Genomic DNA, 56,251 nt, shown 5'->3' on the forward strand with positions numbered 1-56,251 from the left:
CTGCGCTTCGACCGGCCGTACCTGCTGGCCATGGCCAACGCGGGCCCGGGCACCAACGGCTCGCAGTTCTTCATCACCGTCGCCCCGGCCGTGCACCTCAACCGCAAGCACACCATCTTCGGCGAGGTCACCGACGCGGCCAGCCAGAAGGTCGTGGACGCCATCGCCACCACCCAGATCAACCCGCGCACCACCCGCCCGGTGAGCGACGTCGTCCTCGAGACCGTCGTGGTCGAGACCCGCTGAACAGGTCCTGGCATGTCCGAAGGGAACCAGAAGGGAACCAATCGCCCCGCTCATCCGTAAAAATGGGCGGGGCGGGTGCATGCCGGGACGACGACTTAGGGGATCTCATGGACCAGGCGCCAGACAGCGCGCACCAGGCCCAGGGCCTGCCCGGCTGCTACCGGCACCCGGACCGCGAGACCGGCGTCCGCTGCACGCGCTGCGAGCGCCCCATCTGCCCCGAGTGCATGGTGAGCGCCTCCGTCGGCTTCCAGTGCCCCGACTGCGTCCGCACCGGCTCCGGCACCGGACACTCGCCCACCGCGGCCCGTCCCCGCACGATCGCGGGCGGCACCCTCACCGCCGACCCGCACCTGATCACCAAGATCCTCATCGGCATCAACCTCGCGGTGTTCATCGCCGTACAGGCCAGCCAGTCGCTGCTGAACGACCTCGTCCTCCGCGGCGCCTGGCCCCCCGAGCCCTTCACCCCCACCCAGGGCGTCGCCGGCGGTGAGTGGTACCGCCTGGTCACCTCGATGTTCACGCACGAGGAGATCTGGCACATCGCCTTCAACATGCTCAGCCTTTGGTGGCTCGGCGGCCCTCTCGAAGCCGCCCTCGGCCGAGCCCGCTACCTGGCCCTCTACCTGGTCTCAGGCCTGGCAGGCAGCACCCTCGCCTACCTCCTGGCCTCCCCCACCACGGCCACCCTCGGCGCCTCCGGGGCCATCTTCGGCCTCTTCGGCGCCACCGCCGTCCTGATGCGCCGCCTCAACTACGACATGCGGCCCATCATCGCCCTGCTGGCGATCAACCTGATCTTCACCTTCAGCCCCGGCTTCAACATCTCCTGGCAGGCCCACATCGGCGGCCTGGTGGCAGGCGTGATCATCGGCTACGGCATGGTCCACGCCCCGCGCGAGCGGCGGGCCCTGGTCCAGTACGGCACCTGCGCCCTGGTGCTGGCGGTGGTCGTCGGGCTCACCCTGCTGCGGACCGCCCAGCTCACCTGAGCTGTGCGTATCCACAGGTGAGCGACGCTGTTGTCCACAGCATGTGCCGGATCTTGTGCATACAGTGCGGGAACAGCTGTGCCCCCTGTCACCGACCAGCGTTTCCGCAGGTCAGACAGGGGGCGAACGCGTTTTCGATTGCCGGTACTTCCGTCACACCGGCGTCAACACCCGGCGGGTTATCCACAGATCGTCTTTCTTTTCCCCATGTGGAAAACCGCTGTGGATAACTCAGCGGATAGCCCTGGGCAGAGCTGAGTTCACCGGGAAGCGGCCGTTACTTCCACTGCGTGGAGACGCCGAATCCGGCGGCGATGAAGCCGAAGCCGACCACGATGTTCCAGTTGCCCAGCGCGTCGATGGGCAGCGAACCGTCGGTCACATAGAACACAACGATCCAGGCCAGTCCGATGACGAACATGGCCAGCATCACGGGTGCCACCCAGCCACGGCTGGTCAGCTTGATGGCGGTCGCCTGCTTCGCCGGCGGCGGCGTGTAGTCGGCCTTCTTGCGGATACGTGACTTCGGCACGAGGGTCTCTCCTGTCGATGCGCTGCGTGGCCGCGCAGGGAATGTGGCTGGCTCGGGGCAGCGTACAAGGGGACACTGAGTGCTCCCCCGGGCGTCCGTTAGCGTAGTGCTTCCGTGGCGCCGAAGGAGATAAGGGTACGTTGAGCAATTCTGCCGACTTCCCCCCACCGGGATCCAGTCCTGCCCGCGGGCGCCGTCTGCGGCCCGTGCGGGTGCTCACCGCCGCCGTCTTCGCTCTCGCGGGCCTCATTTTCTTCACGAGTTTCAATACGGCCAAGGGCACCAATATCCGCACGGACGCCTCCTTGCTGAAGCTTTCGGACCTGATCCATGAGCGCAGCCTGAACAACGGCGAGCTCGACGAGTCCAACGCGGCCCTGCGCGAGGACGTGGAGACCCTCGCGGAGCGGGACGACGGCAGCACCAAGGCCGAGGACGAGAAGCTCGCGGGTCTGGAGAAGAGCGCGGGCACGCAGAAGCTGACCGGTGAGGCGCTCACCGTGACCCTGAACGACGCCCCGCCGGACGCCACCGCGAAGCTCCCCGGCTATCCCGAGCCGCAGCCCGACTACCTGGTCATCCACCAGCAGGACCTCCAGGCCGTGGTGAACGCGCTCTGGGAGGGCGGCGCCAAGGGCATCAAGGTCATGGACCAGCGGCTGATCTCCACCAGCGCCGTGCGCTGCGTCGGCAACACCCTGATCCTCCAGGGCCGCGTCTACTCACCGCCGTACAAGATCACGGCGATCGGGGAGCCGGAGAAGCTGCAGAAGGCGCTTGCGGAGAGTCCGGCGATCCAGAACTACATGGTCTACGTCAATGTGTACGGCCTGGGCTGGAAAGTCACCGAGGACGGGACGGTGACTCTTCCCGGTTACTCGGGCACAGTGGATCTGCAGTACGCCCAGCCCGTGGAGTGAGACCGGGAGCGGCCGGTGCGCGTTGTCGTCAGGACCGTCAGCGAGCTGTGTATCACCGTAGGCGCCGTGATCGTCCTGTTTGTCGTCTATGTGCTGTTCTGGACGGGCGTGAAGGCCGACCACGTCATGGACGACCAGATCGACCAGCTCGAGGAGCAGTGGGCGCAGGGGAGTGTGCGGCCGACTCCCGCGGCCGGTGCCTCCGCGAGCGCTCCGCCGTCGCCGGCGCCGTACCGGAGTGGCAAGCCTTTCGCGATCATGTACATCCCGCGTCTTGGTTTCACGTGGAACAAGCCGGTGCTGGAGGGCACGGAGACCGGCACTCTCAAGAAGGGCCTCGGGCACTATGCGCGGACCGCGCGGCTCGGACAGAAGGGCAACTTCTCGGTTGCGGGCCATCGGCGGACGTACGGCGATCCCTTCAAGGACTTTCCCAGGCTGCGTGCCGGGGACGCGGTCGTGCTGACGGACGGGACGACCTGGTTCACGTATCGCATCGACGAAGGTCCTTACAAAACCGTGCCCACGGACATTGAGGTGATCGATCCTGTGCCACGTAAGTCGGGGTACACGCGCGAGGGCCGCTATCTCACGCTCACCACGTGCGATCCGGAGTGGGGTCACAGCCACCGGCTGATCGTCTGGGCGCACCTGGACGCCACACAGCCTGTGGAGGCCGGGAAACCAGCGGCCCTGCGCCGTTAGTCTGGTGGGCGGTACGGCGTGAGTCTGGTGCCGTGGCGCTACGGAAGGGACGGCATGTACGGCTGGATCTGGCGGCATCTGCCGGGAAACGCGTGGGCGAAGGCCCTGCTGTCACTGGTGTTGGTCGTGGCCGTGGTGTACGTCCTGTTCCAGTACGTCTTCCCGTGGGCCGAGCCGCTGCTTCCCTTCAATGATGTGACGGTGGACAACCAGTGAGCGCGCGCATTCTTGTCGTCGACAACTACGACAGCTTCGTCTTCAACCTGGTCCAGTACCTGTACCAGCTGGGCGCCGAGTGCGAGGTCCTGCGCAACGACGAGGTCTCCACGGCCCACGCCCAGGACGGCTTCGACGGCGTCCTGTTGTCGCCGGGTCCCGGTACGCCGGAGGAGGCGGGCGTCTGCGTCGAGATGGTCCGCCACTGCGCGGCCACCGGTGTCCCCGTCTTCGGGGTCTGCCTGGGGATGCAGTCGATGCAGGTGGCGTACGGCGGTGTCGTGGACCGGGCGCCGGAGCTGCTGCACGGGAAGACCTCGCCGGTCGAGCACGAGGGCAAGGGTGTCTTCGCGGGCCTGCCCTCCCCCTTCACGGCCACGCGCTACCACTCCCTGGCCGCCGAGCCGGCCACGGTGCCGGCCGCGCTGGAGGTCACGGCGCGGACGCACGACGGCATCATCATGGGGCTGCGGCACCGTGAACTCCCGGTCGAGGGTGTGCAGTTCCACCCCGAGTCGGTGCTGACCGAGCACGGTCACCGGATGCTGGCGAACTGGCTGGTGGAGTGCGGTGACCAGGGTGCCGTGGCGAGGTCGGCGGGGCTCGCCCCGGTGGTGGGCAGGGCCACGGCGTGACCCAACTGCGCCCCGAGCGCGAGTCCGGTGCCTCGTACGGGGAGCAGCCGTACGGGGATTCCGGTGTGCTCGGGGAGTGGTACGACAGCGCGGGCGGGGGCGAGCCGTGGGTGCCGCCGGCCGATGACGAGACGGTGGCGCTGCGGGTTCCGGATCCGCCAGAGCGGATATCCGCGTCTGCGGGCGTGTCCGAGGCTTCCGCTTCCGGATCCCCGGTGGGGGGTCGTGCGGCCCGTAGGAAGGCCGCCAAGCGGCGTCATGGCCGTCATGGGGGCGCACCGCAGACTGCACCGGAGTCCTCGGAGTCCCCGGAGTCCGGGGGCAGGCCGCTGTCGCGGGTGGAGGCGCGTCGGCAGGCGCGGGCGCGGAAGCCGAGTGCGGGGGTGCTGGCCAGCCGGGCGATCGGCGAGGTGTTCATCACGACCGGTGTGCTGATGCTGCTGTTCGTGAGCTACCAGTTGTGGTGGACGAACGTGCGGGCGCATGCGCAGGCGGACAAGGAGAAGAACAACCTCCAGGAGGACTGGGAGAGCGGCAAGCGCAATCCCGGAACCTTCGAGCCGGGCCAGGGTTTCGCCATCCTGCACATCCCGAAGCTGGATGTCGTGGTGCCCATCGCGGAGGGCATCAGCAACAAGCAGGTGCTGGACCGGGGGATGGTCGGGCATTACGGCGAGGGTGAGTTGAAGACGGCGATGCCGGACGCGAAGACGGGGAACTTCGGTCTGGCCGGCCATCGCAACACGCACGGCGAGCCGTTCCGCTACATCAACAAGCTCCAGCCGGGCGATCCGATCGTCGTGGAGACGCAGGACGACTACTACGTCTACAAGATGGCGTCGCTGCTGCCGGTGACGTCACCGAGCAATGTGAGCGTGCTGGATCCCGTCCCCAAGGACGGGGGCTTCACCGAGCCGGGTCGCTACATCACCCTCACCACGTGCACGCCGGAGTTCACCAGCAAGTATCGGTTGATCGTCTGGGGCAAGATGGTCGAGGAACGGCCGCGCAGCAAGGGCAAGCCGGATGCGCTAGTCCAGTAAGGGCAGATGAACAGTGGCAGCGACCACCGAGCAGCAAGAGCTGACGGACACCCCCGCCTCCCCGCGGCGCCGGGGCACCGGCCGGATCGCGGCGGCGATCAGCGTCTTCGGTGAACTCCTCATCACGGCGGGCCTGGTGCTGGGTCTGTTCGTCGTCTACTCCCTGTGGTGGACGAATGTCATCGCGGACCGCAAGGCGGATCAGCAGGGCGACAAGGTCCGTGACAGCTGGGCCCAGGAGGAGGACGGCCCGGTCGCGTTCGACTCCAAGAACGGCATCGGCTTTCTGCACGTCCCCGCGATGACCGGGGGCGAGATCCTGGTCGAGAAGGGCACGACGTCGAAGATCCTCAACGACGGCGTCGCCGGCTACTACACGGACCCGGTCAAGGCGACCTTGCCGACCTCCGGCAAGAAGGGCAACTTCTCCCTCGCCGCCCATCGCGACGGCCACGGCGCGAAGTTCCACAACATCGACAAGCTGGAGAAGGGCGACCCGATCGTCTTCGAGACGAAGGACAAGTGGTACGTCTACAAGGTCTACGCCGCGCTCCCGGAAACCTCGAAGTACAACGTCAAGGTCCTCGGCCCCGTCCCCAAGGAATCGGGCAAGCAGAAGGCGGGCCACTACATCACCCTGACGACCTGCACCCCGGTGTACACCTCCCGCTACCGCTACATCGTGTGGGGCGAACTGGAGCGCGTGGAGAAGGTGGACGAGCAGCGGACGCTGCCGGAGGAACTGCGCTAGCGGGACGTACGACGAAGGCCCCGGCTCCCCTCAAGCAAGGGGAGCCGGGGCCTTCGTACGGTCTGCGACTGGGTCAGTCCTCCGTGCGGAACGACGTTCCCGTCACGCCGCCGAAGATTCCGCCGTTGCCGTTGCCGCCGTCGTCCCCGCTCTCGACGGCGACGATGTCGACCGTCTGACCCTGGTTGACCGTGGTCCCCGGGGTCGGGTTCGAGCTGAAGACGGTGGCGTCGTCGTTCGGGGAGCCGGTGATGTTGCCGACGACCAGGCCCGCGTCCTCTAGCATCTTCTTGGCGTCCTTGAGCTTCTGGCCCTGGATCTGCGGGACCTGGACCTGGGTGTTCGCGGGCGCCTTGCCGATCTGGATGTTGACCTTGGAGCCCGCGTCGGCCTGCTGGCCGGCCGACGGGGTGGTCGTGATGACCTTGCCCACCTGGTTCGGGTCCTGGGTCTCGACCTCGGTGCACTCGCCCACCAGGTCGTTCTCCGTCATCCGTGCCTTGGCCTCGTCACAGGTCGAGCCGGCGACGTCCGGCACCGTCGACTGCTCCTGCGCCTTGGCCACGGTGAGGGTGATCGTGGAGCCCTTCTCGACCTCCTCGCCGAGTTCGGGGTCCTGTCCCGTGACCGTGCCCTCCGTCTCCGACGACACCTCCTCGACCTTCTTGACGACGAACTCGTACTTGTCGCCCTCGAGCGTCGACTTGGCGTCCTCGAAGTCGTCACCGAGGACACTCGGCACCGCCACCTTCGGCGCGCCGGTGGAGACGACCACGTTGACAATGGAGTCCTTGTCGACGGACGTGCCCCCCTTCGGGTCCTGCGAGCAGATCTTGCCCTTGACCTGGTCCTCGCAGGGCTCTTCCGTGTTCTTCAGCTTCACTTCCGCGTTGTCGGCCAGCTTCTCGGCCTCCGGCAGCGTCAGGCCCACCAAAGAAGGCGCCTTCGTGGTGGTGTTGGCCACCCCTTCGCCGTCGAAGATCCACTTGCCGATCAGGATCGCGCCGACCAGGACCAGCACCGCGGCCACGACCAACAGGATTGTGGAGGTGTTGGACTTCTTCTGGCGGCGCCGGTCGGGGCGGTCGTCGTAGCCGAAGCCGCCGTCGTCCGGGTTCATCGGCGGCAGCATCGACGTGGCGCCGGCGTCCGAGGAGCGCAGGGCCGTCGTCGGCTGGTCGTCGGGGTAGCCGCCGTAGCCGACCGAGCCCATCGCCGCTGTGGCCGCGACCGGCTGGCCGTCGAGGCAGGCCTCGATGTCGACCCGCATCTCGTCGGCGGACTGGTAGCGGTAGTTCGGGTCCTTGGTCAGCGCCTTCAGGACGATCGCGTCCATCTCGGGCGTGATCTCGGGGTCGAATACCGAAGGGGCCTGGGGTTCCTCGCGGACGTGCTGGTACGCCACCGCCACCGGGGAGTCGCCCACGAAGGGCGGCCGTACCGTCAGCAGCTCGTAGAGCAGACAGCCGGTGGAGTAGAGGTCCGATCTCGCGTCGACCTGCTCGCCCTTGGCCTGCTCCGGTGAGAGGTACTGGGCCGTGCCGATGACCGCGGAGGTCTGCGTCATCGTCATGCCGGAGTCGCCCATGGCGCGGGCGATACCGAAGTCCATGACCTTGACCTGGCCGTTGCGCGTCAGCATGACGTTCGCCGGCTTGATGTCGCGGTGCACGATGCCGCTGCGGTGGGAGTACTCCAGGGCCTGGAGGATCCCGATCGTCATCTCCAGGGAGCGCTCCGGCAGCAGCTTGCGGCCGCTGTGCAGAAGCTCACGCAGGGTGGAGCCGTCGACGTACTCCATGACGATGTACGGGATCGACACGTTGTCGATGTAGTCCTCGCCCGTGTCGTAGACCGCCACGATCGCGGGGTGGTTGAGCGAGGCGGCCGACTGGGCCTCCCGGCGGAAGCGGGCCTGGAAGGACGGGTCGCGCGCGAGATCCGCGCGCAGCGTCTTCACCGCCACGGTGCGGCCGAGGCGAGTGTCATGCGCGAGGTAGACCTCCGCCATGCCACCACGGCCGAGCACCTGGCCCAGCTCGTACCGGCCGCCGAGGCGACGCGGCTCTTCCATAAGCTACCTACCAGCCCTCTCCGTCGGTCCCGACCCGCACGTTCGTACGGTTCGGAGGCTGCCGTCCGGGCCTACCGTACCCGGCTCGCTCTGTGTGACCTGGCCAAGCCCGTCACCCGATACAGGACCGGTATCGCAACGTGCACCGATGTGAAGGTGGCGTGAGCGGGGTCACTTCTTGCTGTCGATGACTGCCTTCATCACGTCCCTTGCGATCGGGCCGGCGAGACCGCCGCCGCTGATGTCGTCACGGTTGGCCGCGCCGTCCTCGACGACCACCGCTACGGCGACCGGCGAGCTGCCGTCGCTGAGCTTGGCGTAGGAGATGAACCAGGCGTACGGCTTCTCGCTGTTGTTCAGGCCGTGCTGGGCGGTACCGGTCTTGCCGCCGACCGTGGCCCCGTCGATCTTCGCGCTGGAGCCGGTGCCCTGCGGGTCGTTGACGACGGCCTCCATCATTTCCTGGAGCTTTTGCGCGGTGTCGGCGGAGACTGCCTGGGACAGCTCCTCGGGCTCATAGGTCGCGATGGTGTCGAGGTCCGAGGTGAGCTGGTCCACCATGTACGGCTTCATCAGCTTGCCGTCGTTGGCGACGGCCGAGGCGACCATGGCCATCTGCAGCGGGGTGGCCCGGTTGGAGGCCTGGCCGATGCCGTCCATGGCGTTCTGCGGGGCGTTGTCCTCGGGGTAGACGCTCTCGGAGGCGCGGACCGGGGTGTCCAGCTCGGCGTTGTTGTAGCCGAACTTCTCCGCCTGCTCGATCATCTTCTCGTTGCCGACGTTGTCGGCCATCTTCGCGAAGACGGTGTTGCAGGACACCATGAGCGCGTACCGCAGGGTGGCGTTCTTGCACTCACCGTGCTGGTTGGTGAGGGGGTCTCCGGTGGTCTCCGGCAGCTGGTACGGGTCCGGCGTCTTGGTGGCGTCGTCGATCCCCGAGACCTCGCCGTTCTCCAGCGCGGCGGCCGCGGTGACCACCTTGAAGGTGGAGCCCGGCGGGTAGGTCTCGCGCAGCGCCCGGTTCAGCATCGGGTCGTCGGGGTTGTTCGCCTTCTGTACGGCGCTCCAGGCCTTGGCGTCCTTGTCGGAGGTCCCGGCGAACTTCGAGGGGTCGTACGACGGTGTGGAGACCAGCGCCAGGATCTTGCCGGTGGCCGGGTCGATCGCGGCGACGGCGCCCTTCTTGTCGCCGAGCCCCTCGTACGCGGCCTTCTGCGCGGCGGCGTTGAGGGTGGTGACGACATTGCCACCCTCCTTCGACTTGCCGGTGATCATGTCGAGGGTGTTGCGGAAGAAGAGCCGGTCGTCGTTGCCGGTGAGGATGCCGTCCTCCAGCTTCTCCAGCTGGTTGGCGCCGAACGCCTGCGAGGAGTAGCCGGTGACCGGCGCCCACATGGGGCCGTTGGTCCAGGTGCGCTTGTACTTGTAGTCGCCGCTCTCGGACTCCACGGAGCCGGTGATGGCCTTGCCGTCGACGATGATGTTGCCGCGCGGGGTGGAGTAGCGCTCAATGTTGACGCGGCGGTTCTCGGTGTCGCTGGCCAGCTCGTCAGCCTTGACGTACTGCAGGTAGTTGTTGCGCAGCAGCAGGGTGAGGATCAACAGTCCGCAGAAGATCGCGATCCGGCGCAGGGGCTTGTTCATGACGGGCGCACCACCTGTGTCATCTCGGCGTCGGGGTTGGGGGCGGGTGCCGGGGCCGGGCGGCGCGCGGTATCGCTGATGCGGATGAGGATGCCGATCAGGGCCCAGTTGGCGATGACGGAGGAGCCGCCGGACGCCAGGAACGGCATGGTCATACCGGTGAGCGGGATCAGGCCCATGACGCCGCCGGCGACGACGAAGACCTGGAGGGCGAAGGCGCCGGACAGTCCGATGGCGAGGAGCTTGCCGAAGGGGTCCCGGGCTGCGAGGGCGGTGCGCACGCCGCGCTCGACGATCAGGGCGTAGATGAGAAGGACCGCCATGACGCCGGCCAGGCCCAGTTCCTCGCCGAAGGTGGCGAGGATGAAGTCTGAGTTCGCGGCGAACCGGATCAGCTCGGAGTGGCCCTGGCCCCAGCCGGTGCCGAGCGTGCCGCCGGAGCCAAACGCCCAAAGGGCCTGCATGGCCTGTTCGGAGTGGCCGTCGACGCCCTGGCGGGAGAGCATGTACTCGCGCATCGGGTCGAGCCAGGCGTCCACACGCTGCTGGATGTGCGGCTCGAAGCTTGCCACGCCGACCGCGCCGACCGCGGACATCAGCAGACCGAAGACGATCCAGCTGGTCCGCTCGGTGGCGACGTACAGCATGATGACGAACATTCCGAAGAACAGCAGCGACGTACCGAGGTCGGTCTCGAAGACCAGGATGAGGATCGACATCGCCCAGACGACGAGGATCGGGCCGAGGTCGCGGCCGCGCGGCAGGTACAGGCCCATGAAGCGGCGGCTGGCCAGGGCGAGCGCGTCGCGCTTGACCATCAGGTAGCCGGCGAAGAAGACCGCGAGAACGATCTTCGCGAACTCACCGGGCTGGATGGAGAATCCGGCGACCGAGATCCAGATCTTGGCGCCGTAGAGGTTCTTGCCGAGGCCCGGCACCAGCGGCAGCAGCAGGAGGAACAGCGCGCCGACCATGGAGATGTAGGTGTAGCGCTGAAGGACGCGGTGGTCCTTGAGGAAGATCAGCACCGCGACGAAGAGGGCGATTCCCAGCGCCGTGTACATCAGCTGCCGCGGTGCGGCCGAGCCGGCCTGGCCGATCGACTGGAGCAGCTCCGACTGGTCCAGCCGCCAGATGGCGACGAGCCCGAGTCCGTTCAGCAGCGTTGCCAGCGGCAGCATCAGCGGATCCGCGTACGGCGCGAACTTCCGCACCACGAGATGGCCGACGCCGGCCAGCAGGCCGAGGCCCAGGCCGTAGCTCAGCAGGCCGGTCGGCACCTCGTCGTTCATCGCAAGACCCACGTTGGCGTAGGCGAAGACCGGGATGACGACGGCGAACACCAGCAGCGCGAGCTCGGTGTTGCGTCGGCTCGGGGCGCCGATGGAGCCGATCGTGGACGTGTGGTGCGTCGAGGGGTTGGAAGTACTGCTCATCGTGTGACGGGGCCTCTCACGGCTTGCCTACTGCGTACCGCACTTCGAGACGACCTTCTGCTCTTCCTCCGAGAGTGTGGGGCCGGGAGTGGGAGTAGGTGCGGTCGTGGACGGGGACGGGGAGGTCGATGCCGAACCCGAGGGGGAACCCGACGGGTTCGGTGTCGGTGACGCCTTGGACGTGAGGGAGGTACGCGTGGTTCCCGTGGTGCCTCCGGCCTCGCCCTCGCCGGTCTTGGAGTTCTGCTCGCTCTCGGCCGCCTGCCGCTCGGACTGCTTCTTGCACGCGGAGGCCTGCAGGGCCAGCTCGTCGATCTTCTTCTGGGCGTTGTCGAGTCCGCCCTCGGCGATCGTCGCCTCGACGAGTTCCTGCTGGTACGGCGGGAGGTACTTGAGTTCGATCTCGGGGTGGTCCTTCTCCACCTCCGACAGCGAGACCCAGGCGAGGTCCTGGCTGATGCCGCGGTACAGGGCGACATGCTCGCCGTTGGCGCCGACGTAGTACTGGGTCTGCGTCCATCGCCAGCCGCCGTACAGACCGCCGCCGAGGACGGCCAGCGCGAGTGCGGAGTAGAGGGATCTCTTCAGCCACTTGCGGCCCTTGCGGGGCTTGACGAAGTCGTCGTCGCTGTAGTCGCCGAAGCCGGCCGTGTTGATGTAGCCGGTGACGTCGCCGGAGCCGGGCGGGCCGAACTCGCCGCCCCCGCCGCCCTGTCCGGGCACCTGGCGGCCGAGCCCGGAGGCGCGGCCGGCCGGGGTCTGCATGATGCCGTTGTCGTGCAGCTGGAGCTGGTTCTCGGCGACGGCTCCGACCACGACGGGCTGGTCGGAGATCTGCCCGGCGAGGGTGTCACCGGTGTCCAGGTCGAGGACGTCCGCGACGATCACGGTGATGTTGTCGGGGCCGCCGCCGCGCAGTGCGAGCTGGATGAGCTCCTGCACGGTCTCCTGGGGGCCCTGGTAGCTGGCGAGGGTGTCCTCGAGGGTCTGGTGGGAGACCACGCCGGAGAGGCCGTCGGAGCAGATCAAGTAGCGGTCGCCGGCGCGGACTTCGCGGATGGAGAGGTCGGGCTCGACATGGTCGCCGCTGCCCAGCGCGCGCATCAGCAGGGAGCGCTGCGGGTGCGTGGTCGCTTCCTCTTCGGTGATCCGGCCCTCGTCGACCAGGCGCTGCACCCAGGTGTGGTCCTGGGTGATCTGCGTCAGCACACCGTCGCGCAGCAGATACGCGCGCGAGTCGCCGACGTGCACGAGGCCCAGGCGCTGGCCGGTCCACAGCAGGGCGGTGAGCGTGGTGCCCATGCCCTCCAGCTGCGGGTCGTCCTCGACCATCGAGCGCAACTGGTCGTTGGCGCGCTGCACGGCCGTACCGAGCGAGGTGAGGATGTCGGAGCCGGGGACGTCGTCGTCGAGGGCGACGATGGTGGAGATCGCCTCGGAGGAGGCGACCTCGCCCGCGGCCGCGCCGCCCATGCCGTCGGCGATGGCGAGCAGTCGGGGACCGGCGTATCCGGAGTCCTCGTTGCCCTCCCGGATCATGCCTTTGTGCGATCCGGCGGCGAAGCGCAGTGACAGACTCATGCGCACCTCGCCCGTCGGCTCCGGGTACATCCGCACGGTGCCCACCCTCCGGTCGGGAGCGCGCCGGGGCCCGTCGTGGGGGCCGCCGCTGCGTGCTCGCTCCGCTCGCGCCTATTCATGATGCAGCACTACTTCCGCAGCTCGATGACGGTCTTGCCGATGCGGATCGGCGCGCCCAGCGCAATCGGTGTCGGGGTCGTCAGCCGCGTTCGGTCGAGATACGTGCCATTGGTGGAGCCCAGGTCCTCGACGATCCACTGGCCGTCGCGGTCCGGGTAGATCCTGGCATGCCGGCTGGAGGCGTAGTCGTCGTCCAGCACGATCGTGCTGTCGTGCGCCCGGCCCAGCGTGATGGTCTGGCCCTGGAGCGCGACCGTGGTGCCGGTGAGGGTGCCCTCGGAGACCACGAGCTTGGTGGGGGCGTTACGGCGCTGGCGGCCGCCCCCTGCTGCCTGCTGGCGCTGCTGCGGCGGCGCCGCCTGCCGCGCCGGCTGCTGCTGGCGTCCGGCCTCCCGGCGCGAGCCGCGCTGGGTGACGCGCGTACCGAACAGGTCGCTGCGGATGACCTGCACGGCCACGATCACGAACAGCCACAGGACGGCCAGGAAACCCAGCCGCATGACCGTGAGGGTCAGCTCTGACATTGCCCCCGCTTCACCCTTCGGCTTGCCTATAGAGAATGGTGGTGTTGCCCACGACGATCCGCGAGCCGTCGCGGAGCGTAGCGCGGGTGGTGTGCTGCCCGTCCACCACGATGCCGTTGGTGGACCCGAGATCCTGGATCGTCGAGGGCGTTCCGGTCCGGATCTCACAGTGCCGGCGGGAGACGCCGGGGTCGTCGATCCGCACGTCGGCCTCGGTGCTGCGACCCAGCACGAGCGTCGCGCGGGAGATCTGATGGCGGGTGCCGTTGATCTCGATCCAGTAGCGGGTGCGGCCGGGGGCCGCGGGTGCCGTGGGGCGCTGGCCGCCCGCGGGCTGCGGGTAGCCGTAGCCGCCGGGGCGGGCGCCGCCGGGGGGCGGTGCGCTCGGCATGGGCGGGGCTCCCGCGGGTGCGGCCGGAGCGGCGGCGGGCGGGTAGCCGTAGCCGCCGGGGCGTCCGGCCGGGGCGGGGGCGGGCGGGCCGCCCTGCTGGTCGGTGGAGCCTGCCAGGGTGCGGCTGCGCACGCGGTACAGGCCGGTGTCGAGGTCGTCGGCCTTCTCCAGGTGGACCTTGATGGGGCCCATGAAGCTGTAGCGCTGCTGCTTGGCGTAGTCGCGGACCATGCCGGCGAGCTCGTCGCCGAGCTGCCCGGAGTAGGGGCTCAGGCGCTCGAAGTCGGGCGCGCTCAGCTCGACGATGAAGTCATTGGGGACGACCGTGCGGTCGCGGTTCCAGATGGTCGCGTTGTTGTCGCACTCGCGCTGCAGCGCGCCCGCGATCTCCACCGGCTGGACCTCGGACTTGAACACCTTGGCGAAGGTGCCGTTGACCAAACCTTCGAGACGCTGCTCGAACTTCTTCAGGACTCCCATGGGGCACCTCCTCCGTAGCTGCTTCTGTGTCTTACCTCGTACTGCTTACTGATCGTATCCACGCGCCGGTAAATCGGCTGGTTCCCCCTGTCGGCCCAGTCGACGGGTGTCGACGCCTGACGAAGTTCCCTGTGGGGCTCCTCTTCGAACTCTTCTCGGACGTCCGTCCTGCCAAGGATCGTAGAGGCGGCCGAAGACCAGTGTCCCGCACCTGACTGTGGACCCGGACCGGCTCCTGGGCAGACGGGCCGGACCGGTACGAGGTTGATACGTGAACCGGTACGGCCTGAGACAGGGGGCCCTGTGGGGCTGCTGCCCTGGGCAGAAGGGATGTGAACCCACCCTGGCCGGCGTGCTAATGTTCTGGGTGTCGGAAGGCGCCGGACCGCAGGGAACGGGCCCGAAAACACACCCAATGCGCGGGTGGCGGAATAGGCAGACGCGCTGGATTCAGGTTCCAGTGCCCGCAAGGGCGTGGGGGTTCAACTCCCCCCTCGCGCACAGCTGGAAGCCCCTCAGGTCATGGACCTGAGGGGCTTTCTCGTGTTGCGGTACCGCTCCCCGGCTGCTGTCGGTGTGATGTTCGCCGGTGTGAGGACTCTCACTCGCGGCAACCTTTGCGCTGCCTGTGGCCACTGGCAGGTATGCAGACAGCGAGACAGGCCGCGCGGCAGCGGCGGCGCAGGCGCAGGTTGGTGGTGGGCGGCGCGGTGATGCTGGCCGTTGCGGGTGTTCTCGCCGGGCTGGTCGTGGCGCTGGGGTCCGACGACGGCACAGATGCGGCGTCGGTTGCGGTCGCGCCCGACGTCGGCCGGGTGAGCGCTGCGGCCACGACCACGCCCCCGGCCGCGACCAGCAGTCCGCCCCCGAAGAGAACTCCGTCCCCCACGGCCTCTGCGACCACCGCGGCGCCCCGCCCGTCAGCCACCAAGGCCCCGCCGACGACCCCCACCGCGGCAGCCTCGGCCGCCTCGGTGGGCCGGATCCGGCCCGGCACCGATTACCAGGGCGTCGCCACCCACTACGACGCCGGTAACGGCGACGGTGCCTGTCTCTTCGGGCCGAGCGACGACCTCATGATCGCGGCGATGAACACCACCGACTACGAGACGTCCAAGGCGTGCGGCGCCCATGTGCTGGTGCGCGCGGCGAACGGAAAGTCCATCACCGTCCGGATCACCAACGAGTGCCCGCTGCCCTGCGCGCCCGGCCAACTCGACCTCAGCAGACAGGCCTTCGCCAAGCTCGCCGATCCCGTGCAGGGCCGGATCCCGATCACCTGGAGCCTGCTGAGCCCCGGCACGGCCGAGACGATCTCCCTTCGCTACAAGACCGGGTCGAGCCGGCACTGGTGCGGCATCCAGGCGATCGGTCACCGCAATCCGGTGGCCCGTCTCGAGGTCAACACCTCCGGAGGATGGCGGCAGTTGACCCGTACCGAGTACAACTACTTCCTCTCCGCCGACGGCGCCGGATGCGGAGGTTCGATCAGGGTCACCGACATCTACGGGGAGCGGCTGACGTTCGACGGGATCGCGATCCGTCCCGATGCCGCGCAGCCGACCGGGCGGCAGTTCGCTCGGCACTGAGCCCGGCGCCGAGCCGCGTGGGTCAGGCGCGCTTCATCACCAGGCTGACGTTGTGGCCGCCGAAGCCGAAGGAGTTGGAGAGGGCCGCGTCCCAGGTGCCGGTGCGGTTCTCGCCGCTCACCACGTCCAGGCGGACCTCGGGGTCCTGCTCGTCGAGGTTGCGAACCGCCGGGACGACGCCGTGGTGCAGGGAGAGGAGTGTGGAGAGGGCGCCGAAGGCGCCGGAGGCGCCGAGCATGTGGCCCGTCATGGACTTGGTGGCGGTGACCGCGGCCTCCTCGCCGAAGACCTTCGCCAGCGCCTCGGCCTCGGCGAGGTCACCGCTCGGGGTGGAGGTGGCGTGCGCGTGGACGTGCCCGATGTCACGGGCCTCGACGCCCGCGTCGGCCAGCGCCGTACGCATCGCCTGCACCTGGCCCTCCGCGTCGGAGGCGGTGATGTGCTGGGCGCTGGACTGCACGGCGGCGCCCGCCAGCGCACCGTAGACACGTGCCCCGCGCGCCCGGGCGAACCGAGCGCGTTCCAGTACGACCAGGGCGGCGCCCTCGGCGATCACGAACCCGGAGCGGGCCGCGTCGAACGGACGGGACACCGCGGCCGGGTCGCCGCCCTGCACGGACAGCGCCTTCATCTGGGCGAAGGCCGCGATCATGAACGGGTGCAGGGTGGCCTCCGTACCGCCCGCGACGACGACATCCGCGCGGCCCGCCCGGATCAGGTCCAGGCCCAGCGCGATCGACTCGGCGCCGGAGGCACAGGCACTGACGGGGGCGCGCGCGCCGGCCCGCGCGCCGAGCTCCATGGAGACCCACGCGGCCGGGCCGTTGGGCATCAGCATCGGCACGGCGAACGGCGACAGGCGCCGCATCCCCGAGCTCTCGTAGAGGTCGTCCTGGCCCAGTGAGCTGAGGATGCCGCCGATGCCGGTGCCGACGACGACGGCGAGGCGCTCCGGCTCGACCTGCGGCACGCCCGCGTCCTGCCAGGCCTCGCGGGCGGCGAGTACGGCCAGTTGCTCGCCCCGGTCCAGCTTGCGGGCCTGCACCCGGCCGATCGCTTCGGCCGGGTCGCACTCCACGGTGCCGGCGATCCGCACCGGCAACTCCTCGGGCCAGTCGGCCCCGAGCGCGCGGACACCGGAGCGCCCGGCCAGCAGGCCGTCCCAGGACGCGGCGGCGTTCGCGCCCAGCGGCGTCAGCGCACCCACACCTGTCACCAGTACGTCGTCACCGTGCGGGGCCATCTCAAGTCTCCTCGGATCCGGCGGGATCATTGTCGGTACGTCCTCTCACCATGGCCGTCCGGTGGTCCGGAGGGGCCCGTCGGACGCGAACGGGCAAGAGATCCTGCGTGAACGTGGCACCGGGTCCCGGCGCGTCAAACCGGCGTTCCGGCATCCCTGTTGTCGTGCGCGGATGTGCCACAGCGCGTGCGCTGCCCGGCGACAAGGCCGCGTCAAGGCGGCCTAGCGTGGCCTCGGTGCAGCGGCGCCCCGCCGGACCGGGGACAGCCCGGTGGGGTTCGCGGCCGTGTGCGCCGGTTGCGGTCATCACCTTGTGGGGAACAGCTCGCCGTCCGTGCGGCGGGACAGGAGGGACCGGTACCAGGTGGCACCGACGGCGAAGTCACGGGTGAACTCGCTCGTGGGCGCCATGTCGAGCAACTGCCACAGACGGGAGCTGTCGTACCAGTGGTCGACCGCGAGCAGCGACAGACGCCGCCGGACCAGGCGGTCCCGGTCGGCGCCGGTCAGGGCGGCCGCCCGGTCGTAGGACACCTCGCCCTCGGGCAGGGGAAGGCGCAGCTCACGGCAGACCGTCTCGATCAGGTCCCGCACCAGGACCGGCTCCGGCCGGCCCGCGTGCAGGACCGCACCGCGCGGGAGTTCGGGACGCAGGGCCAGTGCGGCCACGATCCGGGCCAGGTCGTGCACACCGATCACGGACGTGCGGGCACCACCGCCGTCGATCCAACGGGGGAAGGCGGTGAGGAAGTCCACCAGAGCCGGGACCACCCAGACGTCTCCGGGGCCGTAGACCAGATGCGGGCGCAGGACCAGACCGCCGGCCGCGAGGACCCGCTGTTCCCCGGCCAGCCTGCTGACGCTCGTCGGCGAGGACGGGCCGAGCTCCGGCTCGCCCTCCTTGGCTCCGGTGTGCGGCTCGTCCCGGTAGACGGCCGTCGTGCCCAGCTGGACGATCCGCTCGACCCCCGCGCGAGCGGCCTCTTCCAACAGGGCCTCGGTTCCGGTGTCGTTGACGGCCGCGCACTCCTCGGGGCTGCCACCGATCAGCGAGGCCAGATGGAGGACGGTGTCCACGCCGTCGCAGACACCGCGCAGCGAGCGCGGGTCGCCGAGCGAGCCGTGGCGCACCTCCACCCGGCCCGTGTCGTCGAGGGCCGGGGGCCGGTTGTGGACGAGTAGGCGCACGTGCGGAGCTTCCATCGGGTGAGGGTCGGTGGAGAGCAGACCGGTGACGTGGGAGCCCACGAAGCCGGTCCCACCGGTGATGAGGATCCGTCGCGTCGGTGCCATGGGAATTTCTTTCCGATCTCGTCTCGGGAAAAGGGATCAGGGATCAGGGCAGGCAGTGCGGAACGGAGGGGGGAGAAAGCGGCGCGTGGGGGTTGCCGATGCTGTGGAAAAGGTCGGGTAAGGATTCGAGTCAGAATTGAGTACGACTCGAATCGGGGACTTCTTTTACGGGTAATGTGAGGCCATGCCGAGCGGCGGACTTCTTCAGGGAAAGCACGCGTTCATCACGGGCGCCAGCAGTGGAATCGGAGCGGCGGCGGCCCGGGTTTTCTGCCGGGAGGGCGCCGCTGTCACCTTGGCCGCCCGCCGCGGAAAACGGCTCGCGGCGCTGGTCGACGAACTGCGTGCCGAGGGGTACGACGCCCAGTACGTGGTGGTCGACGTATCGAGGAACGAGCAGGTGGCGGAGGGGGTGGCGCAGGCTGTGGGGAGGTTCGGGAAGCTCGATGTGGCGTTCAACAACGCCGGCGTCGCGGCCGAGGGCACGCCCATGCACATGATGAGCGACGAGATCTACAACACCGTCATGGACACCAATGTCCGCGGTGTGTGGAACTGCCTTCGCCATGAAATCACGGCGATGCTGGGCCGAGGTGGCGCCATTGTGAACACCAGCAGTACGGCAGGGCTGGTGGCGACCCCGGTGGCCGCTCCCTATATTGCCGCCAAACATGCGGTCATCGGATTGACGAAGGCGGTTGCCGCGGAATATTCGGCGAGCGGAATTCGGGTCAACGCCATTGTGCCCGGGGCGACCCACAGCGAAATGACGGACGCGTGGATGGCGAAAGTCCCCGGGGTGGCGGACGAATTGGCGCGGGCGGCGCTGCTGCCGCGGATCGCCGTACCGGAGGAGATCGCCGAGGCGGCGGCCTGGCTGAGCAGCGACCGGGCCTCGTTCGTGGTCGGCGCGACGGTGCCGGTGGACGGCGGGTGGACGGTGCGATGAGGACGGTGGGGCTGAGCGGCGGTGGCCGGCGGCGGCAGATCGTGCCGTGCGGGCTCCGTCGGTGCGGGTCATGGGAGACGGGCTCCTGAACTGAGGCGGAACAAGGTGCGCCAGGTGAGGGATTCGAGGGTTCGAGGGTGAAGGGCGGTGAGGGTCGATGGGCGGATGCCGGCGAGGCCACGCCGAGGAGGACCCGGCGCGCGAGGGCCGCGTACGACGCCACACATGCCGGGGTACGGCTGTACGGCTCGGACGGCACGAGCGCCTGGGGGTCGGTAGCGGATCGTCGCAAGGGCGGTGCCCGGAGGTGTCCGGGAGTGGGTGCCGACTGTGCGCCTACTAGATGTACGGTTCTGCGGCGCCCCAAAGGGGCGAGTGCTACCGGAACAGGATCTCGAAGACCTGCTCACCGTTCTGATGTCCGGTGACGGACAGGACGTACCCGCGGTCGGCCTCTTCCTTGAGGTCCGCACGGACGACACAGGCCGAGTCGAACTCGACATACCGCGAGCAGGAAACCTCGCAGGACGACGGCCGGAAGGGACGCTCCCCGAAGACCGCGTATGCAGCCTGCTGCGCGGCGTCGAGCAGAACCATCGCCGGCATATGGTCGTTCGGGTGGTCGAACATCAGCTCGTTCGACACATCGGCCCGCAGCAGCCACTCGCCGGGACGCTCCCCGGGCGCCAGGGCCACATCGCAGTCGTGGGTCCGGCCGACGGAGTGCGGCGGCACGGGCGCGGGCAGTGGCGCGGCGAGCGCATCGGCCCACGCGGTCTCGGTACGGCCGCGCCGCAGTCGGCGATAGACCTCGCCGGTCATGACGGAGCACTCACCGCCGCCGGTGCCGATGATCTCGCCGTCCACCCGGAGGACCACACGGGCCTCCAGCGCGGACGGGACGCCTCGGCGGTGCTTGAGATCGTGGATGGAGACATCGAGGTCGAGCCGGGCCGGCGCGTCGGGTGCGAGCAGCCGGCTCGGGTCCACGCGGTGATGCGCGGACGACACCAGGAACTGGTGCCCGAGCGGTACGCCGAGGCCGTCGTGAGCGACCAGGATCACGGCCTGGCGGACGCTCTCGATGACCAGCGAGGGCAGGAAGTTGCCCTGTTCGTCCGTGAACCGGCGGTGGTCGGCGGGCCATTGCGTGGAGACGGTGTAGTGACCGTCGTCGTGCTTGGTGATGTCGGTCGGGAGCACGTCCTTTTGGTGCGTGCGATGTACGAGCCTGGTGTCGATCGACGCCGCGGGCGGCAGGATGCACGGCCTGGCCGGTGCGGCCGGCCTGACCGGAAACACCGTCTTCCTTATCCCCCCGTGGCGGCGTCGGCCCCTGTGAATACCAATGTTGGTGGTCATTGCTCTTCCTTCTGGAACGAGAAGGTGCATGACGGGTGACTGGTTCCAACCCCGCCGGTAAGATACGCGCATGCGGGTATGTTTTTCAATGAGAGCCGGTGGTTCCGCATACGAGCCCGCAGCTGTTCATCATCAACAACGACGAAGGAAGGGGGCCCAGTGGCGCAGCAGGATCGAGCCATCAGGACACGTCAAGCGATTCTGGAAGCGGCGGGCGAGGTCTTCGCGGAGTGCGGCTACTCCGCCACGAGGATCTCGGACGTTTACCAGCGGTGCGGTGTGACGAAGGGGGCCTTCTACTTCCACTTCACCTCCAAGGCCGAGCTGGCGCAGGCGGTGCTGGACGAGCAAGTGGCGGAGCAGTTCCGGTACTTCGCGCCGCCGCAGGAGCCGGGCGCGCCGAAGATCCAGGAGTGGGTGGATGTGACGCTGCTCGTGGCGCACCGGCTTACCTTCGACCGGATGCTCCAGGGCAGCATTCGCCTCGCCGTCGACATGGGGCATGACGTCGTCGACCGCAAGGTGCCGTACCAGGCCTGGATCGAGGTCAGCACCCAGCTGCTCGGGGAGGCCCAGGAGCAGGGGGAGTTGGTACCGGGGATCGATGTGGCCACGGTGTCCGACGCGGCGGTGGGTGCGTTCACCGGGGTGCAGTTGCTGTCGGAGATCATGACGAACCGGGCCGATGTGGAGGAGCGGATCGCCGTTCTCTACGACCTGATGGCCCGCTCGCTGGCCACCCCCGAGGTGTACGCCCGGCTCGAGATCACCGCGGAGCGCGGCAAGCGGCTGACTCGCGGGGCCGCCACGGTCCACAGCTCTGTCTGAGAGCGGTTCTGGGCGGCCCTCGTCGGGCCGCCTGAAGGGAGCGGCACATGCAGATCCAGCAGCTACGGGCATTTCGTGAGGTGGCGGCCGAGTCGAGCGTGACCCGGGCGGCGCGCAACCTCAACTACGCGCAGTCCACGGTGACGGCGCAGATCCAGAACCTGGAGGAGTCCGTCGGTGCGGCCCTGTTCGACCGCAGCCACCGCCGACTGACGCTGACCGAGGCGGGGTTACGGCTGCTGCCGTATGCCCGGATCATCCTCGACGCGGCGGAGGAGGGGCGGCGGGCGGTGGCCACGGAGCCGGCCTGTACGGCTCCGGCACGCAGACCCCGGGCACGGAGGGTGGGTGTGCGCGAACGCGCCAGGAGTGGTGCGCGGTTCGAGTAGTCGAGGGCTTTGCCGGTGCCCGGCATTGCCCTCTTTCTCTTTTCCTGCATGGCTGAAAAAAGTCCCCCGGCATCCCGGTTCCGCATTTCCCTCACTCGGAATGATCCATTCCGGCGCCCCGCCCGTAAATCTCTCACTCCCGGAATATGAAATTCCGGCGTCCCGGTCCGCTCACGCGTGTTTCGACAAGGGACGGTGCGCGGGGTGGCAACCACGGGGGTGGGGGTGTTCGTAGTGTCGTCGCAGTGGCCCTCCCGTCGACCGGTGCCCTCCTCGTACTTCCCCCGGCGAGGAGCGTCCCGGCGGTGGGAGGGCCACTCCGTGCCCCAGGTCCCGCGGCCCCCGGGGCAGCGCACCGGCCCTTCCCCCGGACACCCGAACCGACACCCTTCCCCGGACAAGAGTGAGGCTCAGCCCAACATGAATGCTGATCAGCGCATGACGGATGTGGATTCCTGGCGCCTGCTTCCGGCCGCCCAGCAGCCCGACTGGCCCGACCCGGACGCCCTCAAGGGCGTGCTCGAAGAGCTGGCGTCCTACCCGCCGCTGGTGTTCGCCGGGGAGTGCGACCAACTGCGTGAGCGCATCGCCCGGGTGGCCAAGGGCGAGGCCTTTCTGCTCCAGGGCGGCGACTGCGCCGAGACCTTCGACGGGATCACCGCCGACCAGGTGCGGGACAAGGTCAAGACGCTGCTGCAGATGGCCGCCGTACTGACCTACGCCACCTCCGTACCGGTCGTGAAGATCGGCAGGATCGCCGGTCAGTACTCCAAGCCGCGCTCCAAGCCCGTCGAGGTCCGCGGCGAGATCACCCTGCCCGTCTACCGCGGTGATGCCGTCAACGGGCAGGAGTTCACCGAGGAGGCCCGCCGGCCCGACCCGGAACGCCTCAAACGCATGTACCACGCCTCCGCCTCCACCCTGAACCTCATACGGGCCTTCGTCACCGGTGGGTACGGGGATCTGCGGCAGGTGCACGAGTGGAACCGGGACTTCGTCAACAACTCCCCCATCGGCGCCCGTTACGAGGCCCTCGCCCGGGACATCGACCGCGCCCTGACCTTCCTCGCCGCCTGTGGCGCGGACCCCGGCGAGTTCCACCTCGCGGAGTTCTACTCCAGCCACGAGGCGCTGCTGCTCGACTACGAGGCCGCCCTCACCCGTACCGACTCGCGCACCGGGCACGCCTACGACGTCTCCGGGCACATGGTCTGGATCGGTGAGCGCACCCGCCAACTCGACCACGCGCACGTGCAGTTCGCGGCATCGGTGCGCAACCCCGTGGCCGTCAAGCTCGGTCCGTCGGTCTCCCGCGACGAGGTGCTCGCGCTCATCGACAAGCTGGACCCCGAACGGGAGCCGGGCCGCCTGTCGTTCATCACGCGGATGGGCCGCGACAAGGTGCGTGACGTACTGCCCTCGCTCGTCGAGGCCGTGGGCGAGGCCGAGGCGCCCGTCGCCTGGATCTGCGACCCGATGCACGGCAACACCTTCTCTGCGGCCAGCGGTCACAAGACCCGCCGCTTCGACGACGTCCTGGACGAGGTGACCGGCTTCTTCGAGGCGCACCGTGAGCTCGGCACCCACCCCGGCGGCATCCACATCGAGCTGACCGGCGATGACGTCACCGAGTGCGTCGGCGGCGGCCACCCCATCGGCCTGACCGATCTGCACCGCCGCTACCAGACCGCCTGCGACCCCCGGCTCAACCGCTACCAGGCGCTCGATCTCGCCTTCCAGGTCGCGGAGTTGTACGCCGACCGCGCCGTCCGGGCCATTCCTGGGCCGCGTATCGCACGGGCGGCCTGAGCAGGCACGTCGTCTGCGTGAGGCCGGGCCGACGGTGGTCCGGCCTCAGCGGCGCGCCCCTTCGTATCCATCGAAACTCTCGATCCAAGTAGAAAACCCGCATGCGGGTATGTTTCTCTGGTGGTGCTTCTTCGAGAGCTCCGACATCGGAACAGGGGGTACGCGATGCAACGTGTCAGTGAGGTGAAGCCGCGGCAGCTGCGCAGGTGCACTGCCGATCCGCCGCCCGCAGAGCGCGGTGGCCTGCAGATCGTCAAGAGCCATGAGGAGATCCTCGAAGGGACGACGGTCCGGCATCGGTTCGGTGAGGTGACCGTGTCGCTCGTCCAGGGCGGGCCTCGTGAACTCGTCCGGCCCGGGCGGCTGATCGGGGACGGTGAGCGGTCGCGGCTGCGGATGTGCCGACCGCTGCACGGCGAGGTCTGGGTGTTCCAGGACGGCCGCCATGGTGTCGTACGGCCGCCGCAGCTGATCTCCTTCGACACCGGCCGCCCGTTCAAGGTGATCATGCCGGAGGAGTTCCGGATGGTCGACGTCATGGTGACGCACTCCCTGGTCGGGCTCACCGCCGCCGACACCCAGCGTCTGACCGCCCGTGCCTGGAGCGGCGACCAGGGTGCCGCGGCCCTGCTCAGCAGCCTGCTCGAAGGCCTGGGCCGGCACGGGGAGGAAGTCGAGACGGCCGTCGATCTGCTCGGCGGCAGCGTCGCCGGGCTCACCGCCGTGCTGTTCGCCGAGCGGATGCGCGAGGTCGCCCCCGACAGCGAGATCGCCCGCCAGGCACTGATGCTCCGGATCCAGGCCCATGTCCGCGAGCACCTCGCGGAGCCGAGCCTGAGCCCGATCGAGGTGGCCCGCCGGCACAACATCTCGCTGCGTTATCTCCAGAAGATCTTCCAGGAGTTCGGTGTCAGCCCGGCCCGCTGGATCCGCGACGAGCGGCTCGCCCGCTGCCGGTCCGAACTGGCCGACCCCTCCCTCGACCACCTGCCCGTCGCGCTGATCGGCGAGCGGGCGGGACTGTACGGGGCGTCCCACTTCAGCCGCCTGTTCCGCGGCCGCTACGGGGTCACACCCAGCGAGTTCCGGAAGGAGCGCCGCGCCATGGACCACCACATCGACCCCGTCGGCCCTAACGCCGGAGCCCGGCGATGAGCGCGAACACCGGCGCCGCCTCGTCGGCGCGCTACGGAAGCGTCGAGCACTTCCTCGGCCTGCTGCTGCCCGGCGGACTGCCGCCGGAGTCGTCCTGCCCCGGCCGCCTGGTCTCGGCCAAGACGGTCACCCACCAGAACACGGCACCGCACCCGGCCGTACGGGACCGGGGCAAGGCCCAGGGCCGCAGGAGGAAGACATGACCGCCACCGCGACCGGCCTGACCGAGCTGCGGATCAAGGTCCTCGGCCCGCTGGAGATCCATGTGGGCGGCGAGTGCCGCACCCTGACCGCACCGATGGCGCGGCGGGCCATGGCCGTACTGCTGCTGGACGCCAACCATCTGGTGTCCACGCAGGCCCTCGTCGAGGAGCTGTGGGACGAGGAGCCGCCGCGGCTCGCCCGCAAGACCGTGCAGACGTACATCTACCAACTGCGCCAGGCCCTCAAGGGCAGCGTCGACGGCGACAGCGGGGAACGGCTGGAGACCGGGCCCGGCGGGTACCGGCTGACGGCGCGTCCGGGGGAGCTGGATCTGTGGGAGTTCGAGCAGCGGGTGTCCCGGGCCCGTGCCGCGCTCGCCTCCGGGGCGCCCGAGGACGCCGCCCGGCTGCTGCGCGAGGGGCTCGCGCTGTGGCGGGGGGAGCCGTTCGCGGGGCTCGAGGCGGGTCCGCTGCTCACCGCGCGGATCGCGCAGATCGGCGAGGCCCGGCTCGGCGCGCTGGAGCTGCGGATCGAGGCGGATCTGCAACTCGGCCGCCACCAGGCGCTGGTGGCGGAGTTGCGGCGGCTCACCGTGGACCATCCGCTGGACGAGCGGTTCACCGCCCAGCTGATGATCGCCGCGCACCGGTCCGGACAGCGCAGCACGGCTCTCGACGCCTATCTGCGGCTGCGCCACCGGCTCGTCGACGAACTGGGCATCGAACCGTCCGAGCGGGTGCGCAAACTCCAGCAGGACATACTGCGCGAGGTCCTGCCGCCCGCCGCAAAGCCCGAGAAGGCGGTCGTACGGCGTCCCGCGGCCCCGGCGCCCGTCACGCCCGCGGTTAATCAACTGCCGTTGGAGACACCGGACTTCGTGGGCCGGGATATCGAACTGGATCGGATCGGGGAGCCGTTCACCGCTCCCGGACCCCATGTGATCACGGTGCTGGGACCGGCCGGTGTCGGCAAGACCTCGCTCGCCGTACGGGCCGCCCGCGCGCTGGGCGAACGGTTTCCCGACGGGCTGCTGTACGCCTCCCTGCACGACGGATCCGACCGGCCGCGCTCGCCGGAGGCCGTGCTGCGGTCGCTGCTGGACGGGCTCGGCATCGGACGGCCCCGGCAGCCCGAGGACACCGAGGGACTCGCCGCGCTCTTCCGGGCCGCCGCCCGGGAACGCAAGCTGCTCGTGCTGCTCGACGACGCCGCCGCCCCCGACCAGGTGCTCGCGCTGCTGCCCGGCGGCGACTCCTGCCTGACCCTGGTGACCTCCCGGGTCCGGCTGTCACTGCCCGGCGCCCGGCGGCTGACCCTCGGGCCGCTCGGCGCCGAGGACGCGGCCGTGTTCTTCGAGCGGCTGGTCGGCGAGGAGCGCATCACCGGGCACCAGGCGGCGCTGCGGCACGTGGTCGCCCGGATGGGCGGACATCCGCTGATGCTGCGCGCCGTGGGCGAGCTGTACGCGGCCCGGCCCATGTGGACCCTCACCGATCTGGCCGCGGGACTCCTCGACGACGACCGGCTGGTCGCCGAACTCCAGGACGAGGCCTGCGCCGCGCTCGCCCGTGCGGACAGCGCCCTGGCCCGGCTCGCGCCCTGGCTGCGCAGGTCGATGTTCCTGCTTGCCGCGGCGGGCCCGGGACCCTTCGACACCGAGCAGGTCAAGAAGGTGCTCGAGCTCGACACCTGGAGCGCCCAGTCGGTCGTGGGGCGGCTGCTGGACCGGCATGTCCTGGTCCTCGCCGACGCACCGCCGGGCGGTTCGGCCACCTTCCGGATCCCGGAGATCGTCCGCTTCGGCGTCCTCGCGCACGCGGCGGAGGGCGTGCGGGTGGCTGCGCCGGCCGAGCCGATGCCCACGGAGCCGCCCGTGACGGGCTGCGGTCGTCCCGCCCGGACGGCGCTGTCCGTGGCCCGGCAGGGCGGCCTTCGGTGACCTGGGCCCCGTAGCCCTTTTCAGCCTGTTGCAGCCGTCCGCGCAAGCACCCCGCGCAACCCCCGAAAACCGGCTCTGACCAGCACGTTTGCCCGCCCTTGGACACGCCTTGGGCGGGTGTTGAACGGGCCACAGGAGTCTGGACAACGGCGACGGAACGAACCATCCAAGGAGACCCCATGACGGACCAGCAGTTCGGCCAGCTCGACGTCCGCTACCTCAACCACTCCGCGCTCGCCCTGCCCGGCGGCGGGGAGCTGTACTACGAGGACAGCGGCGAGGGCCCGGCGGTGACCCTGCTGAACAACTTCTACATCGTCAGCCCGATCTGGCGGAACTTCACCACCGCCCTGGCCGACGACTTCCGGCTCGTCCACTACGACCTGCGCAACCAGGGCGCCTCCAACCCGGGCCCCGAGCCGGTCAAGTTCATGGACCACGTCGAGGACGTGCGCCGGCTGCTGGACCACCTCGGCATCGAGAAGACCTACCTGGTCGGCACGTCCATATCCACCCTCATCGCCCGGGAGTTCGCGCTGAAGTACCCGGAGCGCGTCGCCGGCCTGGTCCTGGTGGGCCCGGCGTTCTCGCCCAACGGCACCCTGCGCCGCAAGCTCGTCAGCCGCTCCTGGCTCGCCAGCCTGGAGTCCGGCGGCACCCAGCAGCTGTTCGGTCACCTCTACCCGCTGGTCTTCCCGGACCAGATGATCCACGAGGGCGGCACCGCGGCCTACCTGGCGCTCAAGGACAACTTCCTGTCCCTGCTCTCCGTCGGCTCCATCCGCGAGAACCTGCTCGCCTCCCTGGAGATCGAGGACGACCCCGAGGAGCTCGCCCGCCTCGCCGCCCCGACGCTGATCATCAACGGCGACGGCGACTTCGCGTGGAGCGAGTCCGTCATCGAGGACGCGCTCAACCGCATCCCGGACAGCCGGGCGGTCACCCTCCCGCGCGCCGGGCACGTGCCGTTCTTCGACGACCCGCAGGGCTTCCAGACGGCCGTCTCCGAGTTCGTGCACGAGCTGGAAGCGCGACACGCGGCCCGGACCGCCACCGCGTAGCCGTGGCCTCCCGACCCCGATCCACACCACCCCAAAGACGCACACCACGTCCCGACGCTGGAGACAAGCACTCATGACAACACGTCTGTTGACCGGGGCCACCGGCTTCGTCGGCGGAGCCGTGGTCCTCGAACTCCTCGACAAGACCGACGACCCCGTCATCGCCCTGGTCCGCGGCAAGGACGACTCCGAGGCCACGCAGCGCCTGCACAAGACGCTCTCGGAGATGGCGGACGGCTACGGCCGCTCCGATCTGCACCCGGAGATCCTGCGTCGGACCGTGGCCGTGCACGGCGACATGACCGTCGACGGCTGCGGAGCCGACCTGACCGCGCTGCCGCCCGTCGACGAGGTCTGGCACTGCGCCGCCTCGCTGCGCTACGAGGAGGAGTACCGCACCGAGATCGAGGCGCAGAACGTCCAGGGCACCGCCAACGTCCTCGACCTCGCCCGCAAGGTGGGCGCGCGCACCTTCAACTACGTCTCCACCGCCTACGTCGCCGGCTCGCGCACCGACCTCATCGCCGAGGGCCCGGTGACCGACCAGTCGGTGGCCAACAACTGCTACGAGCAGACCAAGATGCGGGCCGAGGCCCTCGTCGAGGAGGCCGCCGCCGACATGCGGATCCGCATCCTGCGGCCCACCGTCGTCATCGGCCACAGCGTCACCCGGCACGGGCTGAACTGGTCGGGCATGTACGGCTTCGCCCGCCAGGTGCTGGTCTTCAAGAAGACCGCATCCCGCAAGCTCGGCACCTTCCTGTCGCACGCCCGGGTCCGGCTGCTGGCCGACCCCGAGACCGTCGTCAACCTGGTTCCGGTCGACATCGTCGCCCGCAACGCGGTCGCCATCTCGCTGTCGGACTCGCCCGAGACGTACTTCCACCTCGGTAACTCCGAGGGCCCGAAGGTCCGCGACATGGTCACCCAGATCTTCGACCTGATCGGCCTGCGCGAGCCGCTGTGGGTGGACGACCGCGACGGCTTCACCGCGATCGACGAGGCCCTCGACGGCGGCATGGACTTCTACCGCTCCTACCTCCGCTACAACAAGCGCTTCGACCTCACCAACACGGCCGCCGTCTGCGGCGCCGACGCCTCCTTCGCGCCCACCGGTGAGGAGGAGCTGGCCGAGTACCTCCTGTACTACCTGCGCACCCTGCGCGGCTTCCAGGAGAACAGCGGCAACGACCGGGTCGTGCACCCCGTAGCGGCCTGACCCGTCCGTCGACGACGAGAACCCCGAGCCTGCGTTTCCCGCGGGCCGTCACTGGAGGAGACATGAACGACAGCACGACGGTCGCGGAGCACCTGCGCGGCCTGCTGGAGAACGCGGTCGGCGCTCCGCTGCCGCTGGACGACCCGGCGGCCCGTGCGGCGTCGCTGTGGAACCTGGGGCTCGCGTCGGCGGGCTTCATGCGCCTGCTCGCCGATGTCGAGGACGCCTTCGGCATCGAGTGGGACCTGGATCAGCCGATCGAGGCGTTCTCGTCCTACGACGCGCTGCTCGCCCACATCACCGAGCACCTCGAGCGCCGTACGGCCAAGGCGGGGGGTGCGTGATGGCTCGCGTGAACCGCCGGCTCGCGCTGGCCACCGCCCCCGCCGAGGCCGCCCGCCGCCACGGCGCGGTACCGATCCGCCTCGACAACCCCCTCGACCTGTTCCCGCAGGCGGGCCGGAACTTCGACTACGCCACCTTCGCCGATCTGGTCGAGGAGGCCGCCGCCCTGCTGGCCGGGGCCGGGGTCAAGGACGGCCAGCGGATCCTCGTCGTCAAGCAGCCCAACTTCGACATACCCCTGCTGGCCTTCGCCTGCGCCCGCATCGGCGCCGTGCCGGTGCTGGTGCACTCGGCCGTCGGCTTCCAGGCGCTCGGCGTGATGACCGAGCGCGCCGCCCCGGCGGCCATCCTCACCGACGCCACCACCGAGGCGGCCGGCGTGCTGGACTCCGTGGACCCGTCGCTGCCGCGCTGGTACGCCGGTGAGCGCGGCGAGCACGGCCTGTCCCTGCTGGACGCACCGCGCGGCGACATCCCGCCCGCCGTGGTGCCCCGCGAGGACACCCCGCAGCTGGTCACCCACAGCTCGGGCACGACGGGGGTGCCCAAGCTGGTGCTGCACTCCGTGCACAGCTTCGCCGGGCATGCCCGTCCGCAGATCACCATCGGCAAGGTGCTGCGGGTGAGCGACCCGTACCTGATGTGCCTGTCGCCGGTGCACGCCCGCTGCATGTCCGGGATGCTCGCCATCCTCGCGCTCGGCCTGCCGCTGGGCTTCCTCACCGACACCGCCCCCGAGAACGCGGCCGAGCTGCTCGCCGCGGTGCGCCCGGGCGTCGTGGAGACCGTCCCGAACGCCTTCATCCGCTGGGAGGAAGTGGCCGAACGGCAGCCCGAACTGTTCGCGCAGACACGGCTGTTCGTCAGCTCCTTCGACGCCGCCCACCCCCGCACCATCCGCACCCTGCTCGGCGCGGCCAGGCCCGGCGCCCGCTATATGCAGGCGTACGGCCAGACCGAGACGGGACCCGTCACCGTCAAGTCCCACAAGCTCAAGAGCCGCTGCGACGACGGTCGTTGCGTCGGCCGTGCCGTCCTCGGCCACACCAAGATCCGCGTCCTCGACGACGAGGGCGACAAGGCCCGCAAGGGCACCCCCGGCCAGATCTTCGCCCGTTCCTCCGGAGTCACCCCCAGCTATCTCGGCTCCCCCGACCAGCGGGTCGACGGCTGGTGGGCGATGGGCGACTACGGCCTGATCAGCGACCGCGGCTGTCTGCACCTGTTCGACCGTATCGTCGACCGGGGCAGCGGCGTGGAGAGCCTGCTGGCGGCCGAGGACGACATCCTCGAAGCCCTCCCGCAGCTCACCGAGGCCGTGATCATCCCGATGCCCGACGGCCCCGCGATCCCCCTGGTCGTCACCCGCGGCGACGCCCCGCTGGACCTCGCCGCCTGGCGCCGCGCGGTCGCCGCGCTCCCCGAGCTCGCGCCGCCCGTGCAGTGCCGCTGGGACGACATCCCGCACACGGCCACCTGGAAGGTCAAGCGACTGGAGGTGGCGCGCCGACTGGCCGCGGGCGACCTGCCGGTGCTGGCGACGGCGGGGGAGGAACGATGACCATGGCCCCGCCGCGCCGGACCACCACGGCGGCGGAACTCTGGCTCAACTGGCTCCCGGCGGTGGAACGCCTCGTCACGGTGCCCGAGGAGTTCCGCGTCGCCCGGCTCGCCCACGAGGAGGCGGCCCGCGAACTCGCCATCGACGAGGCCGTCCTGGAGAACCTGGTCGGCGCCGGATTCCCCGCCGAGGACACCCCCGACGGGCTGCGCTACGACTACCACGACGTGATGAACCTCGGGCTCCAGTCCGGCCTCGGCCGCTCCCTGGCCGAGCTGGGCGAACGCCAGTGCATGCGGCTGGCGGCCGGGCAGCCCGAGCAGTGGCTGACCGAGCGCGTCACCCGGCTCCGGCTCACCGCCACCTGCTCGGCCGCCGGATGCACCAGCTGCATCACCACCCCGGTCCCCGCCGAACCAGCCCCCAAGTTGTACGAGGGCCGGCTGACCGAGTGGGCCAAGGAGGAGGACAGGCGCGGTTCGATGCTGGCCACGGTCACCACCCGCGGCCACCGGGACGCCCCGCGCACCGACACCGTCCGCCGTATCCACGACGACCTGCTCGACCGGCTGGTCTCCGGCGCGTACCAGTACGGCTGGGTGCCCGAGGAGCTGCGGGCCCGTCCCGCCGTAGCGATCGAGCACCGCACCGTGGACTGTGTCGTCGCCGCCTGGCAGATGCAGCGGTGGGCCGAGGAGGCGGGCGTCCGCGCCCGTACCCGCCGCGGCTTCCTGCTCGGTCTGGTCGGCGTCGAACACGCCTGGACCGAGGTGTTCGAGGAGGGCCGCTGGCTGCTCCTGGACCCGGTGCTGGCGTACCTCGGCTCCCGCCACCGCACCACCCATCCAGAGTTCGCCGACTTCACCCGAGGTTCGGTGCACAACCGGCTCCTTGCCTGGGACCGGTCCGTCGACGAGTCGCTGGCCGACCACGACTGCGTGGCCGGCGGACACGTCCGCGTCGATTGCCGTCAGCTCCCCGCCGCCCGTACCCCCGCCTGAGCGTACGGGCGGAGACATCCCCCCATCGGGGCGTTGCCCCGCCCCGTCATTTCTGGAGGAATACCCATGTTCAACAAGCTGGCCGCCTTGGCGACCGGCCGCCGAAAGCTGGTTCTCTGGCTGGGACTGCTGTTCTGTGTCGTGGCCGGAGGACTGGGCGGCGCCGTCAACAGCAAGCTGTCCTCCGGTGGTTACGAGGTGCCCGACGCCCCGTCGACGCAGGCGAACGAGATCCTCAGCGAGAAGTTCGGCACCGGTGAGCCCAACCTCGTGCTGCTGGTGAAGACCCCGGCGGGAGTCGACGACCCGGACACCGCCGCCAAGGGTGCCGAGCTGACCGAGAAGCTCGGTGCCGAGGACGGCGTCCAGGAGGCGGCCTCCTACTGGACCCTCGACAAGGCGCCCTCGCTGAAGGCCGAGAAGTCCGACTCCGCCCTGGTCCTCGCCCACCTGGAGGGCAACGAGGACGAGGTCGACGACTACCTCGCCAAGCTGCGCCCGCACTACGAGGACGGCTTCGAGGGCCTCCAGATCCAGTTCGGCGGCCGCGCCGAGGCCTACGCCGAGATGAACGAGCAGACCCAGGAGGACCTCGCGCTCGCCGAGACCCTGGTGCTGCCGCTCACCCTGATCCTGCTGGTCTTCATCTTCCGCGGTGTCATCGCCGCCCTGCTGCCGCTGGCCGTCGGCATCGTCGCCATCATCGGCGCGCTCGGTGTGCTGCGGGTGCTGGTGGAGCTGACCGATGTGTCGGTCTTCGCGATGAACCTCACCACCGGACTCGGGCTCGGACTCGGCATCGACTACAGCCTGTTCGTGGTCAGCAGGTATCGAGAGGAGCTGAAGAAGGGCGTCGAGGTCAACGACGCCATCGCCACCAGCCTGCGCACCGCCGGCCGTACCGTCCTCTACTCGGCGATCACCGTGGCGCTCTCGCTCTCCGCGCTGCTGCTGTTCCCGATGTACTTCCTGCGCTCCTTCGCCTACGCCGGTATCGCGGTCGTCGCCTTCGCGGTGGTCGCCGCCCTGGTGCTGCTGCCCGCGCTGCTCGCCGTCATCGGCACCCGGATCAACAAGTGGTCGTGGAACCGCAAGAAGTCCGATACGGCCGTGGAGAACGGCTTCTGGCACCGGCTCGCCACCCTGGTCATGCGCCGCCCGCTGCCGCTGGCCACCGGTGTCATCGTGATCCTGCTCTTCCTCGGCTCGCCGTTCCTCGGCATCAAGCTCAACCTCGCCGACGAACGCACCCTGCCCGCCGACGCCGAGGCGCACCAGGTGGGCACGGTCCTCATCGAGGACTACTCGGCCCGCGAGATGGAACCGCTCATGGTCGTCGCCGAGAACGCCGGTGCCGTATCGGAGCGTGAGACCAACGTCGCGGCCTACGCCGAGACGCTCTCCAAGCTCGACAACGTCGCCCGCGTCGACGCCCTGACCGGCTCCTACACCGACGGCAAGCAGATCGCCCCGGCCGGCGCGATCAACGAGCGCTACGAAAAGGGCGAGGGCACCTGGCTGTCGGTGATCCCGGAGGTCGGCTCCTACACCGACGAGGGCCAGGACCTGGTCGGCGACATCCGGGACACGAAGGCGCCGTTCGAGGACGTGAAGGTGGCGGGCACCGCGGCCTCCTTCAAGGACACGATGACCTCGCTGACCGACCGCATGCCGTGGGCCCTGCTGCTGATCGCCGTCTCCACGTTCGTGCTGCTGTTCCTGATGACGGGCAGCGTGCTGATGCCGGTGAAGGCCTTCGTGCTCAACCTGCTCAGCCTCACCGCCACCTTCGGCGCCATGGTCTGGGTCTTCCAGGACGGCAACCTGATGTGGCTGACCGGCGACTTCACCGTCACCGGCGGCATCGTCGCCACCACCCCGATCATGATGTTCTGCGTGGCCTTCGGCCTCTCCATGGACTACGAGGTCTTCCTTCTGTCCCGCATCAAGGAGGAGTACGACCGCAACGGCGACAACAACCGTGCCGTCGCCCTGGGTCTCCAGCGCACCGGTGGTCTGGTCACCGCGGCCGCCGCGCTGATCGCCCTGGTCTTCGCCTCCTTCCTGGTCTCCGGCATCACGTACATGAAGCTGCTCGGCCTCGGTCTCGCCCTGGCCGTGCTGATGGACGCCACCCTCGTCCGCGGTGTCCTGGTCCCGGCCTTCATGCGGATGGCCGGCCGCTACAACTGGTGGGCTCCGCGCCCGCTGACCCGGATCTACGAGCGCTTCGGCCTCAGCGAGGGCGAGGACGAGCCGGCCCCCGTGAACGCCGTCGGCGGCAAGACGGTCGACCCCGGGCGCGAGCCCGCGGACGTCGGTCGGTGACCCGACAGTCGTAACGAACCACCGGCGGGGCCCCACGGCCACCCGGGGCCCCGCCGGTCCTCTTCCCCCCACACCACGCCCACCCGAACATCCGAGGGGACCACCATGTCCGACCAGCTCACCCCGGGCCACGCGCTTCTGCTGGAGTTCGTCGATCTGCCCGAACTGCTCGACGGCATCGGCCGTGACGACGACCTGACGACGGCCGGGCTCAACTCCGGCGACCTGATCCGGCTCGCTCTCGCCATCGAGGAGCAGACCGGCGCCCCGCTCGACGACGACGAACTGACCGCGCTGCACACCGTCGAGGGCATCGACCAGGTGCTGACCGCACGCGCCGCATCCGTGAGCGAGGCCCGCTGATGTGGATGGCCCACTTCGTCCGGCGGCACGCCGGACAGCGCCCCGACGCCCTGGCCCTCGCGGACGAGCGGCTCTCGCTCACCTGGCGCGAACTGGACGAACGTACCGACGCGTTGGCGACCGCCCTGATCGACCGTGGGATCGGCCCTGGTGAGCGCCTCGTGGTCAGCTCGCCCAACCGGGTCGAGGTCCTGGAGCTGTACATCGCGGCCGGCAAGGCCGGGGCGATCGTCTGCCCCGTCAACCACTCCTTCCCGGCCCCCGAGGTCGAGCACGTCGTCTCCAACTCGGCGCCGCGCGGAGTGATCGCCGAACAGGGCGTCCTGGACCGGCTCGGTGACGCGTTCGGCGACAGCTGGCGGATCGCCCTGGACAGCCCCGCCTACGAGGAGCTGCTCGCCACCCCGCGCAGGCCGCTGCCGCTGCCGCACATGGACGACCTGTTCGCGATCCTGCACACCTCGGCCACCACCGGCCGGGCCAAGGGCGTCGCCGTCACCCACCGTTCGGTGTCCGCCTGCTACACGGCGCTCGCCGCCGAGGCCCGGTTCACCGCGGACGACGTGATGCTCAACCCGTGCCCGCTGTTCCACGGTTCGATGGTGATCGGCCTGGCCCTGCTCGCGGCCGGCGGAACCCTTGTCCTCCAGCGGGAGTTCGCCCCGCAGCGCTTCCTCGCCGAGGCCGAGCAGCGCGGCGCGACCCGCGCCTTCCTGGTGCCGTCCATGGTCCGCTTCGCGATGCGCACCAAGGCCTTCGACTCCACCGACCTGTCCACCCTGATCGACGTCATGTTCGGCGGCGCCCCCATGCCGGAGGAGCTGCTGCGCGAGTCCCTGGAACGCTTCCCCTGCCCGTTCCGGGGGATCTACGGCATCACCGAGGGCGGCGGTCCGATCGCCACCGTCGTCTTCGGCGGGGCCGAGGACCACGGCGCCGACGCCGCGGCCCGCGAACTGCGGCTGCGCTCGGCCGGCCGGATGCTGCCCGGCTGCCACATCGAGGTCCAGGACAAGGAGGGCAAGGCGCTGCCGCCCGGCGAGATCGGCGAGGTCTGCGTCCGGGGCGACGGTCTGATGCGCGGCTACTGGCGCAACCCCACGGCCACCGAATCCGCCCTGCGCGACGGCTGGCTGCGCACCGGTGACCTCGGCTACTCCGACGCCGACGGCTATCTCTACCTGGTCGACCGGATCAACGACGTCCTCATCCGCGGCGGGCAGAACGTCTACCCCGCCGAGATCGAAAGGGTCCTCGGCGCCCAGCGCGGCGTCGCCGACGCGGCCGTCGTGGGTGCGCCGTCGGAGGAGTGGGGCGAGGTGCCGGTGGCGTTCGTGGTCTCCGAGGGTCAGGATCTGTCCGCGGCCGGACTGATCAAGGCCTGCGCCAGTGAACTCGCCAGCTACAAGCGCCCGGTGCGCATCGAGTTCGTCTCCGAGATCCCGCGCAGCGCGGCCGGCAAGATCCTGCGCCGCAAGCTGCGGGAGCGTTTCGCCGACGGCATGCCGGGCGCCGCCCCGGTGCCGCCCACGGACCCGGGAGCGTGAGCGCCGTGCGAGTCGCCTGCATAGGCGCGGGCCCCGGCGGGCTCATGCTGGCCCTGCTGCTGCGCCGCCTCGGCGGCCACGAGGTCGACGTCTACGAACGCAGCCCGGCCGGTGCCACGTACGGCTTCGGCGTGGTCTTCTCCCGCTTCAGCCTGGCCCGGCTGCGCCGCGCCGCCCCCGACGTCGTCGCCGCCCTGCTGGACCGCGGCGCCCGCTGGGACGACGTGGAGGTCCGCCGCGATGGCGAGCAGATCCGCTCCTCCGGCCACGGCTTCGCCGCGGTGGAACGGCGCACGCTGCTTACCGCGCTGAACGAACTGGCGACGGAGGCAGGTGCCCGCCTGCACTTCAACGCCGAGGCCGACGCCGCCGAACTGCTCGGGCGCTACGACGTGGTGGTCGCCGCCGACGGCTCCGGCAGCCGCACGAGGGCTGCCTTCGCCGGGGAGTTCGGGGCCGAGGTCGTCCCCGGACGCGGGCGGTACGCCTGGTTCGGGGTGGACCGTGCCTTCGACGCGATGACGTTCCTGTTCGCGGACAGTGCCTACGGCCCGGTCGGCGCGCATGTGTATCCCTACGGTCCGGACCGGTCGACGTTCCTGGTCGAGCTGGGTGAGGAGACGTGGCAGCGGGCCGGTTTCACCGAGGGCGCCACCAAGCCCCCGGGCTGGAACGACGAGCAGGCCATGGAGTTCTGCGCCGAGGTGTTCGCCGAGCATCTGCGCGGGGCGAAGCTGCTCGGCAACGGCTCACGCTGGCTGACCTTCCCGCACATCTCCAGCACCCGCTGGTCCACCGGCCGCCTGGTGGGCCTCGGCGACGCCGTCCACACCGCGCACTTCTCCGTCGGCTCGGGTACGACGCTGGCGCTGGAGGACGCGGTGGAGCTGGCGCGGCGGCTCTCCGAGCAGGACGACTTGGATACGGCGCTGGCCGCGTACGAGTCGACCCGCCGCCCGATCGTGGAGTCGGTGCAACAGGCCGCCTGGGCAAGCCTGCGCATGTGGTCCCACCCCGAGGAGCACCGCGCCCTGGACCCGGCCACGCTGATGCTGCGCCTGCTGACCCGCACGGGGCAGTCGGCGGCGGATGTGCTGCTGCGGCTGGATCCCCAACTCGCGAAGATCGGGGACGGGGTTACGGCGCTGCCGGAGGGGCCGGTGCCGACGCTGGTGACCGACGGCCCCGGCGACGCCCTGCTGCTCGCACCCGGGGTGCAGGAACCTTCTGTGCTGATCAGGACGAAGGCCGACGACACCGCCGTAGAGGAAGCGGGTGAGCGGTTGCGGGCGCTGCGTGCCGAATTGCCCGGCGCGACCCTCGGGTTGCTGCTCGAGGCGCCGGCGCCGGTCGAGGAACCCGTGGCCCGGGTGGTCGACTCCGTCGCCGCGCTCGCCAGGGCCGTACCGCTCGATGTCGTCGCCGTGGCGCCCGGTGCCCAGTTGCCGGCCGCCGACCGCACCGCCCGCTCGGCCCTCGCCGAACGCCTGACGGCAACCGGGACGCATACGGCGTACGTATGCCGCCCGAACGAACTGAGCCAAGGCTGGACCCACGTCCGCTCCGGCCGAGCCACCGCCGTATGGACCACGGAGCCCTGACCAGCCACCCACGGCACGGGCCACGCCCCTTGACCACCCGCTACATGGGCCACGCCCTTGACCACCCGCCCATCGCCCGGGCCACGTCTTTGACCACCCGCTACATGGGCCACGCCCTCGACCACGCGCCCACCGCACGGGCCACGCCCTTGACCACCCGCCCACCGCCCTGGCCACCGGCCCTCGACCACGCGCCCGCACGATGGGCCACCAGCTCCTGCCCACGCGCCCCGGACACGGGCTCTGCCTGGGTCACGGGCGTGCGGGCCCGACACACCCTTCCGCCCCGGCCAGGTCCTCGCTCCCGGCCATGACCACCCCGTAACCCCGGTGCCCGCCCCGGCGGCGGGCGGCCACCCTCCCGCCTCGGGTCACCAACCGGTGCCCCTCGTCCCGGCCATGACCACCTCGTAACCCCCGGCCCAGCCCATCCGCAGGCCGCCGCCCTCCCGCCCCGGGTCACGAACCCGTACTCCCGCCCCGGCCAGGTCCTCGCCCCCGGCCATGACCACCCCGTAACCCCGGTGCCCGCCCCGGCGGCGGGCGGCCACCCTCCCGCCTCGGGTCACCAACCGGTGCCCCTCGTCCCGGCCATGACCACCCCGTAACCCCCGGCCCAGCCCATCCGCAGGCCGCCGCCCTCCCGCCCCGGGTCACGAACCCGTACTCCCGCCCCGCCCAGGGCCTCGCCCCGGCCATGACCACCCCGTACCCCCGCCCCACCCCGCGCCCCACCAACCCGTACCCCCGCCCCGGCCAGGGCCCCGCCCCCGGCCACCACAACCCCGCACCCCGGCCCCAACCGGGCACGGGCCCGCCGCTTCCCACCCCCGGACATCTCCGGGTTCGAGAAAGGAATTTGGGGGATGCCCCTGCTGGAAACCTCCCGGCCGCGTACCGGTCGGGCAGCCCCGTCCGGGCGGTGGACGACACCCGTCGGAGTCGAGGTCGTCCGTACCACCGAGTTGCTCGGTTCCGCCGCCGCCCTCCGTACCGATCTGGAGGACACCCTCGACGAGCGCCGCGGGATGGTTCTGTTCCGCGGGCCCGATCGGGTCATCGGATACAGCGACCCGCCGGTCGAGATCACCGCCACCGGCCCCGAGATACGGGCCACCGCGCTCAATGAGCGCGGCCGCGTCCTGCTTCCCGCCCTGCTGGCCCTGTTCTCCCACGCCATCGGGCCCGGCGGGCGCGTCGACGCCGACGGTGACACCCTGCGGGTGCGCGGCGGCGTCCCCGACGGGACCTTCGCCGAGGAGGACCGCACCCGGCAGGTGGGTGTGTTCGCCGTGGTGCGGGCCGTTGTCGAGGGGCTGGCCCTTCACGACGATTCGCTGCTTGGGCTTTACGGCGCCTTCGGCTACGACCTGATCTTTCAGGTCGACCCGGTGACCCTCACCCAGCACCGCGCTCCCGGCGACCGCGACATGGTGCTGCACCTTCCCGACACCGTCTACGAGCTCGACCTCGCCGCCGACGAGGCGATCCGGCACGACTACGAGTTCCGCGTCGGCGCCTCCCGCACCGACGGCCTGGACCGCAGGACACCGGCCCGCCGCTTCGTGGCCGTCGCCGACGCCCCCGAGCGGGACCACGCGCCCGGCGAGTACGCGCGCGTGGTCGAGAAGGCCCGGCCGCTGTTCCGCTCCGGGGACCTTTTCGAGGTCGTACCGAGCCAGTCCTTCCACCGGGTCGTGCAGCGCCCGCCGTCCCAGCTGTTCCGCACCCTGCGCGAGCGCAACCCCGCCCCGCACAGCCTGCTGATGAACCTCGCCCAGGACGAGTACCTGGTCGGCGCCTCACCGGAGATGTTCGTCCGCGTCACCCCGCGCGGCGCGGCCGGCGCCCTCGTCGAGACCTCCCCGATCAGCGGCACCATCGCCCGCGGCCGGGACGCGCTGGAGGACGCCGACCGCATCCGTACCCTGCTCAACTCGTCCAAGGACGAGCACGAGCTGACGATGTGCACGGACGTCGACCGCAACGACAAGTCCCGGGTCTGTCTGCCCGGCACCGTCCAGGTCACCGCCCGCCGCCGTATCGAGATGTACTCCACCCTCATCCACACCGTCGACCGGGTCGAGGGCGTGCTGCGGCCCGACCGGGACGCCCTCGACGCCTTCCTCGCCCATCTGTGGGCGGTCACCGTCACCGGCGCCCCCAAGCTCTCCGCGATCGAGTTCATCGAACGGCACGAGCGCTCCCCGCGCCGCTGGTACGGGGGAGCGGTGGGCCGGATCGGATTCGACGGCGGCCTGGACACCGTCCTGACCCTGCGCACTATCCATGTGCACGACGGCGTGGCCACCGTCCGCGCCGGCGCGACCCTGCTGCACGACTCCACACCCGAGGACGAGGAGCTGGAGACCGAGCTGAAGGCGAAGGCGCTGCTCGGGGTTCTGGACGAGCCCGCCGCCGTCCGTCCGGCCCGGCTCCGTGTCGAGGAGGGGCCCGGCAACGGCCGGCGGATCCTGCTCGTCGACCACCGCGACTCCTTCGTGCACTGCCTCGCCGGCTATCTGCGCGAGACCGGCGCCGAGGTCGGCACCTACCGCAGCGGCGGCCATCTGCCCCTGCTCGCCGAACAGCGGCCCGACCTGGTGGTCCTCTCGCCAGGGCCCGGCACCCCCTCCGACTTCGGCACCGCAGCCACGCTCGCCGAGGCCGAGCGGCTCGGCATCCCCGTGTTCGGCGTCTGCCTCGGCCTGCAGGGCATCGTCGAGTACCTCGGCGGCACCCTCGGAGTGCTGCCCGAGCCGGTGCACGGCAAGCCGTCCCGGGTCCGGCGCACCGAGGCGGAGTCCCTGCTGCTGGACGGCCTGCCCAAGAGCTTCACCGTCGGCCGCTACCACTCCCTCTACGCCGACCCGGCCGCACTGCCCGACACCCTGCGGGTCACCGCGGCCACCGAGGACGGACGGGTCGCGATGGCCGTGGAGGCGCCCGAGCACCGGTTCGCCGCGGTCCAGTTCCACCCCGAGTCGATCATGAGCTACGCCGGGCGCACCGGCCGGCTCGTGGTGCACAACGCGGTCGCCCGGCTGACCCGTACCCCGATCGGAGCCCTGCGGTGAGCGCGCTGCTCCCGGCCCCGGCCCGGGTGTCGGCGAGCGGCGACCCCGAGCCCGTCGACCTGGCCGCCGTAGCGGCCCTGTTCGAGCCACCCGTGATCGCGGCGCAGGCGCACACCGGCGAACTGGACTTCGCCCAACTACCCGGTGCGGTCAAGGAGTTGCTGCGCGGGTACACCGCGCCGCTGCGCCGCGAGACCTTCACCGCGGGCAGGCTGGCCGCGGCCCGCGCCACGGCCGCGCTGACCGGCATGCCCCGGTGGCTGAGCGCCGACGCCCGCGGGGCGCCGCGCTGGCCGTACGGCGTGGCCGGCTCGCTCAGTCACACCAACCGGGTCGCCCTGTGCGTGACCGGACCCGACCGCGGTGTCGGGCTCGGCATCGACATCGAACCCCTGGAGACGGGCGAGGAGTTGCTCTCCGCCGTGCACTACGTGTGCACGCCGGCGGAGCGCGAGCGGCTGCGCGACTGCCCCGACCCGGCCCGTGCTGTGCTCCGGCTGTTCTGCGTCAAGGAGGCCCTCTACAAGGCGCTGCCGCCCGACACCCAGGACGGCGTCTCCTTCCAGTCCGTGGATCTGGAGTGGGAGGAGCCGCCGGCCGGCCGGGACCCGGGCGAGCCGGTCCGGCTGCGTGTCGTACGCGGTCCGGTGCCCGGCACCACGGGCCGCTGCGCCGTGGTCGGCAGCCGCATGATCGCGGCGGTCGCCCTGCCGTGGCCGCCCGAGCCCGGCGTTTCCCCTACCGAGTCCCGCACTTCCCGTACCGAGTCCCGCACTTCCCGTACCGAGTCCCGCACTTCCCGTACCGAGTCCCGTATTCAGCAGGACGGACAGCAGACATGACCACCAGACAGCACACCGTGTGCGTGATCGGCGCGGGACCGCGGGGTCTCTCCGTGATCGAGCGGCTCTGCGCCGCCGCCCGTGCCGCCGCCGCCCCCGACACCGCGATCGACATCCATGTCGTCGACCCGCACGCGCCCGGCGCCGGCCAGGTCTGGCGCATCAGCCAGTCCGCGCATCTGCTGATGAACACGGTGGCCGGACAGATCTCGGTGTTCACCGACGCCAGCGTCGAGCTGACCGGACCGCTGGAACCGGGCCCCAGCCTGCACGCCTGGGCCGAGTCCCTGGTCGCCGGTGACATCCCCGGGCACTACCCCGACCAGGTGCTGGCCGAGGCCCGGGCGCTGGGCCCCGACACCTACCCGACCCGGGCGTTCTACGGCCACTATCTGCGCTGGGCCTTCGACCGCACTGTCGCGGGCGCCCCGCAGTGCGTGAGCGTCGTCCGGCACCGGGCCCGTGCCGTGGCCCTGGACGACGAGACCGGGCCCTTGACGGCCGGTCATCCGCCGAGCCAGACGGTCACCTTGGACGACGGCACGGTCCTGGAGCACCTGGACGCCGTGATCCTGGCCCAGGGCCATCTGCCGGCCAGGCCCACGGCTGTGGAGGAGCAGTTCGCCGAGCTCGCCCGCGAGTACGGCCACACCCACCTCGCCCCCGCCAACCCCGCCGACACCGACCTGGACTGCGTCCGCCCCGGCCAGGCGGTCCTGCTGCGCGGCCTCGGTCTCAACTTCTTCGACTACATGGCCCTCCTCACCACCGGCCGCGGCGGCAGCTTCACCCGCGTCTACGGCCGGCTGGTCTATCTGCCGTCGGGCCGTGAACCCCGCCTGTACGCGGGTTCCCGGCGCGGGGTGCCCTACCAGGCGCGCGGCGAGAACGAGAAGGGCCCGCACGGCCGGCACGAGCCGCTGCTGCTCACCCCGGCCCGGATCGCCCGGATGCGCTCGGCGCGCGGCGCGGACTTCCTGCGGGACGTTTGGCCGCTGGTCGCCAAGGAGGTCGAGACCGTCTACTACAAGACGTTGCTGACCTCGCGCGGCCGTGCGGACCGTGCCGAGGCCTTCCAGCGGGCCTTCCTCAGTGCGCTGCCGGGCACGTCCGCGGAGGAGACGGTGCTCGACGCGTACGAGATCGGGGAGAAGGACCGCTGGGACTGGGACCGGCTCTCCCGGCCGTACCAGGACCAGGAGTTCGGCAGCCCCGAGGACTTCACCGCCTGGCTCCTGGAGCATCTGCGCGAGGACGTCGCCGAGGCCCGGGACGGCAATGTCACCGGACCGCTGAAGGCCGCGCTGGACGTGCTGCGCGACCTGCGCAACGAGATCCGGCTCGTCGTCGACCACGGCGGACTGCACGGCGACTCCCACCGTGAGCACCTGGACCGCTGGTACACGCCGCTGAACGCCTTCCTCTCCATCGGGCCGCCCGCGTCCCGGATCGAGGAGGCGGCCGCGCTGATCGAGGCGGGTGTGCTGCACATCGTCGGCCCCGATTTGCGCGTCGACGTCGACCGCCAGGGCTTCCACGCCCACTCGCCGCTGGTGCCGGGCTCCCGGATCAGCACCGAGGCGCTGATCGAGGCACGGCTGCCCGACATCACGCTCAGCCGCACCGAGGACCCGTTGCTGCGGCACCTGCTGGACACCGGCCAGTGCGCCGCGCACCGGATCGCCACCCGCGACGGCACCTGGATCTACACGGAGGGGCTCGCGGTCACGCCCCGCCCGTTCCAGCTCCTGGACTCCGCCCGGCGCCCGCATCCTCGCCGGTACGCCTTCGGTGTCCCCACGGAGTCGGTCCACTGGGTGACGGCCGCGGGCATCCGCCCCGGCGTCAACTCGGTGACGCTGACGGACTCGGACGCGATAGCGCAGGCGGCCCTGGGGGCGGTGCTGGAACAGCGGGCGAGCCTGGACCGAACGGCGGCGTGAGCCTCGCCCGTCGAGGGCCGATCGCCGCCTGTCTTGCCGTACATGGGCCATCAATGTCCCATCAATGACCCATCAGTGGCCATCAGTGGCCATCAGTGGAGGAGGAAACCAACCCATGCCCGAGCGCCACCCACTGTCCCTCTCCCCGGACTCGGGGCTGCTGTCCCCGGTGCGGGCGGGTACGCCCGTGGAGGCGGCGGTGTCCGACGCGGCCTGGCTGTCGGCCATGGTTGAGGCCGAGACCGCGCTCGTACGGGCGCAGGCACGCCTGGGCACCGTGCCGGAGTCGGCGGCCCGGGCGATCGTGGCCGCGGCCGACCCCGAGCGCCTCGACCTCGTCGCGCTCGCCCGTGCGTCCCGGGAGACGGCCAACCCCGTCGTCGCCTTCGTGAAGGCGCTGACCGCGGTGGTCGCCGCCGAGAAGCCGGCCGCAGCCGAGTATGTGCACCGCGGCTCCACCAGCCAGGACATCCTGGATACGGCGACCATGCTGATCGTCCGCCGGGCCTGTGCCCTGATCCGGGCCGACCTCGACCGGTGCGCGGCCGCCCTGGAGGAGCTGGCCCGCGCCCACCGGGCCACCCCTATGGCGGGCCGCACGCTCACCCTGCACGCGGTGCCCACCACCTTCGGCCTGAAGGCGGCGGGCTGGCTGCAGCTGGTGACCGAGGCCCTCCACCGCGTGGACGAGCTGGCCGCGGCCCTGCCCGTGCAGTTGGGCGGCGCGGCGGGCACCCTCGCCGGCTACCTGGAACACGCCGACCGCCCCGGCGAGGACTACGCCGACCGCCTGGTGGAGGCGTACGCGCGGGAGACCGGCCTGGCCCCGGCCGCACTGCCCTGGCATGTGTTGCGGACACCCATAGCCGATACGGGCGCGGTGTGTGCCTACCTCACCTCCGCGCTGGGCAAGATCGCCGTCGACGTCCAGTCGCTGGCCCGCACCGAGGTCGGCGAGGTCACCGAACCGGCGGTGACCGGACGCGGCGCCTCCTCGGCCATGCCGCACAAACGCAACCCCGTGCTCGCCACGCTGATGCGCTCGGCCGCACTCCAAGTACCGCAGCTCGCCGCCGTGTTGTACGGCACGATGCTCGCCGAGGACGAGCGCTCGGGCGGCGCCTGGCACGCCGAGTGGGGACCCCTGCGGGAGTGCCTGCGGCTGGCGGGCGGCTCGGCACACACGGCGGCGGAACTCCTGGAGGGCCTCACGGTCAACACCGACCGCATGCGCACGAACCTCGACCTGACGGGCGGCCAGATCGTCTCCGAACGCCTCGCGGCCGTACTGACCCCACTGCTCGGCAAGTCCCAGGCACGGACCCTGCTGACCCGCGCCTCGCACGAGGCGGCGGACCGCGGGACGGGCCTCGGGGAGATCCTGGCGGCGACACCGGAGGTGACGGGGTGTCTGACTCCGGCCGAGCTGGAGGGCTTGCTGGATCCTGCGCAGTACCTTGGGGCGGCTCCTCGGCTGGTGGATTGCGTGGTGGGGGTCTCGGGCGCCCCGGACGGGGCTGATCGGGCGGTGTCGGTGTCGGGTGAGGCGACTCAGGCGGTGTCGGTGTCGGGTGGGGCTGATAGGGCGGTAGGCCCGGACACGGCTGTCCCCGACCGATCGGCGGCCTGACCGGCGACCTCGCCGTCACCCGGCACGGCACCACCCGCCTCCTCCTGCGCGCGGCTGCCGACTGGCCGCACCCTGGCTGGCCGGCCCGGCGGCCCGGCGGCCCGGCAGCCCGGCGGCCCCTGCTCCGCTCCGCCCCGTCACGCACGGCACTGCTCGCAGGCATTTACGGCCGCCCCGCGCGCGTGGCGTATGCCTGCGCCCGAGCCGCCGCCCGGGACATGGCGCGAGCCCGTGGTCTCAAGGCCACCCGGCGAGCAGTCAGCGCGACCCGGTTCACCGGCGGACACGGAATCGACGTCCCCGCGCGCGTGGCGTCCACCGGAGGCGTTGGCGGCTTCTTGAACCGTCCTTGACCACTCTTCTCCAGCCTGGGGGTATGAATCGCGAACCCGCCGCGGAACGGCGGCAGTTGCTCGACACCCTGCAGGGTCTGCTCGACGCCCTGCCCCGCCCCGCCGACGGGCGCCCGCCGCGGGCCGAGGAAGTATTGACGTACCTGGAGACGGGCCGGGGCAGGCAGTCCGGCGCCGCGGTCGCCCGCCCCGCGGCCACGGCCGAAGCGGACGCGGCTGTGGAGGCGTCGCTGCGGCTGGTGATAGAGGCGTTCACGGCGTTTCTGAGCGCGAGGGGAGACCTGGCGGGGCCTCGGTAGCGGTACGGGGTTTTCCACAGGTGGTTTTCCACAGGCCCGGGTTGTCCACAGGGTCTGACGCGGTCGAGCCGCTGCGCTGTACCGTCGGCACGAGTTGATGTTCGTGCGGGCCGGAGACGGTCCGGGTACGGGGGAGGCGGTCGGTGTGATCGACGTCGGTGCGCAGGAGACGACCCAGTCGGGCGGGCGGCGGCTGCCCCGGGTGCCCGGTTTCGCCGAGTGGCCCGGCAACGGCACGCCGAAGCAGGAGGGCAAGGCCCTGCGGGACCGCGTACCGCGCAGCACGCACGCACTGCTCGACCTGGACCCCGACCGCCCCGACGCGCTCGCGGCGGTGGAGGAGTCCAACCGCGGCCGGATCCCCGAGCTGACGCCGATACGGGTGGGCCGCATGGCGGCGACCCCCTTCGCCTTCCTGCGCGGATCCGCCGGCCTGATGGCCCACGACCTCGCCCGCACCCCCATGACCCGCGTCCTCGCCCAGATCTGCGGCGACGCCCACGCGGCGAACTTCGGCCTGTACGGCGACGCCCGCGGCGGCCTGGTCATCGACCTGAACGACTTCGACGAGACGCTCCTCGGACCGTGGGAGTGGGATCTGAAGCGGCTCGCGGCCTCGCTGGTACTGGCGGGACGGGAGGCGGGCGCGTCCGAGGACACCTGCCGCAAGGCGGCGCACGACGCGGTGGGCGCGTATCGGCGCACGATGCGGCTGCTCGCCAAGCTCCCGGTGCTGGACGCGTGGAACGCCATCGCGGACGAGGAACTCGTCTCCCACACCGATGCCCATGATCTGCTCGGCACGCTGGAGCGGGTGGCCGAGAAGGCGCGCTCCAACACCAGCGGCCGGTTCGCGGCGAAGTCGACGGAGCCGACCGAGGACGGCGGCCGCCGCTTCGTGGACACGCCGCCGGTACTGAGCCGGACGCCGGACGCGGAGGCGGCAGCGGTGGCCGCGTCCCTGGAGGAGTACGTCGCGACGCTCTCGGAGGACCGACTCCCGCTGCTGGCCAGGCATGCGGTGCACGACGTGGCGCACCGGGTGGTGGGCACGGGCAGCGTGGGCACCCGCTCCTACGTCGTCCTCCTCCTCGACCACCGGGGCGAACCCCTCGTCCTCCAGGTCAAGGAGGCCCGCCCCTCCGCCCTGCTCCCGCACCTGGCGACGGCCGGCTTCGAGACGCCGAAGGTGGACCACGAGGGCCGCCGAGTGGTCCTGGGCCAGAAGCGCATGCAGGTGGTCAGCGACATCCTCCTCGGCTGGACGACGGTCGAGGGACGCCCCTTCCAGGTACGCCAGTTCCGCAACCGCAAGGGCAGCGTGGACCCGGCCGCCCTCTCCCCCGACCAACTGGACGACTACGGCCGCATGACCGGCGCCCTCCTCGCCCGGGCCCACACCCACAGCGCCGACCCCCGCCTGATCGCGGGCTACTCCGGCAAGAACGAGGAACTGGACGAAGCCATAGCGACCTTCGCGGTGAGCTACGCCGACCGCACAGAGGCGGACCACGCGAACCTGGTGACGGCGGTACGGGCGGGGAGGATCGCGGCGGAGACGGGGGTGTGAGGGGATTCAGCCATGATCACCCGGCCGTCGGGCGCGGGCCGTGGCCTAGTCTGGTCGGGTGACCACCCCGGAAGCTGAGCAGTCCGAGCCCCAGCCCGACGAGGAGAGCGCGCCCCGGCCCGAGGAGCGGCTGGAGCGGGCTGTTCGGGCTGCCGAGCAGGCCTTGATCGAGTACGAGATCGCCGTGGAGACCTTCCGCGTCGAGGTCGAGAACTTCTCGCGGCTGCACCACCAGAAGCTCGGCCCGATGTACGCCCGCCTCGACGAGCTGGAAGCCCGGATCGCCGAGGCCCGGGCCGCACGCTCCGGTGATCCGGAGGATGTGCGCAAGGCGCAGGAGGCCCGTGCCCGGGTCATGCCGATGCCGGGTGTCGAGGAGCTGTTCCACGGCTGGATGGACGGCGAGGGCCTGTTCCCGGAGGCGTCCGCGATGCTCACGGAGCAGCCGGTACGGCCCCCGCAGCGGGTGCGCCCCAGCGAGGAGGCCCGCAAGCTCTACCGCGAGCTCGCCCGCAAGGCCCACCCCGACCTGGCCCAGGAGGACGAGGAGCGCGCGCGTCGGGAGGAGTTCATCACCAGGGTGAACGCCGCGTACGCCCGAGGCGACGAGGCCCTGCTGCGAGAACTGGCCGAGGAGTGGGCGGCGGGTCCGGTCCCCGAGGAGCGGCAACCGAGCCCGGCCGAGGAGCTCTACGCCCGCCTGGAGTGGCTCTCCCAGCGCAAGGAGCTCCTCACCGTGGTCGTGCGAGAGCTGGAGGAGAGCGCGATCGGCTCCATGCTGCGCCTGGCCCCGGACGACCCGGACAAGCTGCTGGAGGAGATCGCGGAGCAGCTGCTGTCGGATGTCTCGGCACGCGAGGCAGAACTGGCTGAACTGCTCTCCCCGCCCTCGGGTAGCGTCTGAGTCATGCATTTCGGATCTGGCGTGCCCACGGTCGAGGTCACGGACCTCAAGGACAGCGACTTCCTCCTGGACGTCCGCGAGGACGACGAATGGCAGGCGGGCCATGCTGAAGGGGCGCTGCACATCCCCATCAGCGAGTTCGTCGCCCGCTACGGCGAGCTGACCGAGGCCGCCCCGCAGGACGGCCGGGTCAACGTGATCTGCCGCTCCGGGGCCCGTTCCGCGCAGGTCGCCATGTACCTCGTCCAGCAGGGCATCGACGCGGTGAACGTCGACGGCGGCATGCAGGTGTGGGCCGCGGCGGGCCGACCGGTCGTGACGGACGACGGCAAGCAGGGCTTCGTCCTGTAGTCAGCCCAGTCAGCCCAGTCAGCCCAGTCAGCCCAGGGGATGCGCCGCCAGCAAGTCCCCGAGCGCCTCCTCGTGCGCCGCCGCAGGCCCGAGCGACAGCTCCAGCTGCTTGGCCCACGCGTGATACCGGTGCAGCGGATAGTCGACGTCCGCCCCGAACCCCCCGTGCAGATGCTGCGCCGTCTGCACGACCCGCCGTACCCCCTCCGAGGCCCAGATCTTGGCCACGGCGACATCCCCGGCGACGGGCAGCGCCCCCGGCGCCTGCGCGGCGATCCGCCAGGCGGCCTGCCACAGGGTGGCCTCCATCGCCCGTAGGTCGATGTACCGGTCGGCGGCCTGCACGGCGACCGCCTGGAAGGTGGCGAGCGGATGGCCGAACTGCTCCCGCTTGCCCGTGTACTCGCTGGTCATCCGCAGCACCCGGGTACCGAGGCCGAGCGCAAGCGCACACGTCCCGACCGTCAGCAGCTCCCGCAACCGCTCCCAGGCCCCCTCCGCCGCCACCACATCCCGCTCCGCGAGCCGCACGGAGTCAAGACGCAGCTCCCCGAGCCGCTCCCCGCTGGTGGCGTACTGCTCGGCGAGCCCCACCCCGGCCTGCCCGCGCCGCACCACCGCGAGCACGGTCCGATCCCCGTCCGCGCAGGCCGGTACGACGACGAGATCGGCGTCGTACGCCCACGGCACCGCCGTCTGCACACCGTCCAGCACGAACTGAGCACCGTCCCGCCGCGCGGTCACCGCGAGCTCCGCCGGATCGTGCCCGGTGCGCCCGTGCGCGGCGACGGTCAGCACGACCTCCCCCCGCCCGGCCCGCGCCAGCACCTCGGACCTCAGCTCCTGACCGCCGTACGCCTGGACGACGGCCAGCGCGGCGCTGTGCTCCAGCAGCGGTACCCGCGCCAGCACCCCCGCCGCCTCCCGCAGCACCAGACACAGTGCGACGGCGTCGAGCCCCGCCCCGCCGTGCTCCTCGTCGAGCAGCAGGCTCAGCAGATCGGCATCGGCGAGCCGGGTCCACAGCGCGCGGTCGAAGTCCTCGGCCACGGCGCCCGGCGTGAGCGCGGGACTCGGCACGGCGTCCGGCGCGACCCCGGCGAACACCCCCCGCGCCGCCTCGGCCGCCGCCTGCTGCTCCTCGGTGAAGGAAAAGTCCACGGTCCCTGCCCTCCCGCGCACACGGACATCTGACGGTGCGTCAAGATAGAACAGGTTCTAGAAGAAGGGAACGGTATGCACAGAGCCCCTACCGAGCACTCGGCAGACGTGACCTCGTCGTGAGCCGGGCGCCGTAAGGTGTCACCCCGAAGCGGGGCCGCCGGGGCAGGCCCTGCCGGGGACCGGAATCGGGAAACGGGGCGGAATGGACGCGTACGACACCGCGGGCGACGCCCGCCACGGGTCGCAGCCTGCGCCCGCGCCCGAGCCCCGCACCGGTGTGGCCGCCCTCTCGCTGCGCCACCAGATCGCCGCCGCCCTCGCCCTCGCGGTCGTCGCGGTCGCCGTCTGTGTCCACATCGGCATGGTCTTCCTGCATGTCGCGCCCTCGAACACGGTCAGCAAGCAGCACGGCTCGGCCATCGACGACTGGATCTATCCAGAGTTCGAGCAGAACTGGAAGCTCTTCGCGCCGAACCCGCTCCAGCAGAACATCGCCGTCCAGGTCCGCGCCGAGATCCGCGAGCCGGACGGCGGTATACGCACGACCGGCTGGTACGACCTGTCCGCCCGCGACGGCCGGGACATCGACGGCAATCTGCTGCCGAGCCACACCCAGCAGAACGAACTGCGCCGGGCCTGGGACTTCCTCATCGCCACCCACGACAACGACAACCGCCCGGTCGGCCTGCGCGGCGACCTGGCCGAGTCGTATCTGCGCCGGATCGTGGTCCTGCGCCTGGACCGCGAGGACGCGGCCGGACCCGGCGGACTCGTCGAGCGCGTCCAGGTCCGTTCGATGACCACCAATGTGCGCCCGCCCAAGTGGAGCGACGAGACGGTTCCGGACAAACCGGCCTACCGGGAGCTGCCCTGGTGGGAGGTCCCCGAGGACGAGGCCGAGGGGGACCTGGCATGACCCGCTTCGCCCTCTGCCTCTCGGCCGGCATCGCCCGGGTCACCGAGTCCGCCCTCGGCCCGTACCAGAGCGCCGTGGTCCGGATCGGCTTCGCCGCGACCTGGCTGCTCTTCCTGCTGCGCGAGCTGCCCCACCGCCATGAGCTCTACGGCCCCGACGGCCCCTGGAGCTTCGACCTCGCCCAACAGCTGATCGGCACGAACGGCGCCTTCACGGCTCTGATCTGGTCCGACGGTCACCTCTGGTTCGAGGCGGTCTACGCCCTCGCCGTCCTCTTCGCCGTCCTGCTCCTGCTCGGCTGGCGGACCCGCACGATGTCCGTCCTGTTCATGGTCGGCGTGCTGTCCCTGCAGAACCGCTCCATCTTCATGGGCGACGGCGGCGACAACGTCCTGCACCTGATGTCGATCTACCTGGTCTTCACCCGCTGCGGCCAGGTCTGGTCCCTGGACGCGCGCAGGGCGGACCGCAAACCGGAGCGGGACCGGGTCGGGCCGGTCCTGTGGGCCGTGCTCGGTCTGATCCTGGTGGCGGCCACGCTCGGGGGCCGGCTCGACGGCGACCTGACGGTCCCCCTGATCCTGTGGACTGTATGGATCGCGCAGGCCGTGCGATGGATCGTCGGGCGCTGGGCCCGGACCGCCGAGCCGCGCATCCTGCTCGACGTGATCACGAACATCGTGCACAACGGCGCCCTGCTCGTGATCATGGCCGAGGCCTGTCTGATCTACGCCACCGCCGGCTGGTACAAGATCCAGGGCTCCCGCTGGCAGGACGGCACCGCCGTCTACTACCCCCTGCACCTCGACTACTTCTCCCCCTGGCCCGCGCTCGCCGACGCCCTCTCGGCCAGCGGCACCATGGTGCTGCTGGTGACGTACGGGACGGTCCTGGTGCAGGTCGCCTTTCCGTTCACGCTGTTCAACCGCCGGGTCAAGAACGTCCTGCTGGCCGCCATGATGTTCGAGCACGCGGTGATCGCGGTCGTACTGGGCCTGCCGTTCTTCTCCCTCGCGATGATCGCGGCGGACGCGGTCTTCCTGCCGACGACCTTCCTGCGCCGCCTGGGCGCCTGGGCGGAACGGGCCCGCCCGAGCAGAAACCGCGCCGCGCTCCCCGAGCCCCGCAGCCCCGAGAACCCCGAGCAGGCCCACGTAGGCTCCCCGTCATGACCACCCCCGTCACCACCTGGCACCGCCTCGCCGACACCGCCGTACTCCTCGACGGCTTCCACGCCCTCAAGCACGCGGCGCGCTTCGGAGCGCGGATCCCGGTGGCGGTGGCGGTGGACCGACAGGCGGCCCTGGCCCTGGCCGACGAGCTGGCCCCGGACGTACGGGACACGCTGGAGGCCCTCCTCACGGAGGTCCCCGAGGAGACATACAGGTCCCTGGTCCCGCGCCCGCATCCGACAGCCGTGGCGGCATTGGCGGTACGACCGTCCCGCGCGACCAACCTGGAGGCCCTGTCCCACGCCCCGCGCACCGCCCCGGTGGTCCTCCTCGACCACCCGCGCAACCTCGGCAACGCGGGCGCGGTGATCCGCCTGGCGGCCGGCTTCGGCGCGACGGGCGTGATCACCACCGGCACCCTCGACCCCTGGCACCCCACGGTCGTACGAGGCGGTGCGGGCCTCCACTTCGCGACAGCGGTGGAACGCCTCACGGCCGAGGAACTCCCCGAGGGCCCGCTGTTCGCCCTGGACCCCGAGGGCGACGACATCCGGGGCATCAAGCTCCCGGATGACGCCGTACTGGCCTTCGGCTCGGAGCGAAGCGGCCTGTCGCCGGAGGTACGCGCGCGTGCAGACCAGCTGCTGTCCCTACCGATGCGCCCCCAGGTGTCGAGCTACAACTTGGCGACGAGCGTGGGAATGACCCTCTACCACTGGAGCGCGTTCAGAGGTTCTTAGGCCTCCCGCCGCACCTCGACCACGCGGAAGCGATTCGCGACGAACGCCCCATCGGTGAGAGCGGAGTTGGCGGCAGGATTGCCGCCGGACCCGTGGAAGTCGGAGAACGCAGCCGTCTGGTTGACGTACACCCCGCCCGTCAGGTTCAGCGACAACTGCGCCGCCTCCTCCAGGCAGGCCTCCTGAATCGCCCCCTCGACCTCGGGGTCAACGGTGTACGCCCCGACGGTCATCGCCCCCTTCTCCCGCACAGTCCGCCGCAGCAACTCCACCGCGTCACCGGCGGAGTCCACCGCCACCGCGAACGACACCGGCCCGAAGCACTCGCTCATGTACGCGGCCTCGTCATCCGGCTTGGCCCCGTCCAGCTTGACGATGACCGGCGTACGAACGACCGCTTCCGGGAAGTCCGGGTTGCTGATCTCCCGGGAGGGGAGGGCGACTTCGCCGAGCCCGGCGGCGGCCTCGAGGCGCGCCTTGACGTCCGGGTTGACGATCGCCCCGAGCAGCGCGTTCGCGCGGGCGTCGTCACCGAGCAGACCGGAGACCGCTCCGGCGATGTCCGCGACGACCTCGTCGAACGTCCGCGGACCGTCCTCCGTGCGGATCCCGTCCCGCGGAATCAGCAGATTCTGCGGCGTCGTACACATCTGCCCGCTGTACAGCGACAACGAGAACGCCAGGTTGGACAGCATCCCCTTGTAGTTGTCGGTGGACTCCACGAGCACCGTGTTGACGCCGGCCTTCTCCGTGTAGACCTGCGCCTGACGGGCGTTGGCCTCCAGCCAGTCACCGAAGGCGGTCGAACCGGTGTAGTCGATGATCCGGATCTCGGGCCGCACGGCGAGCGTCTTGGCGATGCCCTCACCGGGCCGCTCCGCGGCGAGCGCGACGAGGTTGGGGTCGAACCCGGCCTCGGAGAGCACCTCCCGCGCGACCTGGACCGTGAGCGCGAGCGGCAGCACCGCGCGCGGGTGGGGCTTCACCAGCACGGCGTTACCGGTGGCCAGGGACGCGAAGAGGCCCGGATAGCCGTTCCACGTCGGGAAGGTGTTGCAGCCGATCATCAGCGCGATCCCGCGCGGTACCGGCGTGAACGCCTTGGTCAGGGCGAGGGGGTCCTTCTTGCCCTGCGGCTTGGTCCACTCGGCGTTGTCGGGGGTGCGGACCTGCTCCACGTACGCGTACGCCACCGCCTCCAGACCGCGGTCCTGCGCGTGCGGGCCGCCCGCCTGGAACGCCATCATGAACGCCTGTCCGGAGGTGTGCATGACCGCGTGCGCGAACTCGTGGGTGCGGTCGCTGATCCGCTTGAGGATCTCCACGCAGACCACCGCGCGGATCTCCGCGCCCGCGTCCCGCCAGGCCCGCTGTCCGGCCTTCATGGCGGGCAGCAGCACGTCGATGTCCGCGTGCGGGTACTCCACGCCGAGCGCGAGGCCGTACGGGGAGACCTCGCCGCCCACCCAGTCGTCGGTGCCGGGCTGGCCGAGGTCGAGGCGGGTGCCGAGGAGGGCGTCGAAGGCGGCCTTGCCCGCCGCCATGTCCAGGCTGCCGTTCTCGCCGTAGGCCTTGGGGTGCTCGGGGTGCGGAGACCAGTACGCGCGCGTGCGGATGGCTTCGAGCGCCTGGTCGAGGGTGGGCCGGTGCTTGGCGATGAGGTCGTGGGGGGTCAGGGCGGTGGCCATGCGGGACCAACTCCTTGTTTCAAGAACTCTCCGTCGAGTTCATGACCTGGGCAGAAACATGGGCAGGAACAGCCAGTCAGAGTTAGAGTAACCGAACGATCGGTCGGTACAAGGGGGTCCGCCGCATCTGTGGAAAACCCCGTGCGGGAGGATCGCGGACATGACAGCACTCGACCTCAGCAGCCCTGTGGCCGTCGTCGGCACCGGCACCATGGGCCAGGGCATCGCCCAGGTCGCGCTGGTCGCCGGCCACCCCGTACGGCTCTACGACGCCGCGCCCGGGAAGGCCCGGGAAGCGGCCGCCACGATCGGCGCCCGCCTCGACCGGCTCGTCGAGAAGGACCGCCTGACCGACACCGACCGGGACGCGGCGCGCGCCCGGCTGCTGCCCGCCGAGGAGCTGGCGGACCTCGCCGACTGCGCCCTGGTCATCGAGGCCGCCCTGGAGCGCCTCGACGTCAAGCAGGAGCTCTTCCGCGCGCTGGAGGAGATCGTCTCCGACGACTGCCTGCTCGCCACCAACACCTCCTCGCTGTCCGTCACCGCCATCGGCGGCGCCCTCGCGAACCCCGGCCGCTTCGTGGGCCTGCACTTCTTCAACCCCGCCCCGCTGCTGCCGCTGGTCGAGGTCGTCTCCGGGTTCGCCACCGACGTCACGTACGCCACGCGCGCGTACGAGACGGCCCGCGCCTGGGGCAAGACCCCGGTCGCCTGCGCCGACACCCCCGGCTTCATCGTCAACCGCATCGCGCGGCCCTTCTACGCCGAGGCCTTCGCCGTCTACGAGGCCCAGGGCGCCGATCCCGCCACCATCGACGCCGTGCTGCGCGAGTGCGGCGGCTTCAAGATGGGCGCCTTCGAACTGACCGATCTGATCGGGCAGGACGTCAACGAGTCCGTCACCCAGTCGGTGTGGCAGTCCTTCTTCCAGGACGTCCGCTTCACGCCCTCGCTCGCCCAGCGCCGCCTGGTCGAGTCGGGCCGTCTCGGCCGCAAGAGCGGACACGGCTGGTACGACTACGCCGAGGGCGCCGAGCGCTCCGAACCGCACACCGCCGAGCGGGAGCGCCCGCCCGCGTATGTCGTCGCCGAGGGCGATCTGGGCCCGGCCGCCGAACTGCTCACGCTGCTGCGCGAGGCGGGTGTCCCGGTGCGCGAGGAGGACGAGGACCACGGCACCCGGCTGGTCCTGCCGTCCGGCGGCCAGCTGGCGCTCGCGGACGGGCAGACGTCGGTGGAGTTCCGGGACGTCGTCTACTTCGACCTCGCGCTCGACTACCGCCGCGCCACCCGCATCGCCCTGTCCGCCTCCCAGGACACCTCCCCCCAGACCCTCACCGAGGCCATCGGCCTGTTCCAGGCGCTCGGCAAGGACGTCAGCGTCATCGGCGACGTACCCGGCATGATCGTCGCCCGTACGGTCGCCCGGATCGTCGACCTGGCCCATGACGCGGTCGCCAAGGGCGTGGCCACCGAGGAGGACGTCGACACGGCGATGCGCCTCGGCGTCAACTACCCGCTCG

50 protein-coding genes and 1 tRNA gene (2 of these 51 running past the window's edge) are annotated in these 56,251 nt (G+C 70.7%); 38 read left to right on the forward strand and 13 right to left on the reverse strand.

Annotated elements, in window-relative coordinates; all coding sequences use genetic code 11:
• Positions 1-246, forward strand: partial view of a peptidylprolyl isomerase gene (locus OHT76_RS22065; RefSeq protein ID WP_328872571.1) — the final stretch only. 282 nt of this gene lie to the left of the window's left edge; 246 of the gene's 528 nt are visible here — the last part of the coding sequence; the start codon falls outside the window, past its left edge; it ends in the stop codon at positions 244-246.
• Positions 247-353: 107 nt separating this feature from the next.
• Positions 354-1,241: a rhomboid family intramembrane serine protease gene (locus tag OHT76_RS22070; RefSeq protein WP_328872572.1), complete on the forward strand. Its 888-nt coding sequence runs from the start codon at positions 354-356 to the stop codon at positions 1,239-1,241.
• Positions 1,242-1,518: 277 nt separating this feature from the next.
• On the opposite strand, the gene crgA is transcribed toward OHT76_RS22070, so the two are convergent.
• Positions 1,519-1,773 carry a cell division protein CrgA gene (crgA, locus tag OHT76_RS22075; RefSeq protein WP_161163405.1) on the reverse strand — a complete coding sequence of 85 codons (255 nt, stop codon included), beginning with the start codon at positions 1,771-1,773 and terminating at the stop codon, positions 1,519-1,521.
• A 140-nt stretch (positions 1,774-1,913) separates the two neighbouring features.
• Here crgA and OHT76_RS22080 point away from each other — a divergent pair, with 140 nt between their 5' ends.
• Genes OHT76_RS22080 through OHT76_RS22105 form a run of 6 tightly spaced genes read left to right on the forward strand, consistent with a single transcriptional unit; the run spans position 1,914 to position 6,043 of the window.
• A complete protein-coding gene (locus OHT76_RS22080) occupies positions 1,914-2,693 on the forward strand; it encodes a DUF881 domain-containing protein (RefSeq protein WP_328872573.1) in 780 nt (259 codons plus the stop codon).
• A 15-nt stretch (positions 2,694-2,708) separates the two neighbouring features.
• Entirely contained in the window at positions 2,709-3,398 is a 690-nt protein-coding gene (locus OHT76_RS22085) for a class E sortase (RefSeq protein ID WP_328872574.1), read from the forward strand.
• 18 nt (positions 3,399-3,416) lie between these two features.
• Positions 3,417-3,614, forward strand: a complete 198-nt coding sequence (locus OHT76_RS22090) for a hypothetical protein (protein ID WP_328872575.1) — start codon at positions 3,417-3,419, stop codon at positions 3,612-3,614.
• A complete protein-coding gene (locus OHT76_RS22095; protein ID WP_328872576.1) occupies positions 3,611-4,249 on the forward strand; it encodes an aminodeoxychorismate/anthranilate synthase component II in 639 nt (212 codons plus the stop codon). Before OHT76_RS22090 ends, OHT76_RS22095 begins: the two co-directional genes overlap by 4 nt.
• Positions 4,246-5,292 carry a class E sortase gene (locus tag OHT76_RS22100; protein ID WP_328872577.1) on the forward strand — a complete coding sequence of 349 codons (1,047 nt, stop codon included), beginning with the start codon at positions 4,246-4,248 and terminating at the stop codon, positions 5,290-5,292. Before OHT76_RS22095 ends, OHT76_RS22100 begins: the two co-directional genes overlap by 4 nt.
• A gap of 13 nt (positions 5,293-5,305) precedes the next feature.
• Positions 5,306-6,043 carry a class E sortase gene (locus OHT76_RS22105; RefSeq protein WP_328872578.1) on the forward strand — a complete coding sequence of 246 codons (738 nt, stop codon included), beginning with the start codon at positions 5,306-5,308 and terminating at the stop codon, positions 6,041-6,043.
• A 73-nt stretch (positions 6,044-6,116) separates the two neighbouring features.
• On the opposite strand, the gene pknB is transcribed toward OHT76_RS22105, so the two are convergent.
• From pknB to OHT76_RS22135, 6 genes are all read right to left on the reverse strand, one after another.
• Positions 6,117-8,117 (reverse strand): Stk1 family PASTA domain-containing Ser/Thr kinase, encoded by a 2,001-nt coding sequence (gene pknB, locus OHT76_RS22110; RefSeq protein WP_328872579.1) that lies wholly within the window; start codon positions 8,115-8,117, stop codon positions 6,117-6,119.
• Positions 8,118-8,288: 171 nt separating this feature from the next.
• Positions 8,289-9,761 carry a peptidoglycan D,D-transpeptidase FtsI family protein gene (locus OHT76_RS22115; RefSeq protein ID WP_328872580.1) on the reverse strand — a complete coding sequence of 491 codons (1,473 nt, stop codon included), beginning with the start codon at positions 9,759-9,761 and terminating at the stop codon, positions 8,289-8,291.
• Positions 9,758-11,197: an FtsW/RodA/SpoVE family cell cycle protein gene (locus OHT76_RS22120; protein WP_328872581.1), complete on the reverse strand. Its 1,440-nt coding sequence runs from the start codon at positions 11,195-11,197 to the stop codon at positions 9,758-9,760. Before OHT76_RS22120 ends, OHT76_RS22115 begins: the two co-directional genes overlap by 4 nt.
• Before the next feature lie 27 nt (positions 11,198-11,224).
• Positions 11,225-12,808: a Stp1/IreP family PP2C-type Ser/Thr phosphatase gene (locus OHT76_RS22125; protein ID WP_328876593.1), complete on the reverse strand. Its 1,584-nt coding sequence runs from the start codon at positions 12,806-12,808 to the stop codon at positions 11,225-11,227.
• A 98-nt stretch (positions 12,809-12,906) separates the two neighbouring features.
• A complete protein-coding gene (locus OHT76_RS22130) occupies positions 12,907-13,422 on the reverse strand; it encodes an FHA domain-containing protein FhaB/FipA (protein WP_328872582.1) in 516 nt (171 codons plus the stop codon).
• Between the two features lie 10 nt (positions 13,423-13,432).
• Positions 13,433-14,293, reverse strand: coding sequence for a DUF3662 and FHA domain-containing protein (locus OHT76_RS22135; protein WP_328872583.1), 861 nt, complete (start codon positions 14,291-14,293; stop codon positions 13,433-13,435).
• Between the two features lie 417 nt (positions 14,294-14,710).
• Here OHT76_RS22135 and OHT76_RS22140 point away from each other — a divergent pair.
• Positions 14,711-14,794 (forward strand) — tRNA-Leu (locus OHT76_RS22140).
• Positions 14,795-14,937: 143 nt separating this feature from the next.
• The gene (locus tag OHT76_RS22145) at positions 14,938-15,882 is read left to right on the forward strand and encodes an expansin EXLX1 family cellulose-binding protein (protein ID WP_328872584.1); all 945 of its coding nucleotides are present in this window, start codon (positions 14,938-14,940) and stop codon (positions 15,880-15,882) included.
• 22 nt (positions 15,883-15,904) lie between these two features.
• On the opposite strand, the gene OHT76_RS22150 is transcribed toward OHT76_RS22145, so the two are convergent.
• Together OHT76_RS22150 and OHT76_RS22155 are read right to left on the reverse strand one after the other, a co-directional pair.
• Positions 15,905-17,125, reverse strand: coding sequence for a beta-ketoacyl-[acyl-carrier-protein] synthase family protein (locus OHT76_RS22150; protein WP_328872585.1), 1,221 nt, complete (start codon positions 17,123-17,125; stop codon positions 15,905-15,907).
• Between the two features lie 306 nt (positions 17,126-17,431).
• Positions 17,432-18,418: an NAD-dependent epimerase/dehydratase family protein gene (locus tag OHT76_RS22155; RefSeq protein ID WP_328872586.1), complete on the reverse strand. Its 987-nt coding sequence runs from the start codon at positions 18,416-18,418 to the stop codon at positions 17,432-17,434.
• A 184-nt stretch (positions 18,419-18,602) separates the two neighbouring features.
• Here OHT76_RS22155 and OHT76_RS22160 point away from each other — a divergent pair, with 184 nt between their 5' ends.
• Positions 18,603-19,367, forward strand: coding sequence for an SDR family NAD(P)-dependent oxidoreductase (locus OHT76_RS22160; RefSeq protein WP_328872587.1), 765 nt, complete (start codon positions 18,603-18,605; stop codon positions 19,365-19,367).
• A 378-nt stretch (positions 19,368-19,745) separates the two neighbouring features.
• Here OHT76_RS22160 and OHT76_RS22165 read toward each other — a convergent pair whose 3' ends face one another.
• A complete protein-coding gene (locus tag OHT76_RS22165; RefSeq protein ID WP_328872588.1) occupies positions 19,746-20,801 on the reverse strand; it encodes a ScbA/BarX family gamma-butyrolactone biosynthesis protein in 1,056 nt (351 codons plus the stop codon).
• Positions 20,802-20,888: 87 nt separating this feature from the next.
• Between OHT76_RS22165 and OHT76_RS22170 the strand changes: the two genes are divergently transcribed.
• The 15 genes from OHT76_RS22170 (at position 20,889) to OHT76_RS22240 (ending at position 38,079) form a co-directional block, all read left to right on the forward strand.
• Positions 20,889-21,557 (forward strand): ScbR family autoregulator-binding transcription factor, encoded by a 669-nt coding sequence (locus OHT76_RS22170; protein ID WP_328872589.1) that lies wholly within the window; start codon positions 20,889-20,891, stop codon positions 21,555-21,557.
• 47 nt (positions 21,558-21,604) lie between these two features.
• A complete protein-coding gene (locus OHT76_RS22175; RefSeq protein WP_328872590.1) occupies positions 21,605-21,946 on the forward strand; it encodes a LysR family transcriptional regulator in 342 nt (113 codons plus the stop codon).
• 438 nt (positions 21,947-22,384) lie between these two features.
• Positions 22,385-23,755, forward strand: coding sequence for a class II 3-deoxy-7-phosphoheptulonate synthase (locus tag OHT76_RS22180; RefSeq protein ID WP_443049820.1), 1,371 nt, complete (start codon positions 22,385-22,387; stop codon positions 23,753-23,755).
• A gap of 165 nt (positions 23,756-23,920) precedes the next feature.
• Positions 23,921-24,910, forward strand: a complete 990-nt coding sequence (locus OHT76_RS22185; RefSeq protein WP_328872592.1) for a helix-turn-helix transcriptional regulator — start codon at positions 23,921-23,923, stop codon at positions 24,908-24,910.
• Positions 24,907-25,113, forward strand: coding sequence for a hypothetical protein (locus OHT76_RS22190; RefSeq protein ID WP_328872593.1), 207 nt, complete (start codon positions 24,907-24,909; stop codon positions 25,111-25,113). The genes OHT76_RS22185 and OHT76_RS22190 overlap by 4 nt, the downstream gene beginning before the upstream one ends.
• On the forward strand, positions 25,110-27,053 hold the full coding sequence (locus OHT76_RS22195) for an AfsR/SARP family transcriptional regulator (RefSeq protein ID WP_328872594.1): 1,944 nt from the start codon (positions 25,110-25,112) through the stop codon (positions 27,051-27,053). Before OHT76_RS22190 ends, OHT76_RS22195 begins: the two co-directional genes overlap by 4 nt.
• A 179-nt stretch (positions 27,054-27,232) precedes the next feature.
• The gene (locus OHT76_RS22200) at positions 27,233-28,114 is read left to right on the forward strand and encodes an alpha/beta fold hydrolase (RefSeq protein WP_328872595.1); all 882 of its coding nucleotides are present in this window, start codon (positions 27,233-27,235) and stop codon (positions 28,112-28,114) included.
• A gap of 73 nt (positions 28,115-28,187) precedes the next feature.
• Positions 28,188-29,333 carry an SDR family oxidoreductase gene (locus tag OHT76_RS22205; protein WP_328872596.1) on the forward strand — a complete coding sequence of 382 codons (1,146 nt, stop codon included), beginning with the start codon at positions 28,188-28,190 and terminating at the stop codon, positions 29,331-29,333.
• A gap of 62 nt (positions 29,334-29,395) precedes the next feature.
• A complete protein-coding gene (locus OHT76_RS22210; RefSeq protein ID WP_328872597.1) occupies positions 29,396-29,677 on the forward strand; it encodes a hypothetical protein in 282 nt (93 codons plus the stop codon).
• Positions 29,677-31,239: a class I adenylate-forming enzyme family protein gene (locus tag OHT76_RS22215; RefSeq protein WP_328872598.1), complete on the forward strand. Its 1,563-nt coding sequence runs from the start codon at positions 29,677-29,679 to the stop codon at positions 31,237-31,239. Before OHT76_RS22210 ends, OHT76_RS22215 begins: the two co-directional genes overlap by 1 nt.
• Positions 31,236-32,240 carry a transglutaminase domain-containing protein gene (locus OHT76_RS22220; protein WP_328872599.1) on the forward strand — a complete coding sequence of 335 codons (1,005 nt, stop codon included), beginning with the start codon at positions 31,236-31,238 and terminating at the stop codon, positions 32,238-32,240. Before OHT76_RS22215 ends, OHT76_RS22220 begins: the two co-directional genes overlap by 4 nt.
• A 66-nt stretch (positions 32,241-32,306) precedes the next feature.
• Positions 32,307-34,568 (forward strand): MMPL family transporter, encoded by a 2,262-nt coding sequence (locus OHT76_RS22225; RefSeq protein ID WP_328872600.1) that lies wholly within the window; start codon positions 32,307-32,309, stop codon positions 34,566-34,568.
• 105 nt (positions 34,569-34,673) lie between these two features.
• Complete coding sequence (locus tag OHT76_RS22230; protein ID WP_328872601.1) at positions 34,674-34,931, forward strand: phosphopantetheine-binding protein; 258 nt, start codon at positions 34,674-34,676, stop codon at positions 34,929-34,931.
• Positions 34,932-34,936: 5 nt separating this feature from the next.
• The gene (locus tag OHT76_RS22235) at positions 34,937-36,478 is read left to right on the forward strand and encodes a class I adenylate-forming enzyme family protein (protein WP_328872602.1); all 1,542 of its coding nucleotides are present in this window, start codon (positions 34,937-34,939) and stop codon (positions 36,476-36,478) included.
• On the forward strand, positions 36,475-38,079 hold the full coding sequence (locus OHT76_RS22240; RefSeq protein WP_328872603.1) for an FAD-dependent monooxygenase: 1,605 nt from the start codon (positions 36,475-36,477) through the stop codon (positions 38,077-38,079). Before OHT76_RS22235 ends, OHT76_RS22240 begins: the two co-directional genes overlap by 4 nt.
• A 371-nt stretch (positions 38,080-38,450) precedes the next feature.
• Here the strand turns inward: OHT76_RS22240 and OHT76_RS22245 are convergent, their stop codons facing one another.
• Positions 38,451-38,648: a hypothetical protein gene (locus tag OHT76_RS22245; protein WP_328872604.1), complete on the reverse strand. Its 198-nt coding sequence runs from the start codon at positions 38,646-38,648 to the stop codon at positions 38,451-38,453.
• Between the two features lie 297 nt (positions 38,649-38,945).
• Between OHT76_RS22245 and OHT76_RS22250 the strand changes: the two genes are divergently transcribed.
• The 8 genes from OHT76_RS22250 (at position 38,946) to OHT76_RS22285 (ending at position 49,048) form a co-directional block, all read left to right on the forward strand.
• Complete coding sequence (locus OHT76_RS22250) at positions 38,946-41,156, forward strand: anthranilate synthase component I (RefSeq protein ID WP_328872605.1); 2,211 nt, start codon at positions 38,946-38,948, stop codon at positions 41,154-41,156.
• Positions 41,153-41,998, forward strand: coding sequence for a 4'-phosphopantetheinyl transferase family protein (locus OHT76_RS22255; protein ID WP_328872606.1), 846 nt, complete (start codon positions 41,153-41,155; stop codon positions 41,996-41,998). The genes OHT76_RS22250 and OHT76_RS22255 overlap by 4 nt, the downstream gene beginning before the upstream one ends.
• Positions 41,995-43,941: an FAD/NAD(P)-binding protein gene (locus OHT76_RS22260; protein WP_328872607.1), complete on the forward strand. Its 1,947-nt coding sequence runs from the start codon at positions 41,995-41,997 to the stop codon at positions 43,939-43,941. The genes OHT76_RS22255 and OHT76_RS22260 overlap by 4 nt, the downstream gene beginning before the upstream one ends.
• A 115-nt stretch (positions 43,942-44,056) precedes the next feature.
• Positions 44,057-45,571: a 3-carboxy-cis,cis-muconate cycloisomerase gene (gene pcaB, locus OHT76_RS22265; protein WP_328872608.1), complete on the forward strand. Its 1,515-nt coding sequence runs from the start codon at positions 44,057-44,059 to the stop codon at positions 45,569-45,571.
• Between the two features lie 376 nt (positions 45,572-45,947).
• Positions 45,948-46,223: a hypothetical protein gene (locus OHT76_RS22270; RefSeq protein WP_328872609.1), complete on the forward strand. Its 276-nt coding sequence runs from the start codon at positions 45,948-45,950 to the stop codon at positions 46,221-46,223.
• Between the two features lie 97 nt (positions 46,224-46,320).
• Positions 46,321-47,793 carry a DUF2252 domain-containing protein gene (locus OHT76_RS22275; RefSeq protein WP_328872610.1) on the forward strand — a complete coding sequence of 491 codons (1,473 nt, stop codon included), beginning with the start codon at positions 46,321-46,323 and terminating at the stop codon, positions 47,791-47,793.
• A 58-nt stretch (positions 47,794-47,851) separates the two neighbouring features.
• Positions 47,852-48,697, forward strand: a complete 846-nt coding sequence (locus OHT76_RS22280) for a hypothetical protein (RefSeq protein WP_328872611.1) — start codon at positions 47,852-47,854, stop codon at positions 48,695-48,697.
• Between the two features lie 21 nt (positions 48,698-48,718).
• Positions 48,719-49,048, forward strand: coding sequence for a rhodanese-like domain-containing protein (locus OHT76_RS22285; protein ID WP_328876594.1), 330 nt, complete (start codon positions 48,719-48,721; stop codon positions 49,046-49,048).
• 27 nt (positions 49,049-49,075) lie between these two features.
• On the opposite strand, the gene OHT76_RS22290 is transcribed toward OHT76_RS22285, so the two are convergent.
• Entirely contained in the window at positions 49,076-50,209 is a 1,134-nt protein-coding gene (locus tag OHT76_RS22290; RefSeq protein ID WP_328872612.1) for an acyl-CoA dehydrogenase family protein, read from the reverse strand.
• A 205-nt stretch (positions 50,210-50,414) separates the two neighbouring features.
• Here OHT76_RS22290 and OHT76_RS22295 point away from each other — a divergent pair, with 205 nt between their 5' ends.
• Genes OHT76_RS22295 through OHT76_RS22305 form a run of 3 tightly spaced genes read left to right on the forward strand, consistent with a single transcriptional unit; the run spans position 50,415 to position 53,040 of the window.
• Positions 50,415-51,128, forward strand: coding sequence for a DUF5819 family protein (locus OHT76_RS22295; RefSeq protein ID WP_328872613.1), 714 nt, complete (start codon positions 50,415-50,417; stop codon positions 51,126-51,128).
• Entirely contained in the window at positions 51,125-52,300 is a 1,176-nt protein-coding gene (locus tag OHT76_RS22300) for an HTTM domain-containing protein (protein WP_328872614.1), read from the forward strand. The genes OHT76_RS22295 and OHT76_RS22300 overlap by 4 nt, the downstream gene beginning before the upstream one ends.
• Complete coding sequence (locus OHT76_RS22305; protein WP_328872615.1) at positions 52,297-53,040, forward strand: TrmH family RNA methyltransferase; 744 nt, start codon at positions 52,297-52,299, stop codon at positions 53,038-53,040. Before OHT76_RS22300 ends, OHT76_RS22305 begins: the two co-directional genes overlap by 4 nt.
• Here OHT76_RS22305 and paaN read toward each other — a convergent pair.
• A complete protein-coding gene (paaN, locus tag OHT76_RS22310; RefSeq protein ID WP_328872616.1) occupies positions 53,037-54,728 on the reverse strand; it encodes a phenylacetic acid degradation protein PaaN in 1,692 nt (563 codons plus the stop codon). The two genes, OHT76_RS22305 and paaN, sit on opposite strands and share 4 nt — an antisense overlap.
• A 160-nt stretch (positions 54,729-54,888) precedes the next feature.
• Between paaN and OHT76_RS22315 the strand changes: the two genes are divergently transcribed.
• On the forward strand, positions 54,889-56,251 hold the 5' portion of the coding sequence (locus tag OHT76_RS22315; protein ID WP_328872617.1) for a 3-hydroxyacyl-CoA dehydrogenase. 155 nt of this gene lie beyond the right edge of the window; 1,363 of the gene's 1,518 nt are visible here — the first part of the coding sequence; it begins with the start codon at positions 54,889-54,891; its stop codon lies off the right edge, out of view.

It is taken from the genome of Streptomyces sp. NBC_00287 (genome assembly GCF_036173105.1).
Taxonomy (GTDB): Bacteria; Actinomycetota; Actinomycetes; order Streptomycetales; family Streptomycetaceae; genus Streptomyces.

What these genes read in the sequence shown, in the direction of transcription:
- OHT76_RS22220 (WP_328872599.1), top strand. Translation starts at nt 31,236, where the DNA reads ATGACCATGGCCCCGCCGCGCCGGACCACCACGGCGGCGGAACTCTGG.
- OHT76_RS22120 (WP_328872581.1), bottom strand. Translation starts at nt 11,197, where the DNA reads ATGAGCAGTACTTCCAACCCCTCGACGCACCACACGTCCACGATCGGC.
- OHT76_RS22270 (WP_328872609.1), top strand. Translation starts at nt 45,948, where the DNA reads ATGAATCGCGAACCCGCCGCGGAACGGCGGCAGTTGCTCGACACCCTG.
- OHT76_RS22230 (WP_328872601.1), top strand. Translation starts at nt 34,674, where the DNA reads ATGTCCGACCAGCTCACCCCGGGCCACGCGCTTCTGCTGGAGTTCGTC.
- OHT76_RS22195 (WP_328872594.1), top strand. Translation starts at nt 25,110, where the DNA reads ATGACCGCCACCGCGACCGGCCTGACCGAGCTGCGGATCAAGGTCCTC.
- OHT76_RS22250 (WP_328872605.1), top strand. Translation starts at nt 38,946, where the DNA reads ATGCCCCTGCTGGAAACCTCCCGGCCGCGTACCGGTCGGGCAGCCCCG.
- OHT76_RS22215 (WP_328872598.1), top strand. Translation starts at nt 29,677, where the DNA reads ATGGCTCGCGTGAACCGCCGGCTCGCGCTGGCCACCGCCCCCGCCGAG.
- OHT76_RS22295 (WP_328872613.1), top strand. Translation starts at nt 50,415, where the DNA reads ATGGACGCGTACGACACCGCGGGCGACGCCCGCCACGGGTCGCAGCCT.
- OHT76_RS22130 (WP_328872582.1), bottom strand. Translation starts at nt 13,422, where the DNA reads ATGTCAGAGCTGACCCTCACGGTCATGCGGCTGGGTTTCCTGGCCGTC.
- OHT76_RS22190 (WP_328872593.1), top strand. Translation starts at nt 24,907, where the DNA reads ATGAGCGCGAACACCGGCGCCGCCTCGTCGGCGCGCTACGGAAGCGTC.
- OHT76_RS22180 (WP_443049820.1), top strand. Translation starts at nt 22,385, where the DNA reads ATGACGGATGTGGATTCCTGGCGCCTGCTTCCGGCCGCCCAGCAGCCC.
- OHT76_RS22165 (WP_328872588.1), bottom strand. Translation starts at nt 20,801, where the DNA reads ATGCGCGTATCTTACCGGCGGGGTTGGAACCAGTCACCCGTCATGCAC.
- pcaB (WP_328872608.1), top strand. Translation starts at nt 44,057, where the DNA reads ATGCCCGAGCGCCACCCACTGTCCCTCTCCCCGGACTCGGGGCTGCTG.
- OHT76_RS22235 (WP_328872602.1), top strand. Translation starts at nt 34,937, where the DNA reads ATGGCCCACTTCGTCCGGCGGCACGCCGGACAGCGCCCCGACGCCCTG.
- OHT76_RS22185 (WP_328872592.1), top strand. Translation starts at nt 23,921, where the DNA reads ATGCAACGTGTCAGTGAGGTGAAGCCGCGGCAGCTGCGCAGGTGCACT.
- OHT76_RS22275 (WP_328872610.1), top strand. Translation starts at nt 46,321, where the DNA reads ATGTTCGTGCGGGCCGGAGACGGTCCGGGTACGGGGGAGGCGGTCGGT.
- OHT76_RS22225 (WP_328872600.1), top strand. Translation starts at nt 32,307, where the DNA reads ATGTTCAACAAGCTGGCCGCCTTGGCGACCGGCCGCCGAAAGCTGGTT.
- paaN (WP_328872616.1), bottom strand. Translation starts at nt 54,728, where the DNA reads ATGGCCACCGCCCTGACCCCCCACGACCTCATCGCCAAGCACCGGCCC.
- OHT76_RS22150 (WP_328872585.1), bottom strand. Translation starts at nt 17,125, where the DNA reads ATGGCCCCGCACGGTGACGACGTACTGGTGACAGGTGTGGGTGCGCTG.
- OHT76_RS22135 (WP_328872583.1), bottom strand. Translation starts at nt 14,293, where the DNA reads ATGGGAGTCCTGAAGAAGTTCGAGCAGCGTCTCGAAGGTTTGGTCAAC.
- OHT76_RS22300 (WP_328872614.1), top strand. Translation starts at nt 51,125, where the DNA reads ATGACCCGCTTCGCCCTCTGCCTCTCGGCCGGCATCGCCCGGGTCACC.
- OHT76_RS22260 (WP_328872607.1), top strand. Translation starts at nt 41,995, where the DNA reads ATGACCACCAGACAGCACACCGTGTGCGTGATCGGCGCGGGACCGCGG.
- OHT76_RS22160 (WP_328872587.1), top strand. Translation starts at nt 18,603, where the DNA reads ATGCCGAGCGGCGGACTTCTTCAGGGAAAGCACGCGTTCATCACGGGC.
- OHT76_RS22145 (WP_328872584.1), top strand. Translation starts at nt 14,938, where the DNA reads ATGCAGACAGCGAGACAGGCCGCGCGGCAGCGGCGGCGCAGGCGCAGG.
- OHT76_RS22070 (WP_328872572.1), top strand. Translation starts at nt 354, where the DNA reads ATGGACCAGGCGCCAGACAGCGCGCACCAGGCCCAGGGCCTGCCCGGC.
- OHT76_RS22200 (WP_328872595.1), top strand. Translation starts at nt 27,233, where the DNA reads ATGACGGACCAGCAGTTCGGCCAGCTCGACGTCCGCTACCTCAACCAC.
- OHT76_RS22125 (WP_328876593.1), bottom strand. Translation starts at nt 12,808, where the DNA reads ATGTACCCGGAGCCGACGGGCGAGGTGCGCATGAGTCTGTCACTGCGC.
- pknB (WP_328872579.1), bottom strand. Translation starts at nt 8,117, where the DNA reads ATGGAAGAGCCGCGTCGCCTCGGCGGCCGGTACGAGCTGGGCCAGGTG.
- OHT76_RS22210 (WP_328872597.1), top strand. Translation starts at nt 29,396, where the DNA reads ATGAACGACAGCACGACGGTCGCGGAGCACCTGCGCGGCCTGCTGGAG.
- OHT76_RS22115 (WP_328872580.1), bottom strand. Translation starts at nt 9,761, where the DNA reads ATGAACAAGCCCCTGCGCCGGATCGCGATCTTCTGCGGACTGTTGATC.
- OHT76_RS22305 (WP_328872615.1), top strand. Translation starts at nt 52,297, where the DNA reads ATGACCACCCCCGTCACCACCTGGCACCGCCTCGCCGACACCGCCGTA.
- OHT76_RS22155 (WP_328872586.1), bottom strand. Translation starts at nt 18,418, where the DNA reads ATGGCACCGACGCGACGGATCCTCATCACCGGTGGGACCGGCTTCGTG.
- OHT76_RS22175 (WP_328872590.1), top strand. Translation starts at nt 21,605, where the DNA reads ATGCAGATCCAGCAGCTACGGGCATTTCGTGAGGTGGCGGCCGAGTCG.
- OHT76_RS22205 (WP_328872596.1), top strand. Translation starts at nt 28,188, where the DNA reads ATGACAACACGTCTGTTGACCGGGGCCACCGGCTTCGTCGGCGGAGCC.